Genomic DNA, 57,044 nt, shown 5'->3' on the forward strand with positions numbered 1-57,044 from the left:
GCAGGTCCATCCGCCACGTCCCATCCACGGCCGACGTGGCGCGGCCCAGCTCGCCCGCGCTGCCCCGGGGCGAGGCCACCAGCACCGCGCCCCGCACCGGCGCGCCGTTCGCCGACACGGTGCCCTCGAGTCCACTGGCGCCGCCCAGCGTCACCGTAAGGCCGCGCAGCGTCTCGCCCGGCGCTACGGACAGGGGCGTGGCGATGTGGCCCACCGCGTCGCCCCGTCGCGCGGACACGCGCCAGGTGCCCGTGTCCACCTCCAGCGCGAAGCCGCCGCTGTCGCCCGTGGTGGTGCGCACCGGCTCGGCGCCGCCGACGGCCGTCACCTCCGCGCCCGCGACGGGCTGGCCGCGCGCGTCCACGACGAAGCCCTCCAGCGTGCCCGCGCCCCACAGTCCAACTACCAGTGCGCCGGCATGCGGGACCTCGAGCAGGCGCAGCATGCGGCGGCTGAAGCCCGGGGCCTCCGCGGTGAGCGCGTAGTGGCCCGGCGCCAGGTCGGAGAAGGCGAAGCGGCCGTCCGCGCCGCTCCGCGCCACCGCCGTCTCCTCCGGCAGGTGGGCGGGGTCCGCCCAGGCGACGGCCGTGCCGGCGTAGGGCCACAGCGTCACCTCCGCGAGCGGCACCGGCTCGTCGCGGCCCTCCACCACCGTGCGCCCCTCCAGGGACACGCCCGGAGGCAGGGACAGTTCCACCGCCGTCTCCGCCTCACCCGAGGGCCGCGTCGCCGTGCGCCGGGCGGGAGCATGGCCAGGCGCGTGCGCCGCGAGCAGGTAGTCCCCCGGGCCCGCGGGCAGCCGCACCGTGCCGTCCGCGGCGGTGGTGCCCTCGCCCGCGCGGCGCCAGGGAGGCGTCCCGGTGCCGTCGTCCGTCCCGCGCAGCCAGGCCCGCACGCGCGCACCCGCCACCGGGCCGGCGGCGTCCACCACGCGCACCACGAAGGCCCCGTCCTCCGGCGCCGCGGCCTCTTCCAGCAGCGGCGTGGGCGGTGCGCTCTCGCGAGGCGGGACTTCGGGCGCGGCCCCCGGCGCGGCGGCGATGGCGAGGGCCCCCGGCGTCGAGGGCGGATGGCCTCCAGGCGCCGGCATGCGGAACCACAGCAGCAGCACGGCCGCGATGGCGAGGCAGGAGGCGAAGAGGAGGGGAAGTCGGGAACGCTGGCGCACGGGCTCGGCCTCCCCACGGCGGAGGGGAGGCCGCCGCGGATGGCCCCAGCCTAGGCCAGACAGGACCTGAATCGAAATTCAGGATGGGGCGGGCGCGTAGACGCGCAGCGCCGCCGGGGCCACCTCGAAGCGCATGGGCGTGTGGCCGACGAGCTCTCCGTCCGCGTTCACCTCCTGGACGGGGTCGGCCTCCACGTAGAGGCGGACCGCTCGCAGCGACGTGACGGCCGGGTGGTCCTCGTGCTCGCCGGAGCGCAGTGACAGCGCCACGCGCGCCAGCGTGGCGACGTCCTGCAACTGGCCCAGGCCGGTGCCCTCGCGGCCATTGGCGGCGGACGGCGCGGTGATGGCGTAGACGTGGAGACGCCTGTCATCCAGTTGCGAATCCTTGGACACCACGTTGCCCGCCCCGTGGTAGCGGCCGTTGCCCACCACGAGCTGCAGCGCGTCCAGCTCCAGCTCCTCGTTGTCGGCCTGGATGCGCACGTGGAAGTGCTGGAGGTCCTTCACCTCCGCGGCGGCGGCCACCGGGTAGGCCAGCTTCCCCGCGCGCTGCTTGAGGCGCTTGGTCAGCCGCTTCGCAATCGCCGTGGCCAGGCCCAGGCTGGCCGCGTTGAGGAAGGGCCGCCCGTTGGCCAGGCCCACGTCCACGCGCGCCGTGTAGCCGTTGGCGATGACGTCGCACGCGGCCTCCACGTCCGCGGGAATCCCCAGCGAGCGCGCGAAGTCGTTGCCCGTGCCCAGCGGCAGCACGCCCAGCGTCACGTCCCGGCCCAGCAGCTTCGCCACCACGCAGCTCAGCGTGCCGTCACCGCCGCCCACGAGGATGCGGCGCGCGCCCAATTGCGTCATCCGCTCCAGCACGTGCTCCAGGCGCTCGGTTCTGGACAGGGCGTAGCTCTCCACCAGCGGGACGCCCCGGTCCGCGAGCGCGGCGCGCGCTTTTTCGAAGGCCTCCCGGCCCGAGCGTGAGCGGGTGTTCACCACCAACACCGCGGGCCCGTCGTCCAGGGCCCGGCGACGTGGAGGCTCGATGAGGGCGGGTTCCAGGACGGCCTCTCTTTCCATGACCCTTTCAAGCTGTGCACGACGGGGCAGGCGGGCCAGCGGTCCGTACGGGCGGTGCGGCGTCGGAAGTGTCTGAAAGGGAAACCCCCAGGACGCCGGGAGGGCGACCTGGGGGTCGGGGGCACGGCACGAGGGGGAATCCTCACGGGCTGCCGCGGCCCGGCGTGGGGGCTACTCCTCCGCGTCGCGGCCTTCGATGATGCGGCGCTGGATTTCCTCGCGCAGCGGCAGGGCCTCCGCGGTGCTCAGCGTGCCGTCGCCGTTGGTGTCGTACGTGGCCATCAGCGTGGCGCGGCGCGCCTGGGCGGCGGCCACCCGGTCCTGGCGCAGCGCGAGGCGCTCACCGTCTTCCAGCACGCCGTTGCCGTTGGTGTCGTACTGGGCCAGGAGCGCCTGGCGCTTCTGCTGCCAGCGGGCGCGCACGGCCTGCCGCGCCGCGAGACGCTCCGACTCGTCCAGCTTGCCGTCGTCATTGGCGTCGAACTTCTCCAGGCGCTCGTCACGCAGCCGCTCGCAGCGGGCCTCCATGGCGTTGACCAGCGCGGTGCGCTCCTCGGCGGACAGCGAGCCGCTGCCGTCCTCGTCGAAGGCCCAGCGCACCCGCCAGAAGGCCCAGTTGCGCGCGCGCTGGCGCAGCTGGGCGAGGCGCGGGCGGACGGTGTCGCGCCGCTCGCCCAGGTCCGCCCTCAGCTCGGCCAGCTCCGCGCGGCTCAGGGTGCCGTCCCCGTCCGCGTCGTACTTCTCCAGCACCTCCTGGCGGCGGGCGCTGAAGTCGCACAGGTTGCCCTCGTCGGTGGGCTCCTGGTTGACGGTGTCCACGTCCTCCGTGGCCATGGACTGCATCGTGGAGGTGTCCGCGTCGGCCACCGCTTCTCCGCCGATGTCGCCTCCCTCCTCGGAGGCGGTGAGGAAGGCGGCGGCCTCGCCGACGGCGAGGTCCTCCTCGACCGCGTCCTTCCCACAGGCGACGAGGCCCAGGGGCAGGGTGAAGCACAGCGCGGCGGCGAGCAGACGGCGGTGGGAAGAGATGAAGCGCATGGGGTTCCTCCAGAAGGTTCGTAGGTGCGGCGTGTTCCGGCCTCGCTCCTCCTGAACCCGGCCTCCGCGGAGAAGTTGCGGGGGGAATTTCCGCGCGCGCCCCTGGGGTCTGCGCGGTGCGGCCGCAAGGGCTGATGTGGGGCTTGACGTTCCCGGGTGGACACATGTGGCCCGGGGGCCGCTTCCATGACGGCAGGTGGCTGCCCACCTTGCAGGTAACGCTGGCTCCACACCGGCGCCGACATCTGCCAGGAGGCAACGCATGGCACGTGGAAGCAAGGCGAAGTACACGTCGAAGCAGAAGCGAATGGCCGAGCACATCGAGGAGGGCTACGAGAAGAAGGGCACGTCGGAGAAGACGGCCGAGGCCCGGGCCTGGGCCACCGTCAACAAGCTCACCGGTGGTGGGATGAAGGGCGGCTCCGGCAGCAAGGCCAAGGCCGCGCGCCGCCGTCCCGCCGCGCGGAAGAATGCGCGCAAGGCCGGCGCGAAGGGCGGCAAGGCGCGCGCCGCCGCCACCCGGAAGGCCACGCGCTCCACGCGCAAGGGCGGCAAGACCACGGTGCGCGGCACCGCGGCGCGCCGGGCCACCGCGAAGCGCGGCGCCACCACGAGCCGCGCCAAGAAGAGCACCACCCCGCGCGGCGGCACCCGCAAGAGCACCACCAGCCGGAGCCGGAGCGGCGGCCGCAAGAGCAGCAGCCGGAGCAGCACGCGCAAGTAGGGCACCCACCCCGTCCCCATCTCCCGTGTGGGAGATGGGGCGCGGGGCCCGGCGGCGTACGCCGAGCCCCGCGCTCGGAGGCGCGTTACTCGTCCTTGGCCGTCTGCGCGGCGCTGGCCTCGTTCCACGGCCAGTCGCGGTGCGAGGCCTCGAGGCGCGCGAGCAGCTCCGCCGGGTCCTTCACCAGCGTGCGGCAGCCCGCGGAGCGCAGGTCGTCCGGAGAGAAGCCGCCGGCCAGCACGCCCACCGTGGCCAGGCCCAGCTTGTTGGCGGCGAGCGCGTCATAGGGCGTGTCGCCCACCACCACCGTGACGCGCGATTCCGGCTTTCCCAGCCGCTCCAGCGCGGCCTCGAAGATGTCCGGGTGGGGCTTGCTCTTGTCCGCGTCGTCCTTGCTCGTCTTCGCCTCGAACAGGCCGTCGATGCCGCACAGCTTCACGTACTGCTTCAGCTCGTCCTCCTTGGCGCTGGAGGCCAGGGCGGCGCGGATGCCGGAGGCGCGCAGCCGCTGGAACAGCTCGCGCACGCGCGGGAAGGCGCGCACCTTGGGCAGGAACTCCTTCACGAAGAGCTGGCCGCGGTACTCCTCCAAATCCTTCCCGAAGCGCTCCAGCTCCTCGTCGTTGAAGAAGACGGGGATGAGCTGGTCGGCGCCTTTTCCAATCTGGCTGCGCACGTGTGAGAACGGAATGTCCCGACCGAAGTGCAGGAAGGCGCGGCGCCACGCCTCGGCGTGCTCGTCCACCGAGTCCACCAGCGTGCCGTCCACATCGAAGATGACGTTTTCAACCATGAGTGCCGTTGCTCCCGGCACCGAAGGTGGGGACGACGCGAGGGCCGGTCAACCGCCCGTGGGCGGCGCGGCGGGAGTGGACTCCACCAGTGTCCGCGACTGCACCGCGTATCCTTCCGGCGCGGTCAGGGTGAAGGCGTCATTGGGCAGCGGAGCGTTCAGCTCCACGCGGCCGAGCACCGTCTCTCCCACCTGCTTGCCGCCCAGCCACCGGGTGATGCGCTTGGGCACACACAAATCGAGCCCCTTGTCGCAGTGCTCGTCCTCCACGCGCTCCTCGGCCTGAGTGCCGTCCGGGGCGCGGGTGCGCTTGCCCAGGTAGTCCAGCCGCGGCCAGCGCAACACGTAGACCATCTCCGTGCCCAGGGCCTCGCCCTCCAGCGTCTGCACCAGCTCCACCGCCTCCGGGGCGCGCGGGTGCGTGGCGCGGCGGGCGGTGGCGCTGCGCAAGAGCAGCGGCGTGCGGAAGCCCTCCGGCGTGAAGGGGCTGAAGGTCTGGTTGAGGAAGCCGGCCAGCTTCGCCGGGGGCAGCTCCGACTTGAAGGTGCTGAAGGACTTCTCCCCGTCCACCTGCTGGAACAGGTGCGTGCCGTCCCACGAGAAGGTGCGCGAGGCCGGCGGGCCCAGCGAGCCGCGCATGCGCTGCGGGGCGCGGTAGTCGAAGGTGAAGGTCACCGCCTCCTGCCCCTCGTCCTTCACCGTGCCGGCGATGCGGTAGCTGGTGAGCTTCGCGTCGCGCCCGGCCAGCCGCGTCCGCACCTCGGTGGCGAGGTTGGTGTCCTCGCTCTTCCGGGAGCAGCCGGCGAGGGCCAGGAGGACACAGGGCAAGAGGAGGCGGGCGCGCATGGGAGGGCCGGGAAGAAGAGGGGAGTGCCAGAAAAGCAAGGAGGCCCGCCTGTCGCCAGGGGGCCTCCCGCGTACCGACCGCTTTCGCGGAGGGTGTGGACTACTTGACCGCCACGCCCGTCGCGCTGGACGAGGTCACGCCGATGATGGTGCCGGCCAGGGCGTAGATGCCGTGGCGGGGCGTGGTGCCGGCCGTCAGCAGCTCGACCTTGGAGGCGCCCATGGCCTTGGCCTCGGCGATGAGGAGCTTGTTGATGACGGTGTCCAGGTCGCTCTGGACGATATCGATGATGTGGAAGATGGCGGTCAGGCCCAGGGCGTTGGCCTGGACGACGGCAACGGCCTCTCCGTTGGAGGCGATCTCGGTACCGGAGACGACGGCGCTCTCAACGCTGGTGCAGGCAACCAGGCTGCTGGCGGCGATGGCGGACAGGACGAACTTCTTCATGGTCTTCCCCTCTCTAAAGGACGCTTGTGCGGTGGCTGAGCGCCTTGGAGAGCGCCCGGCCGTTCGATTGGAACCTCAAGCGGCCGGGGTCGTACCAGATGTCAACTCCATGTCAAGGTCCGTCCAGGACAGAGTGTCCCACGGGGGCTGGGCAGTGGCGCATTGCAATGCACACCTCCCCTTGCTAGCCAACCCCGAGGCTCTCTTCGCATGGACACCGTCCCCGTCGCCCGTCCCGCACCCCGGTACTGGGTCCACCTGTTGCTGCTCGTGTTGACGGTGGGGACCACCTTCACCTCGTACCTCCTCTACTTCCACTTCCAGCGGCCCTACTCGCCGTCGGAGGTGTCGCCCGACGCGGCCCTGCGCGCGCTGGCGTTCAGCCTGTCGCTCTTGGCCATCCTGGGCTCGCACGAGATGGGGCACTACCTGCTGGCGCGCATCCACGGGGTGGACACGTCGCTGCCGTACTTCATCCCACTGCCGGTGCTGGGCGTGGGCACGCTGGGCGCCGTCATCCGCATCCGCGACAGGATTCCGAACCGCAACGCGCTGGTGGACATTGGCGCGGCGGGGCCGCTGGCGGGACTGGTGGTGGCGCTGCCCATCCTCTTCTGGGGGCTGGCGCACTCCACGGTGGTGGACGCGCCCAGCCTGCCGCTGGCCTTCCCCGGGGACGACTCGCTGTGGGCGTACGGGAAGGAGCTGTTCGCCTGGGTGATGGAGAAAATCACCCACGCCCCGCCCGCACCGGAGGAGGCCATCCGCGGCGTGCACACCGTCTTCGGTGACAGCCTGCTGATGCAGGGCCTCACCCGGCTGGCGGTGGGCCCGGTGCCCGAGGGCAAGGACGTGCTGGTGCACCCGGTCGTGATTGCCGGCTGGTTCGGCCTGCTCGTGACGCTGCTCAACCTGATGCCGGTGGGGCAGCTCGACGGTGGGCACCTGGCCTACGCCGTCATGGGGAACCGGGCGCGGTGGGTGGGGCGCGCGGTGGCGCTGGTGCTGCTGTTCCTCACCGTCTTCGTCACCGCGTCCTGGGGCCTGTGGCTGTTGGTGACGAGCAAGCTGGTCGGTTTCGGGCACCCGGAGGTGGTGGAGCCGCGCGAGCCGCTCAGCCTCTCGCGTAAAATCATCTGCGCGCTGTGCCTGCTGGCCCTCATCGGCTGTGCCATGCCCATCCCCTTGAGACAGGTGGTGTCATGAAGTTCCAGTGCGAGGCGTGCGAGCGGCTCGTCCCCCTGGAGGTGTTCCGGGTGGAGGCGGGCGTGCTCGTGGTGAAGTGCGACCGCTGCGGCGCGGAGACTCGCGCGCGTGCCTCCACGGCCTCGTCCTTCGCGATGGGCGGCTCCTCGCTGGTCGGAGAGGGCCAGGGTGCGCCTCCGCCGCCGGAGCCCTCGCAGGGCATGAGCGCGCCGCTGCCCCCGCGCGCCAGCACGCCGTCGCTGCGCGTCCTGCGGGGACGGACGGCGGACGTGCCGCTGACGGGCGAGACGCTCTTCGAGGCGCCCCCGGGCGCTTGCCCCAAGTGCGTGGCGCCGCGGCGCGAGGACGCGGAGTCCTGCGCGCAGTGCGGGCTCGTCTATGTGAACTTCACCCCGGACGAGCACCGCCCGTCGGAAGTGCTGGCGGAGGCGTGGCAGTCCCTGGCGGCCGAGCACTGGGACGACTGGGAGGCGCACGACCGGTTGATGACGCTGGCCATGGGGCGCGGCGAGCTGGCCATGCTGGGGCGGCTGTACCGGCTGCGGCTGGCGCGGGCGCCGGACGACGTCATGGCCCAGCGCGGCCGTGACGAGCTGGTGCGGCGCGCCACCCTGGTGGTGCCCGCGACGGCCGAGGTGTCCTCCGGGCCCTCCGACATCCAGAAGCGCATGAAGACCCTCGGCATGGGGGTGCTGTTCCTGGTGGTGCTGGTGCTGGCCGTGCTCGTGTTCCAGAACCTGCGCGCGCTGATGGCGGAGGGCTGAGCCGCCGACACGGCGGCTCCCTGGCACTCCGCCAAGGCGGGTGCTTCCCCGTGGAGCGGCCGGCCGTACAGTGGAACGGGGCGGAAGGAGGACGGAAACGCGCCTGAAACGGGGCTCGCTGCTATCTTGTCCGGCCGCCTCCGTCCTCCTCCGGTGCCATGTCGCTCCCCAGGTCCACGTCCCACACCGTCGACAGCCTCCTCGGTCCCGGAGGGGCGCTCGAAATGGCGCTGCCCGCGTACGAGCACCGCCCCGAGCAGCTCCAGATGGCGCGCGCCGTGGAGCGCGCCTTCAACGAGCGCAGCTACCTGCTGGCCGAGGCCGGGACGGGCACGGGCAAGACGCTCGCCTACCTGGTCCCCGCGCTGCTGTCGGGGCGCAAGGTGGTGGTGTCCACCGCGACGAAGACGCTGCAGGACCAGATCTTCTTCAAAGACTTGCCGCTGATGCGGGAGAAGATGGGGCTGCACTTCGAGGCCGCGTACCTCAAGGGCCGCAGCAACTACCTCTGCCTGCACCGCTACGACGCCTTCTCCAAGGACCCGCAGTTCTCCTCGCGCGAGGAGTCCCGCCTCTGGCCGAAGCTGAAGAAGTGGGCGGACGCGACGGAGACGGGAGACCGCGCGGAGCTGGACCTGCCCGAGTCCTTCAGCGCCTGGTCCCGCCTGTCCACCACGTCCGAGACGTGCATGGGCACGAAGTGCCCGCTGTACGAGAACTGCCACGTCACGCGCATGCGCAAGCGCGCGGAGAGCGCGGACCTGCTGGTGGTGAACCACCACCTCTTCTTCGCGGACCTGTCGCTGCGCAGCTCCGGCAAGCGCAACGAGGGCGTGCTGCCCTGGTACGACGCCGTCATCTTCGACGAGGCGCACGCGCTGGAGGACGCGGCCAGCGGCCACTTCGGCGTCAGCGTCTCCAACTACCGGCTGGAGGAGCTGGCGCGGGACGCCGTCGCGGCGCTGAAGGACGACGACTCGCGCCACGCCATGCTGCGCGCGCTGTCGGCGCGGCTGCGCAGCAGCGCGGAGGCCCTCTACGCGCAGGCGCCCCGGGCGCTGGGCCTGTCCGGGCTCGAGTCCTCCGTGGCGCTCAAGCCGGAGACGATGGGGAAGCTGTCCACCGCGGTGGAGGGCGTGCGCGAGTCGCTGGGCGCGCTGTCCTCCTTCACCGTGGGCGAGCGCGAGCCGGAGCTGGCGGCGCTCACCCGCCGCGCCGACGAGCTGGATGAGCAGCTCGGCTTCCTGGAGAAGGCCGAGTCGGTGGACCACGTCTACTGGGCGGAGCAGCGCGGCAAGGGCCTCTTCCTGCGCGCCAGCCCCATCGACGTGGCGAAGGAGCTGCGCGAGCGGATGTACGGCGCGCTCGACACGGTGGTGTACACGTCCGCGACGCTGGCGGCGGACAGCCGCTTCGACTTCTTCGCCAAGCGCATGGGGCTGTACGGCGAGGACGGGCAGCCGGTGACGCAGGTGCGCACGCTGGCGGTGCCCAGCCCGTTCGACTTCCCCACGCAGGCGGCGCTGTACACGCCCACGCACCTGCCGGACCCGGCGGCCCCCGGCTTCATCGAGGAGGCGGCGGAGGAAATCCTCAAGCTGTGCGAGGTGACCGGAGGCCGCGCCTTCGTGCTCTTCACGTCGCTGCGCAACATGGTGCGCGCGTACGAGCTGACGGCGGGGCGGCTGCCCTACCAGGCGCTGCTCCAGGGCGAGCGGCCCAAGCAGCAGCTCTTGGAGTCCTTCCGCGAGACGCCGAGCGTGCTCTTCGCCGCGCACAGCTTCTGGGAGGGCGTGGACGTGCCGGGCGACGCGCTGAGCCTGGTCATCATCGACCGGCTGCCCTTCGCGTCACCGGGAGACCCGCTGGTGGCGGCGCGCATCAACCAGATTCAGCAGCGGGGCGAGGAGCCCTTCGAGCAGTACCAGCTGCCGCAGGCGGCGCTCGCGCTGCGGCAGGGCTTCGGGCGGCTCATCCGCACGCAGGCGGACCGGGGCATCGTCGCCATGCTCGACAGGCGCATCGTGACGAAGGGCTACGGCCGCGTCTTCCTCTCCAGCCTGCCGCCCGCGCGCCGCGTGGACGACGTGGTGGAGCTGAGCCGCTGGTTCAACGGCCCGGTGCGGCCGGTGCGCACGATTCGCTGAAGAGGGCCCTTCGGGTTCGAATCAGTCGAGATTTTCTTCCAGTTCTCGCGGGAGTGGGTTCCTGAGGAATCGAGCACCTTGGGGCAGGTTCACGACCTGGTAGCCTTTGCCTTCGATGCTGACGAGTTCACCGTCGGGGACATTGGCCCCTTTGAGCCATTCCTCGGCCTCCTCGCGCGTTCCGAATTCGTGGGAAGCCTTTACGCTCTCGATTGCTGGAGTCGTAATCTGCCGGAAGAATTCGCGGTAATCGTCGAGCTTGCCGAGTTCACGCACGTAGACCAGGGCCGTTGCGGCGGCCCGGAGTGACGCCTCCTCTGACGACCCCTCTCGAAATCCATGGCTGATGGACTCGAGAGTGCGGAGGGTCGCGTCCACATCAAAGTGATGGTCGTATTTCATGGCTGCTCCAGGGCTAGAGCGCGAGCGCGGCTGGGGCGAGGATCAACGCTCCGCTTCCGCCGGTGGCGATGACGAATGATACGCCAGCGACGACAACCACCGTGCCGATGATGAGTTCGGTCTTATGCGCTCCAAGCCAGTTCAGCGCTGAGTCCATGCTTGTGAAAGTCAGCTTGGGTGCTCCCGTGGTCATCGGTCCCCTCTCTTTGATGCATTCAAAATATTCCTCGCGGCACTTCTTCGTGCAGTACTTGTAATACCACTCGTCACGCTTGACGTAGGGATATGGGCGATCAGGGGCGTTCCAGCAGTTCTCGAAGCAGTCAACCTGTTCCTGGTTGCAGTCGTCCCCACCTGAGCCGCCAATGCCAGAGACATCATCCGAAATCACATGAATCTGGCGTTTCACCTGGGGTTGCGCATGACTGCAACCGAGGCTGGCCACCGCCACGAATATGAAGAGAGTCAGAACCTTCATCGGTGCTCCTCTAAAGGGCATTGAGGCGTGGGCACGCTCATCTGTAACGGTTCGCCCTGAAGTTCGGCCTCGCCGTGGCGGTGCTGAATCGCTCGGAGCTGGTGCTCCGCCGCCTTGTTTGCTGAGAAATGACTCGATGTCCTTGTCGATGCCGCTGAAGTCCTGTCTGGGTTTCTTGTGTGTTGAAGTGAAGGGGAGGCGGCTCCAACATGGGGAGTATGTTGTAAATCCAGTACGGGATGAACCGCTGCCTGACGCCGTCTCAGGGTTCGCCGTTCAGCGCAGCCTACGAAAGCGGTGGACTGCACGACCGGCTGCCCTTCGCGGCCCCGGTATGGTCGGTGATGGCTCCGGCGATGGTGGGCCAGTCCGCCTCGTGCAGCTCGTGTCCCGCGTCCTCGAGTGTCACCAACCGCGCGCCCGCGACCGCCCGGCTCAGGGCCACGCCGTGCGCGTAGGCGACGACGGGGTCCAGCGCGCCGTGGATGACGAGCAGGGGGGCTCGGAGCTCATGCGTCCGGCCGTACCACTGCTGGCCGCCGGTGAGGAGCGTGTAGTTCAGCATGCTCTGGAGGCGGGACGAGCGACGGAACTCCCCGGCCGCCACGCGGCGCGCGAGGGCCGCGTCGTAGGGCCTGCGCCCGCTGGCGTTCAGCCGCCCCGCCTCCACCATGAAGTCGAGCACGGCGGCCTCGTCGCTCCAGTCCAGCGTGGCCGCGGTCCCGAAGTGCGCGAGCAGCGCCGGGGAGAGGGGCGGAGGCGTGAAGTCCAGGTCGCCGAGGAACTCCGCGCAGATGAGGGTGAGGGAGAGGACCCGCTCCGGAGCCTTCAACGCCACGATTTGCGAGAGCATCCCCCCGAGCGACATCCCGACGAGATGCGCTCGCGCGAGGCCATGGCCGTCCAGCACGGCGATGACATCCTCCGCGAGGTCGTCGACGGTATAGCCCGGAGCCCCCGGGGGATACGTCGTGGAGCCGCCCATGTCGCGATGGTCATAGCGGATGACGTACCGTCCCGCCGCGACCAGCATGTCGACCAGCGGGTCGGGCCACCACTTCATCGACGACATCGCACCCATCACCAGGAGAATGGGTGGGTCGCCCGGTGAGCCGAAGGTCTCCGTACAGAGGCGGATGCCCCGGGTCTCAATCACGCGCTCGGCCATTCGCGCTCCTTTCCCACGTGGGAGGCTGATTGGCAGATTGATAACCGACGCGACGGTTATAAACAAGTCGCGGGTGGAGGACGCCCGACCCCGTGCGGGCGCTCAGGACTTCGGAAGCGGGAAGGACTCCCGAGGGAACAGCAGGCGGAGCACCCGGCGCAGGCGCTCCAGCACGTAGCGGGTGAGCGAGGGCTTGCGCTCCACCATCCACTGCATCGTCGCCCCGGCGATGACGTCCTGGAGCACGGCGGCCACCTCATCCCGCTCCGCGCTCTGGGGAAGGCGGGCGGCGATGGCCTCGCGGACCATGAGGTTGCGCTCGAGGGCCATGCGCCGCAGGGTGGTGTCCCGCAGGTCCTGCCAGGCGAGGAGCAGGTAGCTGTCGAGTCCCTCCCCCGCGCCCATCCCCGAGATGATCTCCGTCAGGAAGCGCCAGAGCCCCCGCGCGCCGACCTCCACGGGCATGCTCGCGAGGTAGTCGCGTCGCTGTTCTCCGGAGCGCTCCATGGCCCGCAGGTACAGCGTGTCCTTGTTCTTGAAGCGCTGGATGAGCGCGGCGCGGGACATGCCCAGCTCGATGGCCACGTCATTCAGGGTGAACTCGGCCGGCCCGCGACGCAGCAGCACCTCCATGGTGGCATCGAGAATGGCTTCGTCGCTGTGCAGCTTGGGGCGGGGCACGGTCCCGGTACCTATCACGTCGCGGAAGGTGGGAAACGCTTCCCACGGCGTCAGGCGGGCGCGCACCCTTCGTTGACAGCGCGCCCGGCGCGCGCGGCGTTCCTGGACTGCGAACGCCGCGGGCCGGGCCGAGGTGCATAAGAGGCGGGCGCCGGCTCAGGGCGTGACGGAGATGAAGCCCCACGCCAGCGTGTTGTTGTCCTCGAAGAACTCCACGATGGTGAAGCGCGGGTCCACGGCGGCGCCCACGTAGTAGCCGCCGGTGGACGGCACGGTGGCCCTCACCGAGAGCGAGCGCGTGGCGCACTGGCCGGCGGCGAGCGACACCCCCGGCACCGTGCCGAGGAAGGTGTCCTCGGGCGCGCGGGGGGGCGTGGGCAGGCGGATGGTGGTGTCCGCGGACAGGAAGAGGTCCACGTCCGTGGTAGCGGTGAACGTGCCGCGGTTGCACACGGCGACGCTGGCGGTGAACGTCGCGCCGAGCCGCACGCTGGAGGGCCCTGTCGCACTGGTGACGACGAGCTCCGGCCCGGTGCCCACGCCGATGCGGCTGCCCGTCAGCACGTTGTTGTCCTCGATGAGCTCCGCGCGGACCTTGAGCGCATCCGCCACCGCGCCCAGGAAGAAGGTGCCCGGCGGAGTCTGGCCAGGGACCGTCCCGATGACCGTGCGAGTGAGGCAGGCCCCGGCGGCGAGCGAGATGCCCGTCGTGCGGCCCACGGAGAAGGCCTCGGGGGGCGCAGGCGCCTGCGTGCCGGCGATGGCGGGGCTCGCGAAGAGGTAGAGGTCCACGTCCACGAGTCCGCCGAGCCGGCCCCGGTTGCAGACGGTGGTGGTGGTGGGGAAGCTCAGCCCCGGCCTGACGGTCATCTCCTGGCTGGTGACGGAGGTGATGACGAAGTCCGGCCCGTCACCCACGCCGAGCCGGTTGCCGGCCAGCGTGTTGTTGTCCTCGATGAGCTCGGGCCGGAGGTTGGCCGGGTCCACCACCGCGCCCAGCGTGTAGCCGCCTTCCGGCACTGACGGGAGCGTCACGCTCACCGAGCGGTTGACGCAGGCGCCGACGCTCACGCCGATGTTCGTCACCGTGGCCAGCAGGAAGTCCTCGGCGGGCTGGGGCGGGGCCGGCACGCGGATGGTGCCGTCCGCGGACAGGTACACGCTCACGTTCGCCGTCTGGGAACTCCGGCCGCGGTTGCACACCGTGAAGTCGGCGGTGAACGTGGCGCCCTTCGCGACGCTGTCGGGGCCGGTGACGGCGGTGACGACGAAGTCGGGCAGCGTGCCCACGCCCAGCCGGTAGCCGGAGGACGTGTTGTTGGCGGTGTTGAGCTCGTTGTTGGGCTCCACCATCGCGCCCAGGAAGTACGCGCCGCTGGCACCCGGAGGATACGCGGGGCCCGTCACCGGCACGGTGGTGCACTGGCCCGGGGCGAGGGTGCCCACGGTGCCCTTGCCCACGATGGCGTCCACGTCGCTCCCGGAAGGACCGGGCACGCCGATGAGGTCATCCGCGGACAGGAAGACCGTCACATTGCTGCCGCCGGACTGCGTGCCCTGGTTGCACACCGTCACCTGCGCCGTGACGCTCTGACCCGAGGCCGCGCTGGAGGGACCGGTGACGTCGGTGACGACGAAGTCCGGCCGGCTGCCCACGCCCAGCACGTAGCCGGAATGGGTGTTGTTGTCCTCGATGAGCTCGACGCGGCTGTTGCCAGGGTCCACCACCGCGCCCAGGAAGTACACGCCTTCGCCGCCCGGCGCGGGCGGGTACGCGGTGCCGGAGATGGGCACGGCGACGCACTGACCCGGGTTGAGGAATCCCAGGGAGGCCGCGTTCCCCACGCGCATGTCCTCCGGAGGCGGCGGCTGCCCCGTCATGGGACGGATGATGGCATCCGCGGACAGATAGAGCTCCACCTCCACACCGTCCCCCCGGGTGCCCTGGTTGCACACCGTCACCACCGCGCTGAGGGACTGTCCGGGCACCACGCTGGCGGGGCCCTTCACCGAGGTGACGATGAAGTCGGCCCGGTTGCCCACGCCCAGCACGGAGCCGGCGTTCGCGTTGTTGTCCTCCTGCAGCTCGATGCGCTGCCGGTTCGGGTCCACGAAGGCGCCCAGGCGGTATGCGCCCTCGGTGCCGGGAGGGGGCAGGGACGCGAAGCCCGTCACCGGCACGGTGGCGCACTGGCCCGGGTTGAGGGGGCCCACGGTCGCGAAGCCCACGGAGGCATCCTCCCCCGGCCACGGGCCGGTGCTCGGGACGATGGTGGCGTCGGCGGACAGGAAGACGCCCACGTCGGTGCTGTCGGCCTGGGTGCCCTGGTTGCACACCGTCACCTGCGCGGTGAGGGACTGGCCGGACATCACGCTGGGCGGGCCCTTCACCGCGGTGACGATGAAGTCGGCGCGGCTGCCCACGCCGAGCACGAAGTCCGCGTTCGCGTTGTTGTCCTCGATGAGCTCGACGCGGTTGTTGGCGGGGTCCACCACCGCGCCCAGGCGGTACGCGCCGTCGGTGGCCGGCGGAGGCGGGTACGCGCTGCCGGACACGGACAGGGTGCGGCACTGGCCCGGGTTGAGCGTGCCCACGGGCGCGAAGCCCACGGGGACATCCTCCATGGGCCCGGGGCCGGTGCTCGTCCGGAGGGTGGTGTCCGCGGACAGGATGACGCCCACGTCGCTGTCACCGGACTGGGTGCCCTGGTTGCACACCGTCACCTGCGCCGTGAGGAACTGGCCGGACAGCACGCTCGGCGGGCCCTTCACGGAGGTGACGACGAAGTCGGGGCGGCTGCCCACGCCCAGCACGGAGCCGGCGTTCGTGTTGTTGTCCTCGAGGAGCTCGAGGCGGGTGTTGCCGGGGTCCACGATGGCGCCCAGGAAGTACGCACCCTCCGCGCCCGGCGGGGGCGGATACGCGTTGCCGGACAGGGACACGGTGGCGCACTGGCCCGGGTTGAGGGTGCCCACGGGCGCGAAGCCCACGGCGGAGTCCTCCACCGAGCCGGGACCGGTGCTCGCGCGGATGGTGGCGTCGGCGGACAGGATGAGACCCACGTCCGTGCTGTCGGCCAGCGTGCCCTGGTTGCACACCGTCACCTGCGCCGTGAGGGGCTGGCCGGGCACCACGCTGGCGGGGCCCTTGACGGAGGTGACGACGAAGTCGGGCCAGTTGCCCACGCCCAGCACGTAGCCCGCGTTCGCGTTGTTGTCCTCGAGGAGCTCCGCGCGGTTCTTCATGGGGTCCACGACGGCGCCCAGATGCCACGCGCCCTCGAAGCCCGGCGGCGGCAGGTACGCGGTGCCCGACAGGGGCAGGGTGGTGCACTGGCCCGGGGCGAGGGGGCCCAGGAACGTCGCGCCCGCGATGGTGTCCTCCGGCGGCGTCGAGCCGGTGGGCGGGCGCATGACGGTGTCGGCGGACAGCAGAAGGACCACGTCGGTGTCGCCGGGCTGCGTGCCCTGGTTGCAGACCGTCACCTGCGCGGTGAACGGGTCACCGGGCCGCACGCTGGCGGGGCCCTTCACGGAGGTGACGACGAAGTCGGGCTGGTTGCCCACGCCGAGTGCGCGCACGGGCCCGGTGTTGTTGTCCTCGAGGAGCTCGATGCGGGTGTTGCCGGGGTCCACGAAGGCGCCCAGGTACCAGGCGCCCTCGGTCCCCGGCGGGGGCAGGTACGCATTGCCGGACACGGGCACGGTGACGCACTGGCCCGGGTTGAGGAGGCCCACGGGGGCCATGCCCACGACGCTGTCCTCGATGGGCCCCGGCCCGGTGGGCGGATGGATGATGGCGTCGGCGGACAGGAAGACGCCCACGTCGGTGCTGTCGGCCTGGGTGCCCTGGTTGCAGACCGTCACCTGCGCCGTGAGGGCCTGGCCGGACAGCACGCTGGCGGGGCCCTTCACGTCGGTGACGACGAAGTCGGCCCGGTTGCCCAGGCCCAGCACGAAGTCCGCGTTCGCGTTGTTGTCCTCGAGGAGCTCGAGGCGGGTGTTGGCGGGGTCCACCACCGCGCCCAGGCGATAGGGGCCCTCGGTGCCCGGCGGGGGCGGGGTCGCATACCCCGTCATCGGCACGGTGGTGCACTGGCCCGGGTTGAGGGTGTCCACCATCGCTCCGGCCACGAGCGTGTCCGGCGACCCGGGGCCCGGCTGGAGGATGGCGTCGGCGGACAGGTAGAGCTCCACCGTGGTGCCGTCGGCCTGGGTGCCCTGGTTGCAGACCGTCACGGACGCGGTGAAGGAGGTGCCCGGCTGCGCGCTGGCAGGGCCCGTCACGCCGGTGACGATGAAGTCCGGCCCGTAGCCGACGCCCAGGGGCGCGCTGAGCCGCGTGTTGTTGCCTTCGTCGGTCTCGGACTGGAGGCCATTCGGGTCCGCGAAGGCCCCGACGTACCACCGGCCCTGCGTGGCGCTCGCCACGGCGGTCGAGGTCGCGCAGGCGCCCGGGGACAGGTAGCCGAGGGACAGGTTGCCAATCTGCAGGTCCGCCATCACGGAGAGGTCGCTGTCCGCGGACAGCACCAGGAGCACCTCCGCGTTGGCGCCCACGTTCCCCTGGTTGCAGACCGTCGCCGTCACCGGGAACCCGGTGAAGGGCGTCGCGCTGGGCGGCGCGCTCAGCGCCGTCACCACCAGGTCCGGCCCGTCCAGCAGCCCCTGCTTCACTTCCCGCGGCTCCGCCTCCGGAGCCCTGTCCGCGTTACATGCCACGACGGTCCCCAGCGCCAGCGCGCTCAGGACCGCCCGATTGAATGCGTGTCTCATATGTCTCCCGTCCTCTGCCATGGCCACATGCGCGTGGCCTGACCGTCCCGCCTTCCGCGCCGGGTTGTGTCGGCGATGGCTGGCAGGAAGGCCCTTCTACAGGACGAGGGAGACATCCGTGCAGGGGCGGGGCGAGCGGGACTCAGGGCACGCCGCGCAGCCGCAGTCCCACGCGCGCCATCAGGGGTGGGCCGAGCGTGTCCACGCCGGCACGACCCGCGAGGTACTCGCGGTCGAAGAGGTTCTCCACCGCGGCGAAGAGGTCCAGCTTCCAGAAGAGGTGGCGGCTGGCGGCCACGTCCACCACGGCATAGCCGCCCATGCCGCGCTCGTTGAGGTCGTCCTCGTACTGGGGGCCGGTGACGCGCAGCTGCACCGTGGTGGTGAAGAGGGACGGCTCGTCGAAGGTGAAGATGGCCGTGCCTCGGTGCCGCGGGTCCTGCGCGAGCTGCTTGCCCACCAGCTCCGGTTGCCCCGGCGCGAGGGTGACGGTGGGGTCCACGAAGGTGTACGCGAGCAGCGCCGTCCACTGACGTGACAGCCGCCAGTCCAGGCCCGCCTCCACGCCGCGCACGCGCGCGCGGCCCAGATTCTCTCGTCGGCGCGTGGCGCCATCCGGCAGCGGCTCGGCGAGGGTGACGTTGGTGATGGCGTCGTCGAGCACGTTCCAGAAGCCGGTGACGCGCGCGGTGAGGCCCCGGGGAGACTCGGCCTCGAGGCCCGCCTCGGCGCCCCAGAGTCGCTCCGCGCGCAGGGACGCGTTGGCGGCGGTGAGCACGGTGCCCACCTGGAAGGGGCGGTACAGCTCGTTGAGCGTGGGGGCTCGGAAGGCGCGGTAGCCGGAGGCACGCAGGGCGAGCCACTTCGCGGGCCGCAGCCGCAGGCCCAGTCGAGGGCTGAGCTGCTGCTCGGTGCGGCTGTCGAAGGGGGTGGTCTCCACGGCGCCGCTGGCGCGCTCCACGCGCTGCTCGCCCTGCGTGTTGCGCCAGAGGTCCAGGCGGAGCGCGGCGGACAGCTCCAGCGCGGGGGACACGGTGTAGAGGTCCTGGACGAAGCCGCCGCCGGAGAGCTGGGTGCCGCCCGCGGCGCGGAGCAGGGTAGACGCGGGCGTGGGCTCGGGCGGGAAGAGGTGCTCCTCGGAGGTGCCGGCCATGCGCCGCGCGTCGAGTCCGGCGGTGAAGCCGTGCGTGCCGCCCCACGTCGTCGACGGGGCCGTCCAGACGAGTGAGAGGCCCTGGTCATCGGCGGGCACGTCTTGCGAGGCGGCGGTCGTTTCGCTGGAGCGGTCCTGGGCCACGCGCGCGCGTTGTTGCTCGAAGCGCTGGATGCGGCCGTAGAGGTCCAGGGCGAAGGTGCCGCGTGCTTCCGTGCGCAGCCGCGCGCCCGCGCCGAAGTGCGCCAGCTCCACGCGAGCGGTGGTGAAACGGGTGCCGCCGTTCTGGTTCTCCCGGAAGAGGCCGGCGCGGGCGGAGAGGGAGAGCGCGTCGGAGACGTCCGACTCCACGCGGCCGTTGAGCACGGCGTGGTTGCTGGGCGTGGCCGTGTCGATGGGGCCTCGCTGCGGGGCGACGACGAGGGGATAGCCGTCGCTGGTGAGCACCTCCGTCTCCAGCGAGGCCCGGACGGCGCCCCAGGAGTCGGCGCCCCGAGCGGCGAAGAAGCCGGTGTCCAGGTTGCCGAAGGCGAGGTCCGCCGCGAGGTCGGGGCCGGCGATGGGACGGGAGATGAGCTGTACGACGCCGCCGAGCGCGCCGCTGCCGTAGAGGGCGGAGCCGCCGCTGGGGACGACCTCGATGCGCTCCAGTCCGAGCCGGGGCAGCGAGCGCCAGAAGACCCAGCCGCCGAAGGGGTCATTCACGGGGATGCCGTCCAGGAGGACGAGGCTGCGCGCGACGCCCGAAGGCGCGAGGCCGCGGAGGTTGATGCCCTGGGCCGTGGGGTCGGAGACGAGGCTGGGCGTGCGACGGAACGTGGCGGCGGAGGGCAGGGTGCGGACGAGCGCATCCTGCGTGAGCGTGGGACTGCGCTCGATTTCCGCGCGAGGTATCACCACCGTGGTGGCGGGCACGTCGCGGATGGGGCGGGGAAGGCGGGTGCCCGTGATGACCGTGCCGGCGGGGGGCGGTCCTTCCTCTGCGGGAACGCCACCGTCGGGAGCCTGGGCTCCGGCTGCCGTCGAGAGACACAGCGAGAGGAGCGTCACCCACGGGAGGCGTCTCCGGGATGCGACGAGACTTCGGGGGCAGGACTCAGGCTCGGACGCAACGCTCGGTGCTGGCATCAGGTTGCTCTAGTGGATGGCCGACCATGCGGGCACGCGATGAGTTGTCAGGTCCGAAGCACCAGAAGTTTCACCGTCTGGTGCTGAACGGCGTCAGCACTACTTGTGTCGACGCCTGGCTCCCTTGCTTTCACTGGACCAGGACGTGATGTTCCGGATTGCGCTCCACTGCTCCATGAACTCCTGGACCATTTGCCGCAGCTCCGACGGGAATCGCCCCAGTATCTCCTTGAGCGCGGAACGGGAGGTGGGCTTCTTCAGAGCTTCCTCCAACACGCTCGATAACGTGGCCGACAATGCGTCCGCGAGAATGTGGTGGACATGGAGTGGAGCCTGCAGATCCGGCGGAAGCTGCTTCGCGAGCTCGTCGAGGAACTGGCGCAGTTGCGAGGGCTCCACGAAGAGATAGAAGCCGGCCGGGTTGGCCAGGAATGTCTCCGCGGCCACCCGGGGATTCTCCTCAGTCCATGCCTCTGCAACGGGTTTGAGGATGCGATACACCCTTCGAGCATCCTCGTTCATGTCATTCGTCGGGAAGTCACGAAGCCATTGCTCGTAGGAGGCGAGAATCTGAGGAGGCAGAAGCTCGCCGCGTGTCATTGAGAGCGTGACGAGCAGAAGCTTCGCGTAGCCGAGAATCTTGCGGTCATTTTCTTCCAGCTCAGAGCCATCTGCCAACTGGACCAGGGAGCGAAGTGCCTGCTCCGCTCCCACGTCGTCCTCTATCCTTATGCATAGGCTGCTGAGTCTGTGTGCGGCCCTGAAGCCGGCGACCGGCATGTCGATGGTGCGAGCCATGACCTGTCGGATGAATTCCTTGTATTCACGTACGGCTTCGGGAACGCGTTCCAAGTGCTCCAACAGAATCGCTCGTTGCCACAGTCCCAGTTCAAGGGGGATGTTGAACTTGTTGGGCGGGGCTCCTTTGGAATGGCGCAATGCCTCGTTGATGTGCCGCAGCCCTTCCTCATATCTGCCGAGCTGCTCAAGGCTCATCCCAAGTGCCAGATGGACAAGGGGCACCGCTCCACTGAGTGAAGGCGCATTCCGACCGTCGAGATGGTGTAGCAGGTGCGTCAGCGCTGCTGTTCCGGCCTGCGAGTCTTCATTAATGAGGAGCCACAGGCGTGCCATCAGACTTTCGGTACAGTCACGAGCCATGGGCTCGGGAAGGACCATCGCGGCATCCACGACCTGGGTGATGAGGTTGGAATAGGGAATGTCTCCCGCACCTCGTGACTCAGAAAGGGGAGTTGCCATGGATTGTTGTATCTGCTCGATGATGCGCCTGTATCCCGCGATGGCCTGACTCTGCTTCGCGTCTTCGAGGCATTCGCTCCACAGTCGCTCCCTGTCGCGCCGGCCATCTTCCGAGGTGGCAAGCCGAAGTGCTTCTTCCGTCTGTTGGAGTGCCAGCCGCGCCGAGTCTCGTTCAGGTCCCTCCACGGAGAGGTGCTGCTTCAGACTGCTAATGGTGTCCTGCAACTCGCTGGGTTTGAAGAGGTAGGCCAGGAGCCTGACGAGTGGCTCCAAGAGCAGCCGGCCCTTCCGGTACTGGTACCAGAGCCGGAAGAGTCCCTCGCTGAGCCCGTAGACCGTCCCCTTCCCACCCGTGCCCACCGTGATTTCCACGTGCCCATCCTGGACGAGGCGGGAAATCAACGTCGAGAGCGTCTTCTCCGGGAGCCGGCTCCTACTTGCAATCTCCTTGAGGGTGAGGTTCTCCGAAGCCAGGGCCATCGCGGTGACAATCGCGCGCTCACGCGGCGCGAGGCGTGCGAGCCGTGCCTCGAAGTAGGCGGTCTGCGCGTCGAGGAGCTTCCGGAGGTCCTCCACCAGCACCTGGATGCCGGACTTGTCTTGCATCACTCCGAAAGCCATCACCACGGAACGTGGAAGCCCCCCCGTGAGCTGATGGATGACCTTCTGTCGCAGCGCCGCATCCTGTCCCGTTCCCAGCACCTGCTCCATGCCGTGACGTCCGGTGAGGGCCGCGAGCTTCGAGAAGACCGTGCCGACCTCTTCCACGGTCAGCGGCTTGAGGTTCCGCTCCTTGAATTGGTTGTAGAGCGGCTTCTTCGGGTCCGTCAGTTCGGCCAGATAACGGGTCGGTGTGGTGCTGATGAACAGGAAGTGCGGGTCATGCAACAGGAGTGAGCGGAGCTGGCGGAGCTGCGCCGCACGCTCCTTGGGCGCAAATCCCTCCAGGAGCGCATCCAGGTTCTCCATCAGGACGAGCAGCGTCTGGTCCTGCCTCTTCGCTTCCTCCGACAGCAGCCGCACCAACTCCTGGAAGAGGCCCTCCTCATCTCCCACGCCCTCCAGCGCGCGCAGGGAGGCACCGAGTTCGGAGTCGGGCCTGGCCTCGACGAGACGCTCGGCGATTCGCTCCAGCAGCGTCGCGGGGGAGTAGACCTCGTAGACATCCGCTTCCCCGAGCCAAAGGGGAAGGTATGCACGCGATAGCTCCGCGTCTTCCTTGACGCGGTGGTGGATGATGCCCGTGAGGTGCGTCTTGCCCATCCCCCGGGGCCCTCGAAGCAGCCAGTGCTGGTGTGTCCGCGCCCGGGCCTGCTCCCGGAGGTTGTCGAGCACCTCCTTGAGTAACGCGTCCCGGCCAACGAGCATCGCTTCGAGCTGCTCGGGAGGCGTCGTACGCGGGTTGTAGAGCGATACCTGTCCCGTCATCGGGACACCTCCTGCTGCATCCGCCAGAAGCGCTGGAAGAGACGTGAGGCCATTCGGACCTGCTCCCCATCAAGGGTCACCGGGAAGTTCTCCATCAGCCAGGTGAAACGGCGTACCTGCTCCGTTTCGGTGTCGCCCAGCCATGCCCGCACATCCATGACATGGAGGGGACGAGGGCTCTGCGACAAGCGGTCGAGAACGCCTTCGACCGCCTGGGCCGCGGCCAGCTCCTTCTGGGCCATCCAGCGCAGCTGGTTGAAGAGGTCCGCGAACACCTCCGTCCTGGACAGGTAGTCCGCCAGTTCCTGCTCCAGCGCCGCTGTGCTCAGTGGGCCTTCGTAAGCCGAGGATGCGAGGTGTGCCAGGAAGCGAAGGGCGGGGTAGGGCATCCCCAGGTCGACGTTGGCCATGAGCCAGTCGAGGTCCGCCGGGTCGGCGACCAGTCCGGTTCCCATCAGCACACGCCGCAAGTCGAGTGCGAGCCGCCCCTGGGCCAGGGGAGGAAGCGGGAAGCGGCGGAGCGCTCCGAACACGCCGGGCAGGGCTTCAATCCCTATGTCCCGTGCGAGCTGTTCCAGGGACAGGGAGCCTGCAATCAGGAGTCGGGCTCCGGCTCCGGACACTGCTGAGTCAAGCGCATGGAGCAGTGCGAGGACGTCCGCGGGACGTCTGATGGTGTCGAGCAGGAAGACAAGCTCGTCCAGGATGAGCACCAGCGGCTTCGGGCCCGAAGCCAGCGCACGAACCGTGTCACGCAACGCCTCGGGCCAGCCTCGGGCGCGTACCTGCTTCAGCACCTCCGTGAAGCGCTGCCCCGTGAGCTGGGCCATGAGCCCTGCGGTAAGCGCCTCGGCCGATTGGAAGGGCTGTGCATCCACGAAGACCGGCTGAAGCTCCGGAGTCGCTGCTTCAGCGAAGCGGCGCAAGAGCGATGTCTTGCCGGACCTGCGCGGCGCCACGAGGAGCACATGCTCACCCCGGGTAAGAAGCTCCCGGAGATGGACCTGTTCCTCTTCCCGGCCAAGGAAGTCCACGCCCTGGGCCACGCCTCCCTCCACGCGCGTAGCGCTGGGAAAGCATGGATGCCCCAGTTGAAGCTGCCCGAGCGCGGGGGTGAGCAGCAGGCGTAGCTTTTCGAGGGAGAGGCCTCTCAATTCAGCGACCTCGAGCCGCGTCACGCGTGCAGGGTCGATACGAAGTCCCACGCTCGTGAGGTCCTGTTGGTTCGCTACGGTATGCCAACGATACCGGTCTCCCACGATGGAGGCGCAGGCAAGCTCAATGTCGCGCAGGGTCTGGATGTCGGCGGCGCCCTCGACGAGGAAGAGGAGGCTGGCGTTGTGATGAGGGCCGTCGGGGTGGGCGCGCACCAGCAGGCTGCCCGTTCCCAATGCTTCATTGCGCAGGCGCATGGGGGACCTCCTGGGACTTGTCGGACGGGGCGCTCGTACGCTTCGCGCGCAAGGCCTGAGCCTCGCGCCGGAGTTGGTCGAACTGGAGGTCCACGAGCCAGAGGGTTGCGCTCAGCTCGGTACAGAGGATGCGGTGGTGTTCGGGCACGGGCTCGCGCCTGCGTGCCGGCTCATAGAGGAGGCAGTGCTCCTTCTTGTCCCAGGACTCCTGGGAGAGGGTGAGGAGCTGCACTTCGACGCGGTACCCCCTCAAGCCCGCTTGCCTCGGACTGAACCAGCCCTTCATGCAGCGCTCCCCGCTGGTGCGCTGGTACGGGAGGACCGAGATGAGGTTCTCGAACTGGTTGTCGTGAAGCTGGAACTCGTCGCGAAGGCGGCGCTGCTCGGGCGTGAGGCCCTCCGCCTTCGTGGCGTTGTAGGGATCCGCGAGGTGCCGGGTGATGGCTTCGACATCCCCCAAGAAGTTGGCGGCGATGCGGAAGCGGCCCAGATCCTTGAGTTGGTCGAGGTTGTGGAAGCCGACCTTCGGTGGGGTCTCGGGCCCGCTCCAGGAGCGGGCCATCTTCTCCAGGATACTGTCGGGGGACTTGACGATGTGGCTTGCGTCGACCCGGGCGAAGAGCCGCTCGCGCTCACCCTCGGGAAGGGAGGCCCGCAGGGCGGTGAGGAGAGGCTCGATTCGGGCCAGCAGGCTGGTCGCTATGTTCCGGTAGATGCCCGTTTCCCGGACGAGCCACTGGTGCACATACGCAAGCCGGTCTTCCCACTGCGGAGGCCGGGGCGTCTGCTCAGCCCAGGGGAAATGCTCATCAACCAATCGGCGGATGGCCTCAGGTATCCAGTTGTCGGATGTCGCCACACCACTCTCCTCATGGAACCCAGCGCTTCCACAACAAGCCAGTTGTGCAACAAGCTTGTTGGCAAGTCCCGCTGTCATGGGCTCCCGAAAGCTCGGTCGGCAGAGCAATCCCTTGGCCATTCCAGGCTTTGGGGAGGCGTCCTCCTGAGGGCTCCGCCCGCGGAGACTCCATCCCGGCTCGGGGATTGTCTTCACGTGGGAGGCGGGTGCACGGACTGGCGCGAGCCGTGGCCTCGTCTTGCCCGGTGCTCCCGAGGACGTCGGCTGCTGGCTCCTGCCTGATGTTCTGAAGGTGCTTCGGACTGCTCAGCTTTCGCCGCTGTTCCCCACGACGCCCCGCACCGTGTGCACCGCCGCGTCGACCTCCGAGAGGATGCGGCGGGCATGCACCAGGAACGCCTCGCCCGCGGGGAGCAGGCGCATGCCGCGACCGGTCCGCTCGAACAGGGGCGCGCCGAGCTCGTCCTCGAGCGCGAGGATGTGTCGGCTGAGCGGAGGCTGCGTCAGGTGCAGCCGCCGCGCGGCTCGGCCCACGTGGCACTCCTCGGCCACGGCGACGAAGGACTGGATGTGCGTGAGGCTCACGACGCGAAGTCTACCTCGTGCACCAGCGCCCGTACACGCGAGGCCGCTGTCATGCCGAAACAGCATTGGACGCCGTGCCGGAGTGAACGCCACCTTGTCCGCCATGACGATTCCCCTGTTCAAGGGCTCGGACGTGGAGCGCCTGCGCCGAGCAAGCCAGGCGGCCGCCGGCACGCTGGCCCATGTCGCATCGCGCCTCGCCCCCGGCATCTCGACGGCGGACATCGACGCGTGGGTTCGCGAGGACACGGCGCGCCGGGGAGGCAAGCCGAGCCAGCTGGGCTTCCATGGCTTCCCCGCCACCGTCTGCACCAGTCGCAACCAGGTGGTGTGCCACGGCATCCCCCGCCCGGACGAGCACCTCGCCCCGGGTGACATCATCAACGTGGACGTGACGACGTTCCTCGACGGCTTCCACGGTGACACCTCGGCCACGTTCCTCATCGGCGAGGTGTCGGCGGAGGCCCGGCACGTGGTGGACGTGGCGCGCCGGTGCCGGGACGCGGGCATCGCGGTGGTGCGGCATGGCGCGAAGCTGGGCGACATCGGCGCGGCCATCGAGGAGCTCGCTCGCAAGGAGGGCTGCAGCGTGGTGGAGGAGTTCGGTGGTCACGGCATCGGCCACCAGATGCACGGGCCGCCCGTGGTGCCCCACACCGGGAAGCGCGGCACGGGCATCAAGCTGCGCTCGGGCATGGTCCTCACCATCGAGCCCATGGTGAACCTGGGCCGCCCCGGCATCCGCCTGATGCCGGACGGGTGGACGGTGGTGACGGAGGACGGGCGTCTCTCCGCCCAGTTCGAGCACACCCTCATCGTCACGGGTGACGGTTGCGAAGTGCTCACCCGGCAGGAGCTGCCGCTCCGCATCCCCGTACCTGGCACGATACGCCTGGAGGGCGGGCAGGCAGCCGTGCCTGCCGTGGCTCAGTGAGGTGCCTACCCTTCACCGTCGAAGCCAGGAGGGCGGGCGATGAAGAGAGAGATGCTGCTGCATGAGCTGCACCCGGCGGTGGTCCACGCGCCGCTGGCGCTACTGCCCACGGCGGCGGTGGCGGACCTCATCGCGGTGACGACGGGCGACCGGGCCTGGGCGAAGGTGGCCCGGCGGGTGTGGGTGGCGGGCACGCTGGGCGGCGTGTTCGCGGGAGTCGCGGGACTGGCCGCCAGCCAGGAGGTGCGGATGGATTCGCCGCGCGCCCGGGACATGACCTTCCTGCACGGCGTGGGCAACGCCGTCATCCTGGTGGGAGCGATGGGTGTGACGGCCTGGCGGCTGAAGCGCGAGCCCACCGTTCTCTCCACGGTGCTGGGCCTGGCCGCGTGCGGGCTGGCGGTCTACACGGCGTCGCTCGGCGGGAAGATGGTCTACGAGCTGGGCGTGGGCATCAACCCCATGCCCGAGGACTCGCCGCAGGGCACGCTGAAGGGCCCTCCGCTGCTGTCGGCCCGGGCGCCCGTGGTGCTGGTGAAGGACGCGCTCCAGGGCGTGAAGTGGCTGGTGTCGCGAGCCCGCGAGCTGCTCACCGGCTCGCGGCCGCTGGCTCCCGGCGCCGAGGGCCTTCGCTCCAGTGAGGACGCCACCCTGCCGCTGCCGCTCGACACGTCCTCCCTCTCGGGGCGCGCGATGCCGCAGGCGTAGGTCCGCGCACGGTGCGGTGTGCTCGGGAATGGGACAGCGTGTTCCCACTTCCGGGCAGGCCTGCTGGACGCCCGGGACGGCTCACCGCCGTCCCCGTGAGACGTGCGGCGTCGTCCTGAAGCGGTGGCCGTGGCACTCTTGTTGCTCACGTCCGTGAGACCCCTCCCAGGCTCTCACGGGCCTGCCCGCCCGCTCGCTTCAGCACCTCCCTGAATGTCCTCACTCCTCCTGGAACTCCGGCTCGCGGTCCGTTCGATGTTTCGCGAGAAGGTGTTCACCGCGGTCGTCGTCACCACGCTGGCGCTCTCCATCGGAGCGACCACGTCCGTCTTCAGCGTCGTGTACCAGGTGCTCTGGCGGCCTCTGCCGTACCCGGAAGCATCGCAGCTCTACCGGCTCTTCCAGACCACCACGCCGGGCGCGGGCGCGGGGCCCCACCGCGACAGGGCGCGAGTCATCCTCCCCGTGTGGAATGCCTGGCGCGAGGGCGCGCACGGCTTCTCCCGCATCGAAGGCTTCCAGGGCGGAAGGCAGGTGCTCAGCGGAACGGAGGCGGATGACCGACTGATGGTGGGCCGCGCCTCCGTCGGGCTCCTGCCGATGCTCGGAGTGCAGCCCTCGCTGGGGCGGCTCTGGGGAACGGAGCTGGAGGTGCCGGGACGGGATGGCGAGGCCGTGCTCTCGCATTCCCTGTGGCAGCGGCTGTACGGGGCGGACCCGGGTGTCCTCGGGCGGAGCATCGTCCTGGACGACCGGGTCCACACCATCGTCGGTGTCCTTCCCGCGAGCTTCCAGTTCGAGCCGGAGGTGGAGGTCTGGAAGCCGCTGGTGTTGGACCCGGCCACGGAGCAGGGCAGCGCGCTGCGAGTCTTCGGGCGGCTCCAGCCGGGCGTCGCTCCCGAGCAGGGACGCTCCGAGCTCGTCCAGCTCGCCATGGGTGCCGAGCGCGTTCCGGGCGTGGTGGTCACCGGGATGAGCCTGGAGCCGCTCCACCAGCTCTGGGTGGAGCAATCCCAGACGCAGCTGCAGGTGGTGAGCGCGGTGGCGGCGCTGCTGTTGCTGCTCGGGTGCGCGAACCTCGCCAACCTGCTGCTGGCGCGGGGCAGCGCGCGCATGCACGAGATGTCGGTGCGCCTCGCGCTCGGTGCGAGCCGGATGCAGTTGGCCCGGATGGTGCTCGTGGAGAGCGGAGTCCGGGCGCTGCTCGGGGGCATCCTCGGCCTGCTCATCGCGCTCTGGGGGCGGGACTTGCTGGGCACGCTCGTCCCGCCGCAGCTCGTGTCCGGGCCGGGTGTCGAGCCCTTCGTCCTGGTGACGGCCTCGGTGGTCTCCGTCGCGACGGCGGTGCTGGTGGGCCTGCTGCCGGCGCTCCATGTCTCGCGGGGGCCGGGGGCGCTTGCTCCCATGGCGCGGGGCACGCGCGTCACGTCGATGGGCTTCACCCGCTCCGTGCTCGTCGTCGTGCAGCTGTCGCTGGCAATGGTGCCACTGGTAGGCGCGGGGCTCATGCTGCGCACGGTGTGGAAGCTCCAGAATGTGCCCCTCGGCTTCGAGGCGCGCGGCGTGACGGTGGCGGAGGTGTTCCTGCCGCTGGAGAAGTACGCGGGAGAAGACGCCGCGGCCTCCGTTGCGCGGAGCCTCATCGCCCAGCTCGCGTCGATTCCCGGAGTGCAGGCCGTGGGCCTCACGGGCAACCTGCCCTTCTCGGGGAGCGTCTGGCGGCAGACCACGGGCGTGCACGTCATGGGAGAGGCCGCCCCCACCGAGGCATCGGCCCAGGCCGGGTACATGCCCGTCACCGGGGGCTACTTCCGGGCGCTCGGAATCCCGTTGAAGGAGGGGCGCTACCCGGATGCGAGGGACACGGCCTCCAGCCCGCGCGTGGTGGTCGTCACCGAGGCCTTCGCCCGCCGCTTCCTTCCGGGCCGGAGCGCCGTCGGCGCGCGCCTGGAGCTGGATGTGGTGGATGACGGCTCGCGAAAGGTGCACGAGGTCGTGGGCGTCGTCGGGGACGTGCCGATGGAGCGGCTGTCCACGGTGCCCTCGGGCGACGTCTACGTGCCCCTGGCCCAGGACCTGCGCCACACCCTGAGCGTCGCGGTGAAGTCCACGCTGCCCGCAGGTCAGCTCATGCCCCTGCTGCATCAGCGGCTGCGCGCGACGGATGCAAGCCTTCGCATGGTGAAGGTCCGCCCGCTGGAGACGGTGGTGGAGGAGAGCTACGCCCAGGTGCGCGTGGTGGGATGGCTGCTCGGCGCCTTCGCGGTGCTGGCGATGGTGCTGGCCGCGGTGGGCCTCTACGGCATCCTCGCCTTCTGGGTGGCGCAGCGCACCCGCGAGCTGGGGATTCGAAGCGCCCTGGGCGCGACACCGCGCCGCCTGCTTCGCATGGTCATCGGGCAGGGACTGCGGCTCACGGGGTTGGGGCTCGCGGTGGGGCTCTTGGGGGCGGCGCTGATGGCGCGGGCGCTCGCGGCGATGCTCTACGGCGTGTCCACGTACGACCCGCTCATCTTCCTCGGCGCTCCCGTGGCGCTGCTGCTCACCGCGCTCGCGGCGAGCTGGCTCCCGGCCGCCTCCGCCATGCGCGTGGCGCCGAACGAGGCGCTCAAGCGGGACGGGTGAGGGCCGTCCTCCCCGAGGTCTGGCGTCGAAGTGTTCACCCCGGGGCGCTCGGCGCCGAGGGGAGTGTCCTCGCGGACCATGCACTTCACGCGGCAGAAGGCCCGGCCCCTGGGGCCGAGGTGACGTGAGCCTCCTGGTGGCCCCTTCCTGTGACGCGCCTCTGGAGGCTCCTCGCGGCCCGTGCGCGTCACCCGACGGAGCCCTCGTCTTCCGGGAGGTTTGAAGTCACGGGGAAATGGCGCTAGAGCTGCGTGGCAGCGACCGGGGGACGCATGCGCGCACGGGTGGACATGGCAGGGGTGGGGGGCGCGGTGCTGGGCATCCTGCTGCTCGCGGCCGGAGTTCCGTTGCTGGTGCCCCGCTGGGTGCTCGAGGATGCGCCGGTGCGCTCGGGGATGGTCGCCGCGCCCCCGTCGGTGGCGCCCGCCGTCGCGCGGAGTGACGCGTCGCCCGCTCCTGACACCACGAAGGATGCGCCCGGTCCCCGGTTGCAGGTGGAGCTCGCCACGGGAAGCCAGGGCACGGTGGTGGAGGTGGCTCGTGCTCGGGCCGCGTCGCCCGCGCTGGCCCGGTTCGCGGCCCAGGCGCTGGTGCCGTTGACGCCGGACGAGGAAGCGCTGCTGCGCGAGGAGTCGGTGGACGACGTGGCGGCGCTCGTGACTCGCACGGAGCGGGCCTTCCTGGACGCGACGCCCGAGACTCGCGCGGCGAAGGAGCGGCGCTACCTGGCCGCGCTGAACCTGGCCGCGAAGCTGGCGGCGCCTCCCGAACCCTCCGCCGCGGACGCCCGCGCGCGGGAGGTGGACGCGCGCTACCAGCAGGCGCTCGCGGCGGAGCGGGTGAAGTGGAAGGACCTGTCTCCCCAGGAGCAGGCGCACCAGCAGGAAGTCTTCAAGGAGTGGTTCTTCGGCCGGGAGGAGTCGCGATGAAGGCGTACTTGAGAGTGCTCCATGCGCTGTTGCTGCTGGTGCCAGTGATGGCGATGGCCGGGCCCCACTACGTGGCCTCGCGCGACTGGGGCAGCTTCATCTGGCTGAGCACGTACCTGGACGCTGGCCAGACATACACCTTCGAGACGCGGGATTTGACGGGCACGTCGCCGGACACGGTGCTGCACGTGCTGCGAGACCGGAGCGGCTGGAGCCAGGTTGCGGTGGGGGACGACTGCGCGGGGGCGACGCGCTCGTGTGTGACTTTCGTCGCACCGGACTCGGGCTACTACCGCGTCTGGGTGCGCGCCTACGCGGACGGGCGCGGCGGCACGGCGAGCCTGTACCGCAACGGCACGCTGCTCCTGGCCAACCAGCCTTTCGGCGGTGTGCCCGTGGCCTTCTCGTGGAAGGCGAAGGAGACCTTCCGCGCCAACTCCACGACGCCCAATGCTGGAGACCACCTCCTCTTCCTGCTGCGCTCCAACACGGAGTTCCTGCAGCTCGACGACGACAGCGGGCCGAAGGCCTACCCGCGCGTCGTGGCGACGACCACGCAGAACGCCGGAGCCCAGCGCGTGGTGGTGGGCCGCTACCCGGGCAGCACGGGCACGGCGAGCTTCGTCCATGACGAGGAGCTGTGGTCCACGGTGTTCGACGACAACGACGGGGACGAGGACGGCCTCTCGGACGCGCTGGAGCCGCTGGTGGGGCTGAACGCGGAGGAGACGGACTCGGACGGGGACATGGTGCCGGACGCGCTGGAGCTGTTCGGCAACGACGGCTTCTCCTTCTCCGAGTGGGGCAGCCCCACGGCGCGGGACATCTACGTGGAAGTGGACTGGATGCAGCACCCGACGAACCCGTACCTGACGCGGCAGCCGTACCCGGCGCTGGTGGCGGACGCGGCGGCGGTGTTCGCCCAGGACTCCGGGGTGCGGCTGCACGCGTTCATCGACGGGACGCTGCCCTGGTACGAGGTGGTCTGCTACGGCGCGTGCAGCGGCGGGGTGGACTTCTACACGCTGAAGGGGAGCTCCTTCTCCACGGCGAACCCGGAGCGGCGGCCGTACTTCCACTACGTGATGTGGGCCTACAAGCACACCAGCAGCACGTCGTGCTCGTCGGGCCGGGCGGAGATGCTGGGCAACGACGTCATCATCAGCATGGGGTGCTGGAGCAGCCCGAGCGCCGGAGAGCAGCGCGGCACCTTCATCCACGAGCTGGGACACAACCTGGCGCTGGACCACAACGGCAACGACGTGGTGAACCAGTACAGCGTCGTGCACGACAGCGTGATGAACTACCGCTACCAGCTCACGGGAGTGAGCAACTCGGGGTGGTACTCGTATTCGCGCGGGAGCAACGGGTGCGCGTCGTGCGGTACGTCGCCGAAGGCGGCGTGCGCCGCGTGCCGCGACGGCTTCCTGGGGTGTAGCTATCCCGGGTGCGGTGCGTGTGATTGCGATGTGAATGAGTGGGGCTCGCTGGCGCTGGACTTCTTGGATGACGGTGACGCGGACGACGGCACGGGCCCGGTGAAGGGGCGCACGCTGCTGGCGCGCTACGCGCCGGACGACAAGGGCGGGCCGGCGCGGCTCCAGCCCTTCGTTCCGCATGCGGAGCGGCCGGCGGAGGCACGTCGCGAGGCGGTGCGCCGCAAGCGGGAGTTGCTGCTGGCGCGAGGGCAGGTGGAGGGCAGGGACTTCCAGGTGTCGGCGGACGGCACGGTGCTGTACGCCGAGTGTCCGTGAGGCTCGGGGCCTTCCTGCTGGTGCTGTTCTTCGCAGGGTGTCGGGCGCGCTCCGAGGCCACGACTTCGGACGCGGGCACGGCCGTGTTGCATGCGCCCACGGCCGAGCGGACACGGCACGTTTCCACAGCGGCCCCGGTGGGCCCTTGTGATGAAGTCTGGCGCGCAGCGCAGGTAGATGTGGCCTTCAAGGAGGAGCCGGAGGACGCGGCCGGACAGCGCACGGGGCCACGGCTGGAGCGGCGCTTCACGGTGGCGCGGCAGCTCCAGGGGGCGTACCGCCATCAGGACCAGTGGGCCTCGGTGCTGGAGTACGAGATGGGCAGGGTGCGCGGAGGCGTGAGCTACAGCCTCACGGTGCCGGACGTGCTCGCGGACCTGAAGGGGCGCACGGTGACTTGGGTGAGCCACCGCGAGCCGGCGGGGTGCCTCTCCAGTGATGGTGAGGAGCCGGTGCTGCTCGCGGGTGACACGCTGCGAGACGAGAAGGGACGGCTGTTGCTGCTCACGGTGCCGAGTGCGCCCACGACGCCAGGTGGTGAGGTGTTGTTGCCAGCGGGCCTCGTGCCGGAGTTGCGGGTCTACTGGGAGGAGACGGGCTGTGCGGCGGGGCAGGGCGCTCGCACCCGAGGCGTCCGGCTGCGCTTGGAGGATGCAAAGACCCGGGGCGCATTGTCCGCTCGTGTTGGCGAGACAGTGCCGCTGACGCTGAATGGTATCCGCTACGAGGTCCGCGTGGCCCGTGCGAGGGCGGATATTTCAGGCCACTGCGGACAGGCTGTGTTCACGCTGTTTCGTGAGGGGATGCGCGAGCAGCGACCCGCGGAATGAGGATGCCAGGGTTTGCGGACGATGCGAACCCTCCGGGCTGACTGGCTGTCGTTGTTCGCAGTGTCCTGGTTGGCCTGTTCAACCGTCACGCCGCCCTACCAACAACAGTGGGACGGGGCCGAGGCGGGTAATGAAGCCACCCGCTGAGCCCTCCAGAGGGCAGGCGAGCACGGCCCTCCGTCACAGCATCACATCCGCGCGGCGCCCACTCGACCGAGATGGGAGGTCTGCCCGATGCCCGTCGAACCTGCCAGCTCGCCGCGCCACGAAGAGGTCGTCCCGTTCCTCGCGGGTGATGGGCGAGCACTCAACCTCATCCACGTCCACGCAGAACAGGAGGCACCCAAGGGACCGGTGGTCCTCGTGCACGGCGCCGGAGTCCGCGCCAACATCTTCCGCGCCCCCGTCCGACAGACCCTGGTCGATGCCCTCATCGATGACGGCTACGACGTGTGGCTGGAGAACTGGCGCGCGAGCATCGACGTGGAGCCCAGTGAGTGGACGCTCGACCAGGCGGCCGTCCATGACCACCCCGCCGCCATCCGCACCATCGTCCGCGAGACGGGCCACGACACCGTCAAGGCCATCATCCACTGCCAGGGCTCCACCAGCTTCGCCATGTCCGCCGTCGCCGGCCTGCTGCCCCAGGTGCCCCTCATCATCACCAACGCCGTGTCGCTGCACCCGGTGGTGTCCCACGCGGCCGAGCTGAAGCTGAAGTTCGCCGTCCCTCCCGTGGCCCGGCTCACCGAATACCTGGACCCCCAGTGGAGCTTCGGCGCTCCCACGCTGACGGCCAAGGCGCTCAACCTGCTCGTCCGCGCCATCCACCACGAGTGCGACAACCTCGTCTGCCGCTGGTCCAGCTTCACCTACGGCGTCGGCTTCCCCGTGCTCTGGCGCCACGAGAACCTCAACCCCGAGACGCACGAGTGGCTCCAGCACGAGTTCGCCAAGGTCCCCCTCACCTTCTTCCTGCAGATGGGCCAGTGCGTGCGCGCCGGACACCTGCTGCCCGTGGAGGACTTCCCCTCGCTCGACGAGGACCTGGCCGAGCGCGAGCCCCAGACGGACGCGCGCTGGGTCTTCCTCGCCGGCGCGGAGAACCACTGCTTCCTGCCGGAGAGCCAGCGCCGCAGCTTCGAGCACCTGGAGCGCTTCCGCCCCGGTTACCACTCGCTGCACGTCGTCCCCGACTACGGCCACCTGGACATGTTCATGGGCCAGGACGCCTCCCGCGATGTCTTCCCCCTCATCCTCGCCGAGCTCGACAAGCCGGTGTGATGGAGCCCCACCATGTTCCGCATGCCACGACGCATCGACACGCAGACCGGCCGCTTCTCGCGGGTCGATGGCATCCCCTATGAGCTGCCCATCAACTCGAAGGACTCCCCGGCCCTGATGGCCGCCTTCCCCATCGACGCGGAGAAGGCCGCCCGCCTGCTGCCCGGCGACGAGCTGCACCCGCTGCGCATCAGCCGCAAGAAGGGCGTGCTGATGATTACCGTCATCGACTACCGCACCACCGACATCGGCGCGTACATCGAGTTCAGCGTCGCCATCGCCTGCACCTTCGGGCCTCGCCGCGCGCCCCCGCTGCTGCCCGTCCTCTTCCAGAAGAAGTACGGGCTGGGGCAGTACGTCGTCGACCTGCCGGTGAACACCGAGGTCTCCGTCAAGGGCGGCAAGGGCATCTGGGGCATGCCCAAGCACCTGGGCAACCTGGACTTCCGCATCGAGGACGGCACGGTGAGCAGCCGCTACGACGAGGGCGGCAAGCGCGCGGTGCGCATCGAAATCGAGCGCCCGAAGAAGGCCTGGCTGCCCGTGCGCATGGCGGCCGCCAACTACTGCGCGTTTCGCGGCATGTTGATGAAGAGCTACATCTACTTCCGGGGGAAGCTCGGCTTCCGGCTGGGCCGGCGCGCCCGGGCGCGGCTGGAGCTGGGTGACCACCCCCGCGTGCAGCCGCTGAAGGACCTGGGAATCTCGTCCAAGCCCCTGTTCACCGGCTTCTTCCCCAAGACGAGCGGCGTGCTCGACGACCACTTCGAGGCGTGGTTCCTCAGCCAGCCCACGCTGCCCGCCGACACGTACCCCGAGGGACTGGAGAGCGTCTTCCCCCTGGGCCAGAGCCAGACGCCCATGCCGCCCCCGGGCGAGGCGCCCGCGCTGTCGTCGAGCACCGCACCCGAGGGTGAGCTGCTCACCATGGAGCAGGAGTTGGTGGAGGAGGTCACCCACCCGCACGCGTCCGAGCAGGAGGCGCATCCGTGAGCGCGCGCTGGCTCCAGGCCCATGAGCGGCAGTGGCGTTGGGTCCTCCAGGCCATTGCCTGGGTCACCATCGTCAGCGGCGTGGGGATGATTCTCATGCCCGGCACGTTGCTCGCGTTCCTCGAGGCCGGGACGGACCTGACCAGCCGGCACACCTTCGGCATCGAAGGCATGTTCATGGTGCTGTTCGGCGGGCTGCTGCTCCACGGCTTGAAGTCCCCGCGGGAGAATGGCGTGGCCGTGCTGTGGGCCGGCGTGCAGAAGCTGGCGGCCTTCGGCGCGGTGTCGCTGGGCGTGCTGCGCGGCGTCTTCTCGCCGCTCGCGCTCACCGTGGCCTTCTTCGACCTGCTGTCCGGCGTGGTGGTGCTGGGCTACCTCGCCTTCCTGCGCCGGGAGCAGCGGGCCTCCGTGGCCGGCCGCACCGGGGCGCTCACCGCGAGCGGGGCCGTGACGGAGCCGCTCGGGATGAGCGCACCCGGCGTGGGCGTGCCTCCATCCGGGCGGCCCCGGCCGATGCCGGCGATGCCCGGCGCATCCGTGGCGGAGGTGTCTCCGTCCGGCCCGGCACACCCCGCGGTGGCGGAGGGTGCGCCCATGACGGACGCGGCGCCTTCCCCAGCGCCCCTGCCCTTCACCGCGAGCGGGCGGAAGCGCTCGCTCATCCTCGCGGGCGGCGGCATGCGCGTGGCGTGGCAGGCGGGCGTCCTGCGCGCGCTGTCGGACGCGGGGCTCACCTTCCAGCATGGCGACGGCACGTCGGGCGGCATCATCAACCTGGCGATGCTGCTGTCCGGCCTGTCTCCGAAGGAGATGTGTGAGAGGTGGCGGACGCTCCGGGTGAAGGACTTCGTGTCCTTCGTCTCGCCGGAGCAGTACCTGCGCGCCTGGAAGATGGAGGCCATGGGCGACGCGGACGGCATCGTCCAGCACGTCTTCCCGCACCTGGGCATCGACGTGGAGGCCATCCGCGCGCACGACGGAATGGAGGGCACGTTCAACGTCTGCGAGTTCACCCGGAAGACGAACGAGGTCATCCCCCACACGCACGTGGACCGCGACCTGCTCGTGGCGGGCATCTCCCTGCCCATCTTCATGCCCCCCGTGCGGAGGGCCGGCGCCATCTACACGGACTCGGTGTGGATTCAGGACGCCAACCTGCTGGAGGCCGTGCGCCGGGGCGCGGACGAGCTGTGGGTGCTGTGGTGCATCGGCAATACGCCCGCGTACGAGCGCGGCGTCTTCCGTCAGTACGTCCACATGATTGAGATGAGCGCCAACGGCGCACTCTTCGCCCAGCTGGCGCAAATCGAAGACATCAACGCACGCATCCGCGCGGGCGAGGTGGTGATGGGGCACCGCGAGCCCATCGCCGTCCACCTCATCAAGCCCGAGCGTCCGCTGCCGCTGGACCCGGACTTCTACGCGGGGCACATCACCGCCGCCTCGCTCATCGACATGGGCTACTCGGACGCCTGGCGCTACCTCGCGGTGGCCGGCGACCGCGGCCTCCCCCTCACCCCGGAGATGACGCAGATGACCGAACCCGCTCCCGACCTGACCTTCCGCGAAACCATGTCCGGACCCCTGGCCCTTGGCGTCACCGACCCCGTGGCCGGCGCCCGTCAGGGCAAGGACACCGCCTTCACCATGCACTGCACCATCAGCGTGGATGACATGGACGCCTTCATCCAGGACGCCAGTCACGCCGCCCGCCTGGTGGCCCACGTCAGCTACCCGCCCTTCGGCGAGGACCTCCCCGTGCGCCAGGGGTACTTCAACCTCTTCCGCTCCACCGATGACCCGAACACGCGCCTGATGACATACGGCCTGCGCTTCGAGGCGAACGGGAAGGAGTACTACCTGGAGGGCACGAAGACCATCCACGACGACCGCGGCCCCGACCTGTGGAAGGACACCACGCGCCTGTACTCCCAGCTCCACGAGGGCCCGGATGCGCGCGGCCCCGTGGTGGGCGCGGGCGTGCTGAAGCTCGGCGTGGGGCAGCTGCTCAAGCTCATCTCCAGCATGCGCTCGGCCCGCGAGGGCACCGAGGGGCTCCGGGCCGTGGGCCGCTTCGGCAGGCTCTTCCTGGGCACCCTCTGGGACCTCTACGCGCCGCGCGCGCGGAAGGAGGAACCCGAGCGGGCCCCGGAGGGCACGGAGCGCGGGCAGGAGCCGACGGCGAACGTGTGAGGAGGGGACACCATGGACGCTGGCAATGCGCACTACGACGTCATCATCGTGGGCTCCGGCTTCGGCGGCTCGGTGATGGCCTGGCGGCTGGCCGAGGCCGGCCTGCGGGTCTGCGTGCTGGAGCGGGGCAAGGCGTATCCGCCGGGCTCCTTCCCGCGCAGCCCCTATGGGATGCGCCGCAACTTCTGGGACCCGAGCCAGGGCATGTACGGCATGTTCAACCTCTGGTCCTTCCGGGGACTGGGAGGCGTGGTGTCGTCCGGGCTGGGCGGAGGCTCGCTCATCTACGCCAACGTGCTGCTGCGCAAGGACGAGAAGACCTTCGTCCACGAGAACCTGCGCGACGGCGGCTACGAGTCCTGGCCCGTCACCCGCCAGGATTTGGACCCGCACTACGACGTCGTGGAGCGGATGATGAACGCCCAGCGCTACCCGCTGGAGCACGCGCCCTACGCGTCCACCGCCAAGACGCTCGCCATGAAGCTCGCGGCCGAGCGGCTGGGGCGGGGCGCGGACTGGCAGCTGCCTCCGCTGGCCGTCACCTTCAGCAACCCCGGGGAAGCGCCAGTGCCGGGCGAGCCCATCCGCGAGGAGCACCCCAACCTCCACGGCCGCACGCGCACCACGTGCCGGCTGTGCGGGGAGTGTGACATCGGCTGCAACTACGGCAGCAAGAACACGCTCGACTACACGTACCTGTCCGCCGCGAAGCGCCACGGCGCCGAGCTGCGCACGCTCGCCGAGGTGAAGGAGTTCTGGCCCGGAGAGCACGGCGGCTACGTCGTGCAGTACGTGGACCACTCGGACGCGCGCGAGGGCGAGCGGCGGGAGGTCTCCTCCGAGCTGCTGCCCCGCACGACACTCACCGCGGACCGGCTGGTGCTGTCCGCGGGCACCTTCGGGACCACCTATCTGTTGAGGTTGATGGAGAGGCGGGGGCACTTCCCGGCCCTCAGCGCCCAGCTCGGCACGCGCTTCTGCGGCAACGGAGACCTGCTCGGCTTCCTGCTCCGGTGCAGGGACAGCAGCTCCGGCACGCCGCTGCCGCGCGTGCTGGACGGGGGACGGGGGCCCGTCATCACCAGCGCCATCCACTTCCGGGGCGAGGAGGAGGGCGGCACCGGGCGCGGCTACTACGTGGAGGACGCCGGCTTCCCGGAGTTCTTCAACTGGCTGTACGAGGGCGCCCACCAGATTTCGCTCCTCAAGCGCAGCGCGCGCCTGGCGGGCCGCATCGCCAAGGGCTGGCTGCGGCTCACCCGCGACTCGGACGTCAGCGAGGAGATTGCCGAGGTGCTGGGCGACTGCACCGGCTCGGCCACGTCCCTGCCGCTGCTCGCCATGGGCCGGGACATCCCCGACGGGCACATGCGCCTGACGGACGACGGGATGCTGGACATCGACTGGCGGGTGAAGGGCTCCAGCGAGTACTTCCGCCGCGTGCGCGAGTCCATGCGGGAAATCGCCGACGCGCTGGAGGGGAAGATGGTGCAGAACCCGCTGGGCTACTTGAGCCGCGTCATCACCGTGCACCCGCTCGGCGGCTGCCCCATGGGCAACTCGCCCGAGGAGGGCGTCGTGGATGCCAATGGCGAGGTCTACGGCCACCCCGGCCTCTTCGTGGCGGACGGCTCCGTCATGCCCGGGCCCACCGGGCCCAACCCCAGCCTCACCATCGCCGCGCTCGCGGACCGCTTCGCCGAGCACCTCCTCGCCGGGCGCTCACGCCCCGTGTCCACCCCCGCCCACGCGCCCCAGGACGTGGAGGTGCCCGCCGCTCCCGTGTGAGCCCGTGTCGGTGATGCCTGTTATTTTCAGTATTGTTGCTTTCTCGTGATTCGAGACAGAGTGCGGCCCCTACCTTGGAGGGGAGTCAGCTTTGTCTACACGTGCAGGTCTCGCTCGCGGGCTATGTCTCGCGATGTTGCTATGGGGTGCGGGGGCGTTTGCCCAGGGCACCTCGGTCATCACCGGAACCATCTCCAACGCGGCGGACCAGAAGTCGCTCGCGGACGCCGTGGTGACGGCCACGTCTCCGAAGCTGCAGGGTGAGCGGACCGTCGTCTCGGACGCGAGCGGCCTGTACCGGCTCCCCCAGCTTCCCCCGGGCACGTACACCCTGCGCGTGGAGCGCGAGGGCTACGAGCCCTTCGTGCGCAGCGACGTCGTCCTGCGGTTGGACCGCACGGTGCGCGTCAACGTCCAGCTGCTGCCCAGCTCGCTCGGCGAGGAGATTTCCATCACCGCCACGCCGCCCACCATCGACGTGGGCAGCAGCACCGCGGGCCTGAGCGTGGACGCGGACTTCATCCGCAACATCGCCGTCATCCGCCCGGGCACCAAGGGCTCCGCGTCGCGCTCCTTCGAGTCGCTGGCGGAGCTGGCGCCGGGCGCCACGGAGGACCGCTACGGCGTGAGCGTGAGCGGCAGCTCCTCGCCGGAGAGCCAGTATGTGGTGGACGGCCTGTCCGTGAATGACCCGGGCGTGGGCACGCTGGGCACGCCGCTGTCGGTGGAGTTCGTCCAGGAGGTCAACGTCATCACCGGTGGCTACATGCCCGAGTACGGCCGCTCCACCGGCGGCGTGCTCAACGTCGTCACCAAGTCCGGCTCCAACGAGTTCCACGGCTCCGTCTTCGGCACCATGGCGCCGGGCGCCTTCCAGCGCGCGGGCACGGAAATCCGCCAGGAGGGCAGCGTCGTCTCCGCCACGGGCACTCCGTGGAACCAGGGTGACTTCGGCTTCGACCTGGGAGGCCCCATCGTCAAGGACAAGCTCTGGTTCTACGTGGGCGTGGCGCCGTCCTTCAACCGCATCCGCGTGGACCGGCAGTTCAGCAAGCTGGAAATCTGCGACGAGGTGGACCCGGCGAACGGCTGCGCGTCCGTGGGCGCGCGCCGCAGGGACCCGTCCACCGGCTTCAGCGTGGTGACGCCGATTGAGGGCAGCCAGGTCAGCCGCTTCGCGGACGAGCGCAGCGTGCAGTACATGAGCAAGCTGACGTACCTCTTCAACTCCGACCACAACCTGTCGGTGTCCGTCTTCGGCACGCCGCGCTCCTCCGGTGGCGACGGCCGGTACTCCTTCAGCCGCGACGGAGACCCCGAGGTGTGCGTGGGCCTGTCGTGCACCGGCTTCGTCCAGGGCACCTACGAGTCCATCGCCACGCGGCGCTCCAACAGCGTGATGGACATCGTCGCGAAGCAGCAGTCGTCGTTCTTCGACAAGAAGTTCCTCGTGGACGCCACGCTGGGCTGGCACCACCAGGCCGACTCCACCCTGCCGTCGGACGGCTCGGAGCTGGGCTCCAGCCAGGGCCTGGCCGGGCAGTCCAACCTGGCCTGGCGCCGCACGCGCACCCCGCACTCCATCACCGAGTTCGAGTCGCTGCCCGACCCGTCCGTCTGTGGTGCCACGCCCGCCGAGCAGTCGCGCAACTGTCCCGTCACCTCCTATTCCACGGGTGGCCCCAACACCATCAGCGAGGCGGAGCTGGACCGCGTGCAGGGCAAGGTGCTGGGCACGTACCTGATGCAGGCGCTCGGCCACCACATCTTCAAGGCCGGCTTCGACACGGAGCGCACGAGCTTCTCCCTCAACCGCGCGCGCACGGGCCGCACGCCGTGGCAGGAGTGCACGAGCGGCAACTGCTGGTTCAGCCTCAACGAGTACGGCTACCTGTCCGGGCCGGACACCCCGGTGTTCCTCGCCAGCAAGCAGGGCACGTCCACGTCGCTGACGGTGGGCGGCTTCGTGCAGGACAGCTGGTCCGTGCTGGACAAGGTGACGGTCAACGTGGGCCTGCGCTACGACGTGCAGACCATCTGGGGCCTGGATGACCAGGTGGGCCTGCACCTGCCCAACCAGTGGTCGCCGCGCATTGGCGCCATCTACGACTTCACCCAGCAGGGCCGCTCCAAGCTGTTCGTCAACTACGCGCGCTTCTACGAGAACGTGCCCCTGGACATGGCGGACCTGTCCTTCCCGCAGCAGCAGCTGTTGTCCGCCACCTACACCGCGCCGGCCTGCAACCCGAGCAACCGCGAGTCCCTGCTGACGGGCTGCACCGACGCCAACCGCCAGCGCCTGGGCAACGCCAACGAGGGCCCCAACCAGACCTGGGACGCCCAGGGTGGAGACCGCGTGCCGGTGGACCCGAACATCCGCGCGCAGTCCGCGGACGAGTTCATGGCGGGTGCGGAGTACGACTTGATGGTGGGCCGCGTCGGCCTCGCGTACACCCGGCGCGTCCTCAATGACGTCATCGAGGACATGAGCCGGGATGACGGCAACACGTTCTTCCTGGGCAACCCGGGCAAGGGCTTCTCGTCCGACTTCCCGGAGGCGCGCCGCCACTACGACGCGGTGAACCTGTACTACCAGAAGACCTTCTCCAACGGCTGGCTGGCCCAGGCCAGCTACACGTGGTCCAAGCTGCGCGGCAACTACTCCGGCCTGTTCCGCGCGGACACCGGGCAGCTGTCTCCCAACCTGACGCGCGACTTCGACCTGCTGTCGCTCACCACCAACCGCGACGGCCCGCTGCCCGGCGACCGCACGCATTCCTTCAAGGCCTTCGGCGCGCGCGAGTTCGTGCTCACCAACGCCACCAGCTTCAACGTGGGTGGCGGCTACCGGAGCCGCTCGGGCACGCCGCTCAACTACCTGGGCCTGCACCCGCGCCGCAGTGGCTCGGAGACGTTCATCCTCCCGCGTGGCAGCGCCGGCCGGCTGCCCTGGGTGCACAACGTCGACACCCACGTGGGCGTCAGCCAGAAGCTGTCGAAGGACTACACGCTGAGCGTGTCCATGGACGTGTTCAACCTCTTCAACTTCCAGCAGTACACCAACGTGGACCAGACGCTGGCGCTCAACCGCGTGTACGCCATCGAGCAGGACGGCAAGCCGGCGGACCTGTCGGCGTGCCTCGATGCGTACAACACCGCCTGCCGCATCGTCCCCGTCTCGGACACGGAGTACACCGTGCTCCCCGACGGGACGAAGCTCGCGCGCATCCGCACGTCCGACATCAACCCCAACTTCAAGCGCCCCACGGCGTACCAGGCGCCGCGGTCCATCCGCTTCGGCGCGAAGCTGAGCTTCTAGCCCGCTCCCCAGAGAGGACACCTTCCATGAAACTTCGACTGATGGGACTGAGCGTGGGCGTGGCGACGGCCGCCGTGGCCGTATTCGCATGCGGCGTGGACGAGCCGGAGCCGCAGTGCGTGGTGGCGCGCGCGAGCATCGACGGCTCCACCGGCTCCTTCGCCGCGACGTACACCCTGAAGCCCGGACAGAATCCGGACCAGCAGTGCGCACGGCTCAAGCCGGAGCGCGTGGGCCTGCAGAAGTACTTCGGTGAGACTCCGAGCGCGCCGGACTCCGTCGCCGTGCGCAGCGCCCGGTTGGGCAAGCTGGGGCGGGACTTCGCATCCACGCGGCCGGACCCGGACCCCACGCATGCGACGTACTCGGTGGGCCCGTTCGCCAGCGAGGCGCCGGGGCCGGACAACTTCTGCAACGTGCCCACGCTCACGCCCTCGCGGCTGGACGTGCCCGCCACGGCACCGGGCCTGCCCGACGGCGGGGTGCAGCCGGACGGCGGCCCGCCCGCCCAGGCGGCGCAGACCTTCACGTACGAGTGGTCCAACCTGCGCATCTACAACTCGCCGGGGACGCCGGGCACGCAGTTCACCGCGGAGCTGCGCTACACGGAGAACGGCTGCACCGCGGAGTACAGCGCCAAGGGCATCTGGCCCGTGGTGACGTGCGGACTGAGCGACGGTGGCGTCAACGAGGTGGCGTGCGACCCGTACGCGAACTTCGACGCGGGGCGGCTGCGCGGCTCGGGCATCAACCCCATCTTCCCCGTCAAGTGCGACCCGGACGCGCTCATCTGCGTGCTCACGGGCGAGGTGCCGTCGGAACAGCAGCAGCCGTGACACGGATGCAGTGAGCTCGTCAACGGGCCCGGTGGAGACTTCGTGCTCCGCCGGGCCCGTGCGCGCTTCCTGACCCATCTCGACTTTTCAAACGCGGGACGCTACATGGTCGCGGCGCTTCAGCGAGCGCATTGGCGGCCACGGTCCTGCGCATGCTTTCGGTTCCCTTCTTCGGCACCGCCACGGAGCTCAGTCGCTTCACGCAGCGCACGGGCACGTCCGTCGTCCTGGTGGGCACGGGCGGCACGGAGAGCGCCTTCCCGCAGGACCTGGCGGAGCGCATCTTCGCGTGGTCCCCGGACGTGAAGCTGGCGTCGGCCAGTCCCGAGGCGCTCACGCGCGTCTCGGGGGACGCGATTCAGCCCGGTGACGTGTTCATCTTCGCGGATGGCAAGCTGAGCTGGCGGAGCGAGCCGGCACTGAACCTGGACTCACACGCGCTGGCGTCGCAGGCCGTGTCGCTGTTCATCAGCGCGCTGTCACAGCAGGGCTATGTGCGGCTCAAACAGCGCGAGCGCAACGACGCCATCTTCACGCGCGTGAAGCTGGTTGCGATGGAGCGGTTGCTGAAGAACCGGGCGAAGCGGGCCTCTCGTGCGAAGGCCGCGCCGGAGCCGGAGCCGGCTCGGGTGGAAGACCCGTACGCGCTGCTGGGGCTGACGCCGGGGGCTTCCTTCGAGGAGGCGCGCGCGGCCCGCAACGCGCTGCTCCTGCAGTACCACCCGGACAAGGTGGCGGGGCTGGGGCCGAAGCTGCGCGAGGTGGCCGAGGCGGAGACGAAGCGCATCAACGCGGCGTTCGCGAGCCTGACGGCTCCGGCGCGCGCGGGGCGGGGACCGCGGGAGTAGACGCGCGCTCTGTGTCGTCTAGCGAGTGGGCAGCTCACGGAAGGTGAGGCCGTCCAGCTCCAGGCGCTGCACGGCGTTCATGAGCCGCTCGGTGCCGACAATCATCGTGGCGAAGTTGCCCACGCGGAAGAGGTCCAGGTCAGTGGGCAGGGTGGCGGCGTCCAGGATGGGGTTGTCCGGCCATTTGAAGGCGTGCCGGCCACAGGTGGCGCACGGTGGAGGAACATCCGGTGGAATGCAGTCCGGGTGCAGCCGGCCGTGGGGCTCAATCTGGAGTTCCATCAGCTCCGGCGGGTTCTTCTGACGGAACCGCAGCTCCGTTCGACAGCCCAGCAGCCCCCGGACGCCCGATGCCTGGAGGCGCTCCAACACGTCCCGGTGCACGAGGAGCTTCAGCCCCCCCACCCAGGAGATGGGGCCAAACTCCCCATGGGCACGGCCCACCAGCGGACCGAAGCCCGTACCGGGTGGTAGCTCCGCGTCCCGAGGTGCCAGGGGGCGCACCAGCTCGCGCAGGCGCGCGAACTCGGGGAAGGGCTCGGGCCTGGCCTTCTCGAACTGCTTGCGCTCTGGCAATTGTGACAGGTCAATGCACGGGTACTCGTGGCCCGCATCGGTCCAGGTGGCGCCGCAGGTGTGGCACCTCACGCCTGGCAGCCCCAGCTTGTGCCACGCGTTGACTACTCCGCCATGCTTCGCTGCCGCCGCCCGGTCCTCGTCCAGCAAGAAGTACCTGCTCATCGAACCTCACGCTCCCGGACGGGAATGGTAGGGCTGAACGGGGCCACCGATGAGTTCGAAGCGGTGGATGAGTTCCCCTGCGTGCTTGTAGATATCCTCGGGGGTGGCTCTGCGGTTCGTCTTCATGAAGTCCCGCCAGGCCTGGTTCCACGGCCCGCCACGCCCGTCGTTCCCGTGAATCCTCCGGTGGAGGGCACGCGGAATCGGCATGGTGTAGTCGTGAATCTTGATGCCTCGCCCAGTGAACCACAGCGAGAACTCCTCGGCCTGGGGGAAGATGTGGTGCTTCTCCCAATGTCCGGGCGTGAGCTGGCGTGACGGCGGGATGAGCCTGTCAGGGGCGCCATTCCAGTTGGGAAACACCATGACGGCGCCCTTCGGCAGATTCTGCGCGCCTCCCCAGTTCCTCCGCGGGCCCATGCCCGGTGCCGCGGCCGCAGCGGGCGGACGCGAAGGAGGGAAGCGCGCCAGCTCGACTTCTCCGGGCAGGTCCTCACAGCGGTAGAAGCCGCAAGCGTCACCCAGGCAGAGCAGGGTGACGCACTGGTCGTCCCCTGGTTCGTCGCACTCCAGCTCCGCCGCATCCCGGGCCTGCTGCATGGATGGCCTGGCGGCGGTGGCGCAGCCCAACAAGGACACGGCGGATATCAAGACTGCGATGGCGAGGGACAGGCGCATGCCCCACGAACGTCAGCGGGAATCGTCCCAGCCACGGTGGCCCATGCGCGCTGGGCACCTGTGTGAACCCGCACGTCTGGAACGCACCGTGCTTGGACGACTCCGGTAGTCCTGTTACGGGTGGAACTCCCGTGACAGGCGGGGCCCGTGGCCCGCGCTTCGGAGCGGGTCATGAGGATTCAGCCTTGCGACGAGAGCCCACCCCGGAGCCGCCGACGTACGCGACGGTGCGCGCCATCGCCGAGGCCACTCATCGCGTTGTCTGGCTCCTCACCCCGGACGGCGCGCTGGCGGACGACAGCCCGAGCTGGTGCTCCTTCACGGGCCAGTCCCCGGAAGAGGCGGAGGGACATGGGTGGCGTGACGCCATCCACTGCAACCGGGTTCCCGAAAGCAGTGACGTGGAGGCCCGCATGGAGGCCAACCGTCAGAGTGAGGCCCCGCGGGCCGGGCTGCCGTGGTGATGCCTCCGGTGCCCGGGACGTCAGGCGACGGAGGCGAGCGTGGGACCGTCCCTTCCTCCGCCGAGGCTGCGTCTCACCTGCCCCAGGAAGCGCGACAGGTCACCGTCCTTGTGCAGGAAGACTTCCCCACGCGGGGCGAGCATGGCGTGCTCGCTGCTGTGCAGGATGAGCGGCGTGTTTCGCAAGCGCTCGTCGGCACGCAGCCGGTGACACAGCTCCAGCCCGGTCATCCGCGGCATGCACACGTCGGTGATGATGAGGTCGGGCCGCAACACCAGGGCCTGCTCCAGCCCCTCCTGACCGTCATGGGCGACGGTGACCGCGCAGCCCAGCTCCTCGAGGGCCCACGTGTAGATTTCGAGGAGGTCCGTGTCGTCGTCGATGAGGAGGATGTTGGGCTGGAAGTTCATGCTGCGCCTCATTCCGGTGATGGGCGGCCGTGCGCCCCGTCTCATATAGACAGGTCCTCCTGGGCGAGAATGTGAACGGCGGTTTCAGCGTGTGCTGATGATGGGAGCGCCCGACCGGTGCCACCGGAGCGCGTGAGGCGCTGGAGTCGCGGGTCCCGAGGAGCAGGCAGGCAGGCGGAGCGACGCGAGGCTCCTCGCGTGCGCCGCTTCAGCGGTACAGGGACGGAAGGCGGGGCCTGGGCGGCACGGGGAGCGCCTCGAGCGTGGCGGCGAGGTCCCCGCGCTGCTGATGGAATACACGCAGGAAGCCATGCGCCGCCTGGCGGGCCTCCGGCAGCATGGGCGGGGCGTCCGTCGGGGGCGCGCCCCAGGTGGGGCGGGTGAGCGCGGCGAGGAAGGGCCGCACGTCGTGCGTGCCCAGCAGCAGCCGGATGGGACCCCGTCCGTGCAACACCTGGTGGTGCCGTCCGTCATGTCCGCGCTGGACGGTCTGGGTCATGGCGCAGGCGCGCTTGAGGTGGTCGTTGAAGGCCCGCTGGCCTCCGGGCAGCAGCAGCAGCCGGCGCAGGAGCGTCGCGAGCAGGCCACGGTCAAGCTCCGAGGCATTCCACCGCCGCTGGAGCCGCCATGCCCGCTGGCGTGCCTCGTGAAGCTCCCTCTCCGTGGTGCTCTCGAAGTGCGTGTCCCAGCTCAGGTGGCTCAGCGCGTGCTCGCCGATGAGGCCCTCGGGGAGGACGCCTCGCACGTGCGACAGGCGCTCATCGCGCGGTAGGTCCGCGGTGACGGCGCGGGCCCAGCGCTGGAAGGGGTTGACCTTGTCCCGCGCACGGCGCCCCCACACGACGCGGCGCATCTTGCGGGTGGAGTCCGCGTCGAGGTCGGGACAGTCGTCCGCGAAATCCGGGTCGCGTTCGAGCCCGGTCATGCGGCCACGGACGGCGTGCCGGGTGCTCCGGCTGATGGCCGCGCGTGCCTTGCGAGCCGCCTTTCGTCCGGTGGAGGGCAGCAGGCTCCGGGCCATCTCGTACGCTTTGTCGTCGCCGTGGACCAAGGGACCCCCGTTTCTCCGCGAAGGACGCCAGGGGCTTCGCTTCCTGACGCGGGGGCCCGAGCCGTGTTTTCGTGCGACCGCCCGCGCGGCGCTTGCCTCGGGGGCTCCGCTCCTCCGAGGCTGCGCCCATGCTCGCGAGGATGTTGCTTCGAAGGTGCTTCGCCTGGGCCCTGGTGGCCACCGCCCTCACGGGCTGCTCCGTGGCCCGGGTGAATCTGGCTCCGCCCACTGGAGACGAGGTGACGCTGCTGGTGCCCGGCTACCGGGGCAGCTTCCTCTTCACGGAGGGCGCGGAGCCCGAGCGCGCGTGGTTCTCGCCGGGGGATGTCGTCACCCGCGGAGAGCGCTCGCTCGCGCTGCCGTTTCCGGGACAGCGCCCCGCTCCCCGCTTCGGTCCCCTGGTGCCGGACGGGCCGATGACGAAGCTCACGCTCATCCCGCTGCTCGCGTCCATCGACGTGTATCGCCCGGTGATGGAGTTCGGCCGCGAGCGGCTCCCGGGCTTCACCGCGTTCGGCTACGACTGGCGGCGCGACGTGCGCGAGAGCGCGGGGAAGCTGTGCGCGCGCATCGAGCAGCTCGTGGCCGAGGGCGGGGGACGGCGCAAGGTGAACCTCGTGGTGCACAGCATGGGCGGGCTGGTCGCGCTGCACTGCCTGCTGCACGGAGGCTCGGAGCAAGGCACGCAGCCGTGGGCGGGTGCCGCGCACGTGCAGCGCGTGGTGTTCGTGGGCACGCCCTTCCGGGGCTCTCCGGGCATCTTCGACGACCTGCTCGAAGGCACCGCCACCGGACGGAACACGGCGCTGCTCCGCCCCGAGGCCCTCTTCACCTTCGCGTCCTCCTTCCAGCTCCTGCCCTGGCGGGGCGACTTCTTCGTGGACGGGGCCGGCGCGCCCGTTGCCCTGGATGCCTTTGCGCCGGAGCAGTGGTGGACGCGGGGCTGGGGCGTCTTCGAGGAGGCCGCGCTGCGCGAGGATGCGGCCTACCGCGAGCAGCTCACCCGCATGCTGGAGGCCCGCCATGCGCTCGCCGACGCGCTGGCGCCGCGCGAGGGACTGCCGCCGCCTCCCTTCCAGACGCTCGTCGTCGTCGGCACGGGACGGCCCACCACGAGCGGGTTCCGGATGAAGGACGGCGCGCTGGACGTGGATGACGAGACGAAGGCGGATGGGGATGGCGCCGTGCTCGCCACGAGCGCCGTGCCCGCGCTGCCCCTGCCGTTCGAGCGCCTGGACAGCCGCGCCGAACACGTGGCGCTGATGTCCGATGACGAGGTGCTCCGCGCCATCGCGCGGTTCCTCGGACATCCCGTGCCGTGACGGCGCGCCCTCTTCACGGTTGCGGTGTCGGGGCTCCGGTCCGCCCACGCGGGGGCTACGCGGGGTCCGAGTCGATGACCTTCTTCGCGATGCCGAAGGGGAAGCCCGCCCTCGCGAGCGAGGCGAGGTCTTTCTGCCGGTACTCCTCACGCGTCTGCGCGTTCTTCCGGAAGGGGCCCAGGCGCTTCTTCCTCGCCCAGATGCGCGCGGCGTCCTCGTCGGAGACCTCGGACGTGGCGTCCGCGACCTTCCGGGCGACGAGCTCCGAGGAGACGCCCTTCATCCGGAGCTTCTGGGCAATCATCCGGGTGCTGCGGCCGGAGGCGCGCAGGGACGTGGCCTTCATCCGCGCGTAGGCCTCGTCATTGAGGAGCCCGTTGCGGACGAGCTTCGCCATGAGCGCGTCCATCCATCCGAGCGCCTCCGCGCGGTCTCCTCCGTGGAACTTGAGGGACTTGTCCACCCGGCGCATCAACACGCGCTGGAGCTGGCTCTGCGTGGCCGCGTACCGCTTCAGGTAGTGCAGCGCGGCGTTCTCCAGGTACGTCGGCGACACCTTCCGGGGCTGCTTCTGCTTCTGTGGGCGCGCCGCCTTCCTGCCCTGGTCGTCCCGCGACTCGTCCATGACAGCGGGTCTACCACCCGGGTCTGACGGGCTGAAGCGTGGTTGCGAAACCGGGGAGGTGGGCTCGCGAGACACCCCGCCATCCGCCCGCCCGGCCGCATGCTCCACTCACGTGCCGACGTGCCTTCCCGATGCTCCGCGCCGTCTCCACCCATGAGTGCACTCCCACCTTTCCCATCGTGAAGGACGCACCCATGGCCACGAAGAAGATGACCGCTCCCGACTCCCGTCCCCTGGCCCTCGTCACCGGCGCCTCCAGTGGCATCGGCCTGGAGCTGGCGAAGCAGTTCGTCCAGAACGGCTTCGACCTGCTCATCTGCGCCGAGGACACCGGCATCAATCAGGCCCGCACCGACTTGTCGACGAATGGCGCTCGCGTGGAGGCCGTGCAGGCGGACCTCGCCACGTACGACGGCGTGGAGCAGCTCTACAAGAAGACGCAGGAGCTGGGGCGCCCGGTGGACGTGCTCGCCGTCAACGCGGGCGTGGGTGTGGGCGGCGACTTCGCGCGTGAGACGGACCTCAAGGCGGAGCTGAACCTCATCCAGCTCAACATCACGTCAGCCGTCCACCTCACCAAGCGCGTGGTGAAGGACATGGTGGCGCGGGGCGAGGGGCGCATCCTCTTCACCTCGTCCATCGCCGCCGTCCTGCCCGCGCCGCTGGAGGCCGTGTACGGCGGGTCGAAAGCCTTCCTCCAGTCCTTCTCGGAGGCGCTGCGCAACGAGTTGAAGGACGTGGGCATCACCGTCACCGCGCTGATGCCCGGCCCCACGGAGACGAACTTCTTCCACCGCGCGGGCATGGACGACACCCGCGTGGGCCGGCAGGAGAAGGACGACCCGGCGCAGGTCGCGAAGGAGGGCTTCGAGGCCCTGATGGCGGGCAAGGACAAGGTCGTCGCCGGCGCGCTGACGAACAAGGTCATGGCCGCCTCCTCCCGCGTCCTCCCCGACGCCGCGAAGACGGCCATCCACCGCCACATGTCGGAGAAGGACCCGAAGGCCTCTCACGACTCGTGAGCCGGCGTCAGTCCTTCTTCGCCGCCTCGAACAGCGCGGACACCGCGCCGGACGGGTCCTCGATGAGGCAGAAGCGGCCCATGCCTCCGGCGGACCGCACCTGGCCGCGCACCTTGCCGCCCATCGCGGTAACGCGCTCCAGGCTGCGGTCCAGGTTCTCCACGGTGATGTAGACCACCCACCCGCCCGGCATGTCCGCGTTGGAGCCCCGCGCGTGGCACACGCCCCCGGCGGGTGACTCGCTACCGGGCGGAGTCATCACGAAGTCCTCGTACCCGCCCATGTCCAGGCCGCTCGCCGTCCAGCCCACCACGTCCCGGTAGAAGTCCTTCACCTTCACGGCGTCCTTCACCGTGAGGTCCATCCAGCCCACGCTGCCCACCGCCAGCTTGCCTGTCTCGCTCATGTGCGTGCTCCTCCCGGCGGCGCACTCTACTTGTCCGCTCACATACGCGAAGTTCTCCTGGTTCCGAATGGCACGCTCATCTTCGGCAGAGGGGTGTGCTTGCACCCTGTCCCGCGCCCTCGCTACTGCCCGGCGTGTCGCAGCCACTTTCGCTCGCAGCGGTGCCTCCGTGGACGCTGAGCAGGAGTGGTCCTGTCAGCTTCGACTGGTATTCCTGGCGTGAGGGCCCGTCCTCCATGGGTGCTCGCGCTGGAGGATGCCAATGCCGCTTCGATGGGCTGTTTCGCTGCTCCTGGTGCTCGTCGGCTCTGGATGTTCAGCCACCCGCGTCGTGCGGCTGAACACCGGCGATGACGTCTTCGTCGTCACTCCTCGTGAGGCGGAGGGGGCGGAGCTGGAGGCGGTGGAACTCGACGCGGACGAGTTCGAGGAAGCCGTGGTGCAGCTCGCGCGGGACGTGCGGCCCTTCCGCAATCCGATGCTGGAGGCACGGGCGCTCTTTGGCGTCCCTTCCCGAAGCGGGGTGTACCGCTATGAGAGTCGCAGCCGGCGGTTGCTCCCCGAGGGCCCGGAGGACACGGACGGGTCGCGCCTCCTGGAGTCCTACGCGGACGAGGCGCTGACGCGTGCCTATGGCCAGTGGTGCCAGCGCAAGTCGCAGCCGGGCGACTGCCTGCGGTTGTTGGACGAAGGCCCGCTGCTGGCCAGCGACGGCAAGTACACGCTGGCCATGGCCATTGCCATGGACTCGGTATGGGAGGAGACGGCCGAGGCCCTGGAGGACATGGCGGACCCCAATGCCCTGCGCGCCACGCTCACCGCCTCGGTGACGATGTACCTGCTGCTGTGGTCGCTACCCGAGCCGGTGAGCAAGGGCGTGGCCGCCACACTGACAGCCTTGGCCATTGCCTACCTGGGCGTGGACACGGTGTGGCGCCTCATCGACGGGTGGCTGACGCTGGTACGCGAGGTAGATGGGGCCACGACGTTCGAGCAGCTCAGCGAGGCGGGCGAGGCGTACGGCGAAGTCCTTGGCGAGAACGCGGCACGCATCTTCGTCATGCTGGCCACGGCCGCCATCGGCAACACAGCGGGGCTGGCGGCGAGGTCGGCGGGGCTGCCCGGCTCCGCACAGGCGGCGCTCGCCGTGGAGTCGCAGGCGGGCTTCCAGTACGTGGCGGTGGGCAGCGTGCAGTCGGTGGCGATGACGGCCGAGGGCTTCACCATCGCGCTCGCGCCCAATGCGCTGGCCATGGCGGAGCGGGGCTCTAGCAGCGGAGGCCCGAGGAGGAGCCGACGTCATCACCTCGCCACGGACAAGAACGAGATTTCCACCGCGCGGGGAGGGCCGTGGACGCCGGAGTTCAGAAGGCTCTTCAGGAAGGCCGGGATGGAGCTGAGGGACCCCGAGAACATCGTGGATGTCCCAGGCCACAAGGGCCCACATCCGCAGAGGTACCACGAAGAAGTCTTCGAAAGACTCAACGACGCTACGGCTACGTGCCGCACCGTGGTGGCGTGTCGGGAGATGCTCACGGCCGAGCTCAAGCAGCTTGCGAAGGAGGTTGCCACGAAGGGAACGAAGCTCAACAAGCTGGTGACGCGGAGCAAGTGAGGTAGAGAGGACATCCATCATGCCGACGAAGCGTTACTTCCGGCTCAAAGAGGACATGCAGGTCGGGAACTGGGACCTGGGAGACCCCCTGGATGAACGAGGGCGGGAAGTGGATGACCCGTATGTCTTCAGGGCGGGGCGGCCCGTCCACGTCAGCGGACGCCTGACCATCCCTGTTGATGAACCTGGAAAGCGTCTGGAGTACTGCACTGCGGGCCTCGGCATGGCTCCCATCGTCCACGTCCGGGTGGCGTCCCTCTTCGCGGAGCTGGCTCCCGACGACGTGCAGCTCATCCCGGTGGACGTCCAGGGGCAGCCGGACCAGTACCTCATCATGGTGGCCACGAAGCTCATCCGCTGCATCGACGACGCGGCGTCCGAGGAGGTGCGTTTCTGGCTGCCGGAGCACGGGCAGCCCGAGCGGGTCGGCGACTACAAGTCCGTCTCCGAACTGCGCATCGACCCGACGAAGGTGGGGGATGCCAAGGTGTTCCGTACTCGGGGGTGGAACCTTGCCCTCATCGTCTCCGAGGACATCAAGCAGGCGCTGGAGCGCGCCCGGGTGACAGGCGCGCAATTCACCGAGGTGTAGCCCCGTCAGCGCCGGGCGCTCAAATCGACTTCAGCGCCTCCGGCACTTCCCACTCGGGCTTCAGCCGGGAGATGACCTTGGCGAGGTTCTCCTTGTCCTGCGCCTTCTCCAGCGCGGCCTCGGGCGTAATCACGCTGTCCTTCACCAGCCGCTCCAGGTGCATGTCCAGCGTCTGCATGCCCTGGCCCTGGCCGGCCTGCATCTTGGACGCAATCTGGAACACCTTGCCCTCGCGAATCATCGAGGCAATGGCGCTGCCGCCCACCAGGATTTCCAGCGCCGCCACGCGGCCCTTGCCGTCCGCCGTCTTGATGAGCTGCTGCGCGACGATGCCCGCCAGGCTCTCCGCCAACATGCCTCGCACCTGCCCCTGCTCCTCGGCCGGGAAGGCGTTGATGATGCGGTCGATGGTGGCCGGCGCGCTGTTGGTGTGCACCGTCGCGAACACCAACACGCCGAAGCTCGCCAGCTGCAGCGCCAGCTTCATCGTCTCGTTGGTGCGAAGCTCGCCGATGAGGATGACGTTCGGGTCCTCGCGGCCCGCCGAGCGGATGGCCGTGGCGAAGCTGGACGCGTGCGGGCCCACCTCCCGGTGCGTCACCTGCGCCTTCTGCGACTCGTGGACGAACTCCACCGGGTCCTCGATGGTGAGGACGTGCGCCGGGCGCGTGTGGTTGATGTAGTTGATCATCCCCGCCAGCGTCGTGGACTTGCCGCTGCCCGTGGGGCCCGTCACCAGCACCAGCCCGCTGCGCCGGTCCGCCAGCTTGCGCACCACCTCCGGCGTCTTCAAATCCTCCAGCGACAGCACCTTGCTGGGAATGGTGCGGAACACCGCGCCCAGGCCGGTGAACTTGTAGAAGTAGTTGGCGCGGAAGCGGGCCTTGGTGCCGTAGCCGTAGGCGAAGTCCAGGTCCAGGTCCTCGGTAATCTGCCGCTTCTGCTCCGGGTTGATGAGCTCGAAGAGCAGCGCCTCCATCTCCGGCACGGTGAGCGGCGCCTCGCGCAGCGGCACCAGCTCGCCGCGGATGCGGCCCAGGGGCGGGTAGCCCACGCTCATGTGCAGGTCACTGCCCTTCTGCTCCAGCAGCGAGTCGAACAAGGAGGCGATTCGGGGGGTGGCGTTCATCTCAGGAGCCCTTCCTGCCCATCAGCGAGCCCATCTTGCTGAGCAGCCGCGCGCTGTCCTGCGACGTCTCCGGCGCCGCCACGGTGCCCTGGCGCTTGCCGGTGACGACGGCCTCCAGCTCGTCCGGGTTGTCCGCGAAGCCCTTCGCCACCTCCAGCTTCACCTTGCCGGAGCGCACCAGGTCCGCCAGCGAGTCCTCGAAGCGGACGATGCCCAGGCTCTTGCCGCGCTGCTGCAGCGACGGAATCTGGAACGTCTTGTTGTCGCGGATGAGGTTGCCCAGCGCGACCGAGCCCGGCAGTACCTCCGCCGCGGCCACCATGCCCTTGCCGTCCGCGCCCGCCATCAGCCGCTGGCTGACGATGAGGCGCAGGCCGCTCGACAAAGACAGGCGCACCTGCTGCTGGTCCGCCGGAGGGAAGAGGTCGATGAGCCGGTCGATGGTCTTCGCCGCGCTCGGCGTGTTCATGGTGCTGATGAGCAGGTGGCCCGTCTCGCTGGCCGCCAGCGCCATGCGCACCGTCTCCGTGTCGCGCAGCTCGCCCACCACGATGACGTCCGGGTCCTCGCGGAGGCTGCCCTTGAGCGCGCTGGCGAACGTCTTCGTGTGCGAGCCCACCTCACGCTGGCTGATGAGCGCCTTCTTGCGCGGGTGGACGAACTCCACCGGGTCCTCCACGGTGAGCACGTGGTGCGTCGTCTCGCGGTTGATGATGTCCACCAGCGCCGTCAGCGTGCTCGTCTTGCCGTGGCCGGACGGGCCGGTGATGACGATGAGGCCCTGGTGGTGGTGCACCGCCTTGGCGATGTCCGCCGCCGGCAGGCCGAGCGACTCCAGCGTGGGGATGTCGCGGGGAATCACGCGGAAGGTGCCCTTGAGCCCCGTGCGCTGCCGGCCCACGTTGACGCGGAAGCGCCCCATCTCCGGCGACTCCAGCGAGAAGTCACAGCTGCCCTCGCGCTCCAGCACCGCGCGCAGCCGCTGCGGCACCACCGGGAGCAGCAGCTCCTCCACGCGCTCCGCGTCCAGCACTCCACCCTGCGGCAGCAGCTCGCCGGAGAGTCGGAAGAGGGGAGGGCGGTCCGCCACCACGTGGACATCGCTGGCGCGCTGGCTTCGGGCCTCCTCGAGCAGCCCGGCCAGCTCGCGCCACACGCCGCTCGACGCGCGGGGCATGGCGCGGGCCGGCGCTGCCGTCGTTACCGGGGCTGGCGCTGCCGCCGGAGCCGGCCGGGCGGCGGGGGCACTGGGGGCCGCGGGCGCGGGTGCCGCCGCCGGAGGGACGGGCGCGCGCGCGGCGACGGGCGCTGGCGCGGCGGCTGGCGCTGGCGCAGCGGCGGGCTGCGCGGCGGCGGGCGCGGCGTCCGTCACCCGGGACAGCCGCAGGTGGAGGAGGTCCCCCCTCCGCATGGCGGCGATGGAGAGCGCGCCGAGCCCGTTGGCGTTGACGGACCACTGCACCGGCGTCTCCGCCACACTGGAGGCGCGGGCCAGGCCCACCATGGCCTGCAGCGCGCGGGTGACGTCTTCCGTCGTCACGGCCGCGGGGTCCACCGGCTCGTAGCCGTTGCTTCCACGGATCATCGGCGGGCGGCCGGTCGCCAGGGTCAGCTCCGTGACTCCGGGACGCGATAGGTGCCGCAACAGCTCTGCGAGGGGTTTCATGCGGTGTCGGTTCAGACCGCGACGGGCGCGGGGCGGCGGGGGCCGCAGGATAGTCGACAATCCGCCGAAAGCGGTTCACCCCCGGGTCGTCCGTCTCCTCACGCCCGGTACCGGCGGCCCGGGCATCCGCGCCCACACCCGCAGTCCGGGCAGGCTGGCGCCCTGGCGCACGCGCCGCCGCCAGTCCAGCGGGACCGGAAACAAACCTTCCGATGAAAGGGAGTGAAGCGTGCTCCGGGGCCGAAAAGGGGCCCGCGCGGAGCGGGGGGCGGGAGGAGCGACCTCCCGCCCGGGAGCTACAGGGTGACTACAGCTCTCGGGACATCAGGAGCCGGAGCTTGCCGGACTTCTTGGAAACCACCGTGGCCACGGTGGTGAAGCCTTCCTTCCGGTAGAAGCTCACCGCGGCCGAGTTGGACGGGTCCACCCGGAGGGCGATGGTCTTCCGGTACATGTCGCGGGCCGCCTTGAGCGCCTGCTCCAGCAGCACCTTGCCCAGGCCCTTGCGGCGCACCTCGGGCTTCACCACGATGTTGCGCAGGTATGCCGCGCCCGGCACCGGGCCGTCCCGCTCCACCGTCACGTAGCCGACCAGCTGGTTCTGCACCTTCGCCACGTGGACGTAGGGCTTGAGCTGGGTGAGGGCCTTGAGGCTGTCCTCCTGCGTCTCACCCCGGCTCTTCCAGGGCTCGGAGCCAGCGCGCAGCGCCGCCACCTGGGTCATGTCCTCGTCGGTGGGCAAGGAGAACTT

General features: G+C 69.9%; 47 protein-coding genes and 1 pseudogene (2 of these 48 cut by a window edge). 23 read left to right on the top strand and 25 right to left on the bottom strand.

The annotated features are described in order from the left end of the window. The 3 genes from G4D86_RS15865 to G4D86_RS15875 form a co-directional block, all read right to left on the bottom strand. Window positions 1-1,168, bottom strand: the 5' end (the start) of a protein-coding gene (locus tag G4D86_RS15865) for a carboxypeptidase regulatory-like domain-containing protein (RefSeq protein WP_240360275.1). Its footprint begins 1,685 nt before the window's first position; 1,168 of the gene's 2,853 nt are visible here — the first part of the coding sequence; the start codon lies at window positions 1,166-1,168; its stop codon lies off the left edge, out of view. 78 nt (window positions 1,169-1,246) lie between these two features. After that, on the bottom strand, window positions 1,247-2,236 hold the full coding sequence (locus G4D86_RS15870; RefSeq protein WP_205519589.1) for a lipid kinase: 990 nt from the start codon (window positions 2,234-2,236) through the stop codon (window positions 1,247-1,249). A gap of 171 nt (window positions 2,237-2,407) precedes the next feature. After that, window positions 2,408-3,274 carry a calcium-binding protein gene (locus G4D86_RS15875; RefSeq protein WP_163994454.1) on the bottom strand — a complete coding sequence of 289 codons (867 nt, stop codon included), beginning with the start codon at window positions 3,272-3,274 and terminating at the stop codon, window positions 2,408-2,410. Between the two features lie 262 nt (window positions 3,275-3,536). Between G4D86_RS15875 and G4D86_RS15880 the strand changes: the two genes are divergently transcribed. Continuing rightward, a complete protein-coding gene (locus tag G4D86_RS15880; protein ID WP_163994457.1) occupies window positions 3,537-3,998 on the top strand; it encodes a transcriptional regulator in 462 nt (153 codons plus the stop codon). Window positions 3,999-4,083: 85 nt separating this feature from the next. On the opposite strand, the gene G4D86_RS15885 is transcribed toward G4D86_RS15880, so the two are convergent. From G4D86_RS15885 to G4D86_RS15895, 3 genes are all read right to left on the bottom strand, one after another. Next, window positions 4,084-4,791, bottom strand: coding sequence for an HAD family hydrolase (locus tag G4D86_RS15885; RefSeq protein ID WP_163994460.1), 708 nt, complete (start codon window positions 4,789-4,791; stop codon window positions 4,084-4,086). Window positions 4,792-4,839: 48 nt separating this feature from the next. Beyond that, window positions 4,840-5,637 (bottom strand): hypothetical protein, encoded by a 798-nt coding sequence (locus G4D86_RS15890; protein ID WP_163994463.1) that lies wholly within the window; start codon window positions 5,635-5,637, stop codon window positions 4,840-4,842. Window positions 5,638-5,737: 100 nt separating this feature from the next. Beyond that, window positions 5,738-6,085: a hypothetical protein gene (locus G4D86_RS15895; RefSeq protein ID WP_163994466.1), complete on the bottom strand. Its 348-nt coding sequence runs from the start codon at window positions 6,083-6,085 to the stop codon at window positions 5,738-5,740. A 210-nt stretch (window positions 6,086-6,295) separates the two neighbouring features. Here G4D86_RS15895 and G4D86_RS15900 point away from each other — a divergent pair, with 210 nt between their 5' ends. The 3 genes from G4D86_RS15900 to G4D86_RS15910 all read left to right on the top strand — a co-directional run bounded on the left by G4D86_RS15900 (window position 6,296) and on the right by G4D86_RS15910 (window position 10,202). After that, a complete protein-coding gene (locus G4D86_RS15900; protein ID WP_163994469.1) occupies window positions 6,296-7,291 on the top strand; it encodes a site-2 protease family protein in 996 nt (331 codons plus the stop codon). Then, on the top strand, window positions 7,288-8,055 hold the full coding sequence (locus G4D86_RS15905) for a hypothetical protein (RefSeq protein ID WP_163994473.1): 768 nt from the start codon (window positions 7,288-7,290) through the stop codon (window positions 8,053-8,055). Before G4D86_RS15900 ends, G4D86_RS15905 begins: the two co-directional genes overlap by 4 nt. Window positions 8,056-8,213: 158 nt before the next feature. Then, complete coding sequence (locus G4D86_RS15910) at window positions 8,214-10,202, top strand: DNA repair helicase YoaA (protein WP_163994475.1); 1,989 nt, start codon at window positions 8,214-8,216, stop codon at window positions 10,200-10,202. Between the two features lie 21 nt (window positions 10,203-10,223). On the opposite strand, the gene G4D86_RS15915 is transcribed toward G4D86_RS15910, so the two are convergent. The 10 genes from G4D86_RS15915 to G4D86_RS15960 all read right to left on the bottom strand — a co-directional run bounded on the left by G4D86_RS15915 (window position 10,224) and on the right by G4D86_RS15960 (window position 25,532). Continuing rightward, the gene (locus tag G4D86_RS15915) at window positions 10,224-10,604 is read right to left on the bottom strand and encodes a hypothetical protein (protein WP_163994478.1); all 381 of its coding nucleotides are present in this window, start codon (window positions 10,602-10,604) and stop codon (window positions 10,224-10,226) included. Window positions 10,605-10,617: 13 nt separating this feature from the next. Then, window positions 10,618-11,082 (bottom strand): hypothetical protein, encoded by a 465-nt coding sequence (locus tag G4D86_RS52900; RefSeq protein WP_240360276.1) that lies wholly within the window; start codon window positions 11,080-11,082, stop codon window positions 10,618-10,620. A gap of 286 nt (window positions 11,083-11,368) precedes the next feature. Further along, a complete protein-coding gene (locus tag G4D86_RS15925) occupies window positions 11,369-12,250 on the bottom strand; it encodes an alpha/beta fold hydrolase (RefSeq protein ID WP_163994481.1) in 882 nt (293 codons plus the stop codon). A gap of 102 nt (window positions 12,251-12,352) precedes the next feature. Further along, window positions 12,353-12,931: a TetR/AcrR family transcriptional regulator gene (locus G4D86_RS15930; protein ID WP_163994483.1), complete on the bottom strand. Its 579-nt coding sequence runs from the start codon at window positions 12,929-12,931 to the stop codon at window positions 12,353-12,355. A 156-nt stretch (window positions 12,932-13,087) separates the two neighbouring features. Next, on the bottom strand, window positions 13,088-17,707 hold the full coding sequence (locus G4D86_RS15935) for a CARDB domain-containing protein (protein ID WP_163994486.1): 4,620 nt from the start codon (window positions 17,705-17,707) through the stop codon (window positions 13,088-13,090). 142 nt (window positions 17,708-17,849) lie between these two features. Further along, window positions 17,850-19,988 carry a TonB-dependent receptor plug domain-containing protein gene (locus G4D86_RS15940; RefSeq protein ID WP_163994488.1) on the bottom strand — a complete coding sequence of 713 codons (2,139 nt, stop codon included), beginning with the start codon at window positions 19,986-19,988 and terminating at the stop codon, window positions 17,850-17,852. Between the two features lie 99 nt (window positions 19,989-20,087). After that, entirely contained in the window at window positions 20,088-22,676 is a 2,589-nt protein-coding gene (locus tag G4D86_RS15945) for an AAA family ATPase (RefSeq protein ID WP_163994490.1), read from the bottom strand. Then, the gene (locus tag G4D86_RS15950; RefSeq protein WP_163994492.1) at window positions 22,673-24,088 is read right to left on the bottom strand and encodes an AAA family ATPase; all 1,416 of its coding nucleotides are present in this window, start codon (window positions 24,086-24,088) and stop codon (window positions 22,673-22,675) included. The genes G4D86_RS15945 and G4D86_RS15950 overlap by 4 nt, the downstream gene beginning before the upstream one ends. Beyond that, window positions 24,072-24,833, bottom strand: coding sequence for a nucleotidyltransferase family protein (locus G4D86_RS15955; RefSeq protein WP_205519590.1), 762 nt, complete (start codon window positions 24,831-24,833; stop codon window positions 24,072-24,074). Before G4D86_RS15955 ends, G4D86_RS15950 begins: the two co-directional genes overlap by 17 nt. A gap of 420 nt (window positions 24,834-25,253) precedes the next feature. Continuing rightward, window positions 25,254-25,532: a LysR family transcriptional regulator gene (locus tag G4D86_RS15960; protein ID WP_163994496.1), complete on the bottom strand. Its 279-nt coding sequence runs from the start codon at window positions 25,530-25,532 to the stop codon at window positions 25,254-25,256. Window positions 25,533-25,635: 103 nt separating this feature from the next. Between G4D86_RS15960 and map the strand changes: the two genes are divergently transcribed. From map to G4D86_RS16025, 14 genes and pseudogenes are all read left to right on the top strand, one after another. After that, window positions 25,636-26,466 (top strand): type I methionyl aminopeptidase, encoded by an 831-nt coding sequence (map, locus tag G4D86_RS15965; protein ID WP_163994498.1) that lies wholly within the window; start codon window positions 25,636-25,638, stop codon window positions 26,464-26,466. A gap of 39 nt (window positions 26,467-26,505) precedes the next feature. Continuing rightward, window positions 26,506-27,174, top strand: coding sequence for a DUF2231 domain-containing protein (locus tag G4D86_RS15970; RefSeq protein WP_163994501.1), 669 nt, complete (start codon window positions 26,506-26,508; stop codon window positions 27,172-27,174). A gap of 213 nt (window positions 27,175-27,387) precedes the next feature. Then, window positions 27,388-29,799 (top strand): ADOP family duplicated permease, encoded by a 2,412-nt coding sequence (locus G4D86_RS15975; protein ID WP_163994504.1) that lies wholly within the window; start codon window positions 27,388-27,390, stop codon window positions 29,797-29,799. A 272-nt stretch (window positions 29,800-30,071) separates the two neighbouring features. Further along, entirely contained in the window at window positions 30,072-30,728 is a 657-nt protein-coding gene (locus tag G4D86_RS15980; RefSeq protein ID WP_163994507.1) for a hypothetical protein, read from the top strand. Next, entirely contained in the window at window positions 30,725-32,482 is a 1,758-nt protein-coding gene (locus G4D86_RS15985; protein WP_163994511.1) for a hypothetical protein, read from the top strand. The genes G4D86_RS15980 and G4D86_RS15985 overlap by 4 nt, the downstream gene beginning before the upstream one ends. Before the next feature lie 179 nt (window positions 32,483-32,661). Next, entirely contained in the window at window positions 32,662-33,312 is a 651-nt protein-coding gene (locus G4D86_RS15990) for a hypothetical protein (RefSeq protein ID WP_163994513.1), read from the top strand. A 21-nt stretch (window positions 33,313-33,333) separates the two neighbouring features. Then, window positions 33,334-33,435: pseudogene (locus G4D86_RS54530) on the top strand (SitA6 family polymorphic toxin lipoprotein); the annotation flags it as partial. 111 nt (window positions 33,436-33,546) lie between these two features. Continuing rightward, window positions 33,547-34,596: an alpha/beta hydrolase family protein gene (locus tag G4D86_RS15995; protein ID WP_163994516.1), complete on the top strand. Its 1,050-nt coding sequence runs from the start codon at window positions 33,547-33,549 to the stop codon at window positions 34,594-34,596. A gap of 12 nt (window positions 34,597-34,608) precedes the next feature. Next, window positions 34,609-35,589 (top strand): acetoacetate decarboxylase family protein, encoded by a 981-nt coding sequence (locus tag G4D86_RS16000; RefSeq protein ID WP_163994518.1) that lies wholly within the window; start codon window positions 34,609-34,611, stop codon window positions 35,587-35,589. Then, window positions 35,586-37,781, top strand: coding sequence for a patatin-like phospholipase family protein (locus G4D86_RS16005; RefSeq protein WP_240360277.1), 2,196 nt, complete (start codon window positions 35,586-35,588; stop codon window positions 37,779-37,781). The genes G4D86_RS16000 and G4D86_RS16005 overlap by 4 nt, the downstream gene beginning before the upstream one ends. Window positions 37,782-37,793: 12 nt before the next feature. Next, window positions 37,794-39,569, top strand: a complete 1,776-nt coding sequence (locus G4D86_RS16010) for a GMC oxidoreductase (protein ID WP_163994520.1) — start codon at window positions 37,794-37,796, stop codon at window positions 39,567-39,569. A 133-nt stretch (window positions 39,570-39,702) separates the two neighbouring features. After that, entirely contained in the window at window positions 39,703-42,888 is a 3,186-nt protein-coding gene (locus G4D86_RS16015) for a TonB-dependent receptor (protein ID WP_163994522.1), read from the top strand. A 26-nt stretch (window positions 42,889-42,914) separates the two neighbouring features. Beyond that, a complete protein-coding gene (locus G4D86_RS16020) occupies window positions 42,915-43,724 on the top strand; it encodes a hypothetical protein (RefSeq protein ID WP_163994524.1) in 810 nt (269 codons plus the stop codon). Between the two features lie 152 nt (window positions 43,725-43,876). Further along, window positions 43,877-44,572 (top strand): J domain-containing protein, encoded by a 696-nt coding sequence (locus G4D86_RS16025; RefSeq protein ID WP_163994526.1) that lies wholly within the window; start codon window positions 43,877-43,879, stop codon window positions 44,570-44,572. Between the two features lie 18 nt (window positions 44,573-44,590). Here G4D86_RS16025 and sitI6 read toward each other — a convergent pair whose 3' ends face one another. Continuing rightward, complete coding sequence (gene sitI6 / locus G4D86_RS16030; RefSeq protein WP_163994528.1) at window positions 44,591-45,313, bottom strand: SitI6 family double-CXXCG motif immunity protein; 723 nt, start codon at window positions 45,311-45,313, stop codon at window positions 44,591-44,593. A gap of 6 nt (window positions 45,314-45,319) precedes the next feature. Continuing rightward, on the bottom strand, window positions 45,320-45,991 hold the full coding sequence (gene sitA6 / locus G4D86_RS16035) for a SitA6 family polymorphic toxin lipoprotein (RefSeq protein WP_163994530.1): 672 nt from the start codon (window positions 45,989-45,991) through the stop codon (window positions 45,320-45,322). 185 nt (window positions 45,992-46,176) lie between these two features. Between sitA6 and G4D86_RS16040 the strand changes: the two genes are divergently transcribed. Next, window positions 46,177-46,455, top strand: a complete 279-nt coding sequence (locus G4D86_RS16040) for a PAS domain-containing protein (protein WP_163994532.1) — start codon at window positions 46,177-46,179, stop codon at window positions 46,453-46,455. Window positions 46,456-46,475: 20 nt separating this feature from the next. Here G4D86_RS16040 and G4D86_RS16045 read toward each other — a convergent pair whose 3' ends face one another. Together G4D86_RS16045 and G4D86_RS16050 are read right to left on the bottom strand one after the other, a co-directional pair. After that, window positions 46,476-46,865: a response regulator gene (locus tag G4D86_RS16045; RefSeq protein ID WP_163994535.1), complete on the bottom strand. Its 390-nt coding sequence runs from the start codon at window positions 46,863-46,865 to the stop codon at window positions 46,476-46,478. Between the two features lie 208 nt (window positions 46,866-47,073). Continuing rightward, entirely contained in the window at window positions 47,074-47,790 is a 717-nt protein-coding gene (locus G4D86_RS16050; RefSeq protein WP_163994538.1) for a hypothetical protein, read from the bottom strand. 254 nt (window positions 47,791-48,044) lie between these two features. Here G4D86_RS16050 and G4D86_RS16055 point away from each other — a divergent pair, with 254 nt between their 5' ends. Further along, window positions 48,045-49,238: a lipase/acyltransferase domain-containing protein gene (locus tag G4D86_RS16055; protein WP_163994540.1), complete on the top strand. Its 1,194-nt coding sequence runs from the start codon at window positions 48,045-48,047 to the stop codon at window positions 49,236-49,238. Window positions 49,239-49,293: 55 nt separating this feature from the next. Here the strand turns inward: G4D86_RS16055 and G4D86_RS16060 are convergent, their stop codons facing one another. Continuing rightward, on the bottom strand, window positions 49,294-49,863 hold the full coding sequence (locus G4D86_RS16060) for a regulatory protein RecX (RefSeq protein WP_163994543.1): 570 nt from the start codon (window positions 49,861-49,863) through the stop codon (window positions 49,294-49,296). Between the two features lie 194 nt (window positions 49,864-50,057). On the opposite strand from G4D86_RS16060, the gene G4D86_RS16065 reads away from it, so the two are divergent. Further along, window positions 50,058-50,885, top strand: a complete 828-nt coding sequence (locus tag G4D86_RS16065; protein WP_163994547.1) for an SDR family NAD(P)-dependent oxidoreductase — start codon at window positions 50,058-50,060, stop codon at window positions 50,883-50,885. A gap of 7 nt (window positions 50,886-50,892) precedes the next feature. On the opposite strand, the gene G4D86_RS16070 is transcribed toward G4D86_RS16065, so the two are convergent. Continuing rightward, complete coding sequence (locus tag G4D86_RS16070; RefSeq protein ID WP_163994548.1) at window positions 50,893-51,291, bottom strand: VOC family protein; 399 nt, start codon at window positions 51,289-51,291, stop codon at window positions 50,893-50,895. Between the two features lie 262 nt (window positions 51,292-51,553). On the opposite strand from G4D86_RS16070, the gene G4D86_RS16075 reads away from it, so the two are divergent. Beyond that, entirely contained in the window at window positions 51,554-52,906 is a 1,353-nt protein-coding gene (locus G4D86_RS16075; RefSeq protein ID WP_163994551.1) for an AHH domain-containing protein, read from the top strand. A gap of 19 nt (window positions 52,907-52,925) precedes the next feature. Then, window positions 52,926-53,498, top strand: a complete 573-nt coding sequence (locus tag G4D86_RS16080; protein ID WP_163994554.1) for an imm11 family protein — start codon at window positions 52,926-52,928, stop codon at window positions 53,496-53,498. A 19-nt stretch (window positions 53,499-53,517) separates the two neighbouring features. On the opposite strand, the gene G4D86_RS16085 is transcribed toward G4D86_RS16080, so the two are convergent. The 3 genes from G4D86_RS16085 to G4D86_RS16095 all read right to left on the bottom strand — a co-directional run. After that, on the bottom strand, window positions 53,518-54,627 hold the full coding sequence (locus G4D86_RS16085; protein ID WP_163994557.1) for a type IV pilus twitching motility protein PilT: 1,110 nt from the start codon (window positions 54,625-54,627) through the stop codon (window positions 53,518-53,520). A 1-nt stretch (window position 54,628) separates the two neighbouring features. Next, on the bottom strand, window positions 54,629-56,293 hold the full coding sequence (locus tag G4D86_RS16090) for a type IV pilus twitching motility protein PilT (RefSeq protein WP_163994559.1): 1,665 nt from the start codon (window positions 56,291-56,293) through the stop codon (window positions 54,629-54,631). 307 nt (window positions 56,294-56,600) lie between these two features. Next, on the bottom strand, window positions 56,601-57,044 hold the 3' portion of the coding sequence (locus G4D86_RS16095) for a GNAT family N-acetyltransferase (RefSeq protein ID WP_163994562.1). Its footprint extends 93 nt past the window's final position; 444 of the gene's 537 nt are visible here — the last part of the coding sequence; its start codon lies beyond the right edge, outside the window — the gene reads right to left on this strand; its stop codon occupies window positions 56,601-56,603.

Source organism: Pyxidicoccus caerfyrddinensis, assembly GCF_010894405.1.
Lineage (GTDB): Bacteria > Myxococcota > Myxococcia > Myxococcales > Myxococcaceae > Myxococcus > Myxococcus caerfyrddinensis.

What these genes read in the sequence shown, in the direction of transcription:
- G4D86_RS15980 (WP_163994507.1), top strand. Translation starts at nt 30,072, where the DNA reads ATGCGCGCACGGGTGGACATGGCAGGGGTGGGGGGCGCGGTGCTGGGC.
- sitA6 (WP_163994530.1), bottom strand. Translation starts at nt 45,991, where the DNA reads ATGCGCCTGTCCCTCGCCATCGCAGTCTTGATATCCGCCGTGTCCTTG.
- G4D86_RS16085 (WP_163994557.1), bottom strand. Translation starts at nt 54,627, where the DNA reads ATGAACGCCACCCCCCGAATCGCCTCCTTGTTCGACTCGCTGCTGGAG.
- G4D86_RS15875 (WP_163994454.1), bottom strand. Translation starts at nt 3,274, where the DNA reads ATGCGCTTCATCTCTTCCCACCGCCGTCTGCTCGCCGCCGCGCTGTGC.
- G4D86_RS16020 (WP_163994524.1), top strand. Translation starts at nt 42,915, where the DNA reads ATGAAACTTCGACTGATGGGACTGAGCGTGGGCGTGGCGACGGCCGCC.
- G4D86_RS15905 (WP_163994473.1), top strand. Translation starts at nt 7,288, where the DNA reads ATGAAGTTCCAGTGCGAGGCGTGCGAGCGGCTCGTCCCCCTGGAGGTG.
- G4D86_RS16055 (WP_163994540.1), top strand. Translation starts at nt 48,045, where the DNA reads ATGCTCGCGAGGATGTTGCTTCGAAGGTGCTTCGCCTGGGCCCTGGTG.
- G4D86_RS52900 (WP_240360276.1), bottom strand. Translation starts at nt 11,082, where the DNA reads ATGAAGGTTCTGACTCTCTTCATATTCGTGGCGGTGGCCAGCCTCGGT.
- G4D86_RS16070 (WP_163994548.1), bottom strand. Translation starts at nt 51,291, where the DNA reads ATGAGCGAGACAGGCAAGCTGGCGGTGGGCAGCGTGGGCTGGATGGAC.
- G4D86_RS16015 (WP_163994522.1), top strand. Translation starts at nt 39,703, where the DNA reads ATGTTGCTATGGGGTGCGGGGGCGTTTGCCCAGGGCACCTCGGTCATC.
- G4D86_RS16050 (WP_163994538.1), bottom strand. Translation starts at nt 47,790, where the DNA reads ATGACCGGGCTCGAACGCGACCCGGATTTCGCGGACGACTGTCCCGAC.
- G4D86_RS15915 (WP_163994478.1), bottom strand. Translation starts at nt 10,604, where the DNA reads ATGAAATACGACCATCACTTTGATGTGGACGCGACCCTCCGCACTCTC.
- G4D86_RS15970 (WP_163994501.1), top strand. Translation starts at nt 26,506, where the DNA reads ATGAAGAGAGAGATGCTGCTGCATGAGCTGCACCCGGCGGTGGTCCAC.
- G4D86_RS15940 (WP_163994488.1), bottom strand. Translation starts at nt 19,988, where the DNA reads ATGCCAGCACCGAGCGTTGCGTCCGAGCCTGAGTCCTGCCCCCGAAGT.
- G4D86_RS15975 (WP_163994504.1), top strand. Translation starts at nt 27,388, where the DNA reads ATGTCCTCACTCCTCCTGGAACTCCGGCTCGCGGTCCGTTCGATGTTT.
- G4D86_RS15925 (WP_163994481.1), bottom strand. Translation starts at nt 12,250, where the DNA reads ATGGCCGAGCGCGTGATTGAGACCCGGGGCATCCGCCTCTGTACGGAG.
- G4D86_RS16090 (WP_163994559.1), bottom strand. Translation starts at nt 56,293, where the DNA reads ATGAAACCCCTCGCAGAGCTGTTGCGGCACCTATCGCGTCCCGGAGTC.
- G4D86_RS15935 (WP_163994486.1), bottom strand. Translation starts at nt 17,707, where the DNA reads ATGAGACACGCATTCAATCGGGCGGTCCTGAGCGCGCTGGCGCTGGGG.
- G4D86_RS15870 (WP_205519589.1), bottom strand. Translation starts at nt 2,236, where the DNA reads ATGGAAAGAGAGGCCGTCCTGGAACCCGCCCTCATCGAGCCTCCACGT.
- G4D86_RS15900 (WP_163994469.1), top strand. Translation starts at nt 6,296, where the DNA reads ATGGACACCGTCCCCGTCGCCCGTCCCGCACCCCGGTACTGGGTCCAC.
- G4D86_RS15880 (WP_163994457.1), top strand. Translation starts at nt 3,537, where the DNA reads ATGGCACGTGGAAGCAAGGCGAAGTACACGTCGAAGCAGAAGCGAATG.
- map (WP_163994498.1), top strand. Translation starts at nt 25,636, where the DNA reads ATGACGATTCCCCTGTTCAAGGGCTCGGACGTGGAGCGCCTGCGCCGA.
- G4D86_RS15950 (WP_163994492.1), bottom strand. Translation starts at nt 24,088, where the DNA reads ATGCGCCTGCGCAATGAAGCATTGGGAACGGGCAGCCTGCTGGTGCGC.
- G4D86_RS16045 (WP_163994535.1), bottom strand. Translation starts at nt 46,865, where the DNA reads ATGAACTTCCAGCCCAACATCCTCCTCATCGACGACGACACGGACCTC.
- G4D86_RS15985 (WP_163994511.1), top strand. Translation starts at nt 30,725, where the DNA reads ATGAAGGCGTACTTGAGAGTGCTCCATGCGCTGTTGCTGCTGGTGCCA.
- G4D86_RS15890 (WP_163994463.1), bottom strand. Translation starts at nt 5,637, where the DNA reads ATGCGCGCCCGCCTCCTCTTGCCCTGTGTCCTCCTGGCCCTCGCCGGC.
- G4D86_RS16065 (WP_163994547.1), top strand. Translation starts at nt 50,058, where the DNA reads ATGGCCACGAAGAAGATGACCGCTCCCGACTCCCGTCCCCTGGCCCTC.
- G4D86_RS16010 (WP_163994520.1), top strand. Translation starts at nt 37,794, where the DNA reads ATGGACGCTGGCAATGCGCACTACGACGTCATCATCGTGGGCTCCGGC.
- G4D86_RS16000 (WP_163994518.1), top strand. Translation starts at nt 34,609, where the DNA reads ATGTTCCGCATGCCACGACGCATCGACACGCAGACCGGCCGCTTCTCG.
- G4D86_RS16025 (WP_163994526.1), top strand. Translation starts at nt 43,877, where the DNA reads ATGCTTTCGGTTCCCTTCTTCGGCACCGCCACGGAGCTCAGTCGCTTC.
- G4D86_RS16080 (WP_163994554.1), top strand. Translation starts at nt 52,926, where the DNA reads ATGCCGACGAAGCGTTACTTCCGGCTCAAAGAGGACATGCAGGTCGGG.
- G4D86_RS15945 (WP_163994490.1), bottom strand. Translation starts at nt 22,676, where the DNA reads ATGACGGGACAGGTATCGCTCTACAACCCGCGTACGACGCCTCCCGAG.
- G4D86_RS15995 (WP_163994516.1), top strand. Translation starts at nt 33,547, where the DNA reads ATGCCCGTCGAACCTGCCAGCTCGCCGCGCCACGAAGAGGTCGTCCCG.
- G4D86_RS16075 (WP_163994551.1), top strand. Translation starts at nt 51,554, where the DNA reads ATGCCGCTTCGATGGGCTGTTTCGCTGCTCCTGGTGCTCGTCGGCTCT.
- sitI6 (WP_163994528.1), bottom strand. Translation starts at nt 45,313, where the DNA reads ATGAGCAGGTACTTCTTGCTGGACGAGGACCGGGCGGCGGCAGCGAAG.
- G4D86_RS15885 (WP_163994460.1), bottom strand. Translation starts at nt 4,791, where the DNA reads ATGGTTGAAAACGTCATCTTCGATGTGGACGGCACGCTGGTGGACTCG.
- G4D86_RS15910 (WP_163994475.1), top strand. Translation starts at nt 8,214, where the DNA reads ATGTCGCTCCCCAGGTCCACGTCCCACACCGTCGACAGCCTCCTCGGT.
- G4D86_RS15895 (WP_163994466.1), bottom strand. Translation starts at nt 6,085, where the DNA reads ATGAAGAAGTTCGTCCTGTCCGCCATCGCCGCCAGCAGCCTGGTTGCC.
- G4D86_RS16060 (WP_163994543.1), bottom strand. Translation starts at nt 49,863, where the DNA reads ATGGACGAGTCGCGGGACGACCAGGGCAGGAAGGCGGCGCGCCCACAG.